Source organism: Mesorhizobium sp. P2_A12 (genome assembly GCF_056405075.1).
The window spans coordinates 218,868-263,541 of the sequence record NZ_JBFUCU010000009.1 but is presented as its reverse complement, the minus strand read 5'-3'; the positions used below and the strand labels follow the sequence as shown (position 1 = coordinate 263,541).

Genomic DNA, 44,674 nt, shown 5'->3' with positions numbered 1-44,674 from the left:
TTCTCGATATTGCCCTTGAAGTGGTTGCCATCGCCAAGGTTGATCGAGACATAGCCATTGACGACATCGGTGCCGTTGGCGCCGGCGGTGCTCTCGTCGACGAGATCGCCGGCATTGTCGACATAGTAGGTGTCGTTGCCGATGCCGCCTTGCATGGTGTCGGCACCTTGCTTGCCGTCCAGCGTGTCGTTGCCGCCAAGGCCAATCAGGATGTTGACACCCGAATTGCCGGTCAGCGCGTTGGCCAGGCTGTTGCCTGTGGCGTTGATCGAAGCCGCACTGCGCAGTGCGACGTTCTCGATGCTGCCCGTGAAGTGGTTGCCATCGCTAAGGCTGATCGAGATGTAGCTGTTGACGATATCGTTGCCGTCGGCGCCGGCCGTGCTCTCATCGACGATATCGCCGGCATTGTCGACGAAGTAGGTGTCGTCGCCGGCCCCGCCTTGCATGGTGTCGGCACCTTCCTTGCCATCCAGCGTATCGTTGCCGCCAAGGCCGATCAGCGTGTCGTTGCCCTCGTCGCCGGCAAGATAGTTGCTGCCGGTTGTGCCGGTGATGGTGTCGGCGAACTGGGTGCCTTCAGCATACTCGATGCTGGTCAGGGTATCCGTGAAGCCCCAGCCGTCAATTACAACGCCGGTCGTCAAATTGATCGTGGCACCATGGGTGATGATGCCGCCGCCATCGACGTCATTTCCATAGTCAAAACCGTCGTCCCTGTAGGAGACCAAATCGTTGCCGGCGCCGCCAATGATGGTGTCGGTGCCGCTTCCCGGCAGTATCATACCGCCGTTTGTTCCCAGATGGATGATGTCGTTGCCAGCCCGGGCATACGCCCAAAAGCCGTCATTTCGCATCGTGATGTTGTCTGCGAAGTAGCTGGCGTTCACCGCTTCGACACTGTTGAGCGTGTCGGTGTTGCCCAAGCCGTCGGTGACGACACCAGTCTGCATGTTGATGGTCAGGCCATTCGTGTAAGCCTCGTAGACAATGTCATCCTCTCCGTCCCCTCCATTCACCTGGTCATTGCCGCCAATCGCCATGAAAATTAAGTCGTCACCGGCCAATGCGTTGATGGTGTCGTTGCCGACCAGGTCCTGAACGCCGGGATTGATATCGTTGCCGACGGTTCCGTTGATGACAGCCATTTGGTCCTCCCGTTGTTTGGCATTTCCCCAACGGAAACTGTATCCTACGGTTGCATTAGAGTCATCTGATATAAAGACGTAGGGTCATCCTGTTCGGCGCCGGCGAAGTGCCTCGCAATTCGAGTTCAACAGTATTGTTGGCAGCTACGATGTTTTCCGAGGAAGCATTACAGCTTCGGAGCGCCGCAGGCGCAAACGATCAAGGCGGCAGGAGCCGGAAGTCGTTGCCCTCGGGCAGCAATTGTCCGCCATCGACAACAATGGTCGTTCCGGTGATGTAGCTGGCATCGTCGGAGGCGAGGAACAGGAAGGCATTGGCGACGTCGCGCGGGCTGCCAAGCCGGCCGAGCGGGATGGAGTCTTCCATGTTCTTGATGTAGGCCGCGCCGCGATGCAGCTCGATCGCCTCGGTGAGGATGTTGCCGGGCTCGACGCCGTTGACGGTGATGCCGTAGCCGGAGAATTCGAGTGCCGCGGCACGGATGAAGCCGTTGATGCCGGCCTTGCTGGCTGAATAGTGGCCGTGGCCGGGGCTGGTCACGTGCGGGCCGGTAATGGAGGAGGTGTAGAGCATGCGCCCGTAGTGCTGCGCCTTCATCGGCACCAGGGCGGCGCGGGTGGCATTGAAGGTGCCGCGCAGATTGACCGCCATGACGCGGTCCCAGTCGTCCGCGCTGGTGTTCTCGATCAGCTGCCAGGGATAGATGCCGGCATTCTGCACGACGATATCGAGGCGGCCGTGGTGTTCGAGCGCCAGCGCCACCGCGGCCTCGGCCTCGGTCATCAACGAAATGTCGGTGCCGATGAAGGGGACGCCCAGTTCGGCCGCCGTCGCTTGCCCGGCTTCGACCTCGGTGTCGGCGAGCACCAGCTTTGCGCCTTCTTCGGCGAAACGCAACGCGATGCCCTTGCCGATGCCGCGGGCGCTGCCGACGATCAGCGCCACCTTGCCTTCTAGTCGTGCGGTCATGCGAGCCGTCCTGTCATGCGAGTCTTTGGCGAATGGTTTGCTTGAAAGCGTCGAGCAGCACGGCGGCCAGCACCAGCAGGCCATGGATCACCTGGGTGTAGTTGGCGGGCAGGCCCATCAGGTTGATCGCCGTGTTGATGGCCGAGAGCAACAGCACGCCGGCATAGACGCCGGGCAGGGTGCCGACACCGCCCTTCAGGCTGACGCCCCCGATGACGACCGCGGCGAAGGCGTTGAACAAAAGGCCGACGCCGAGATTGGCGGTGGCGCCTGATGTGCGGATCGCCAGCAACCAGCCGGCGAGGCCGGCAATGGCGCCGGCCAGCACGAAAGCAATGATCAGATTGCGGTTCACCCGGATGCCGGCGCGGAAGGTCGCGGTCTCGTTGCCGCCGATCATCACGAGATGCCGACCGAACGGCGTCTTGGCCATGATCAACGAGAAGACGACGAAACAGGCAATCGCGATCCAGGCGGTGAGCGGCAGGCCGATGAGGCGCTGGATGCCGAACCAGCGGATGGCGGGCGCAAGATCCTGCGCCGAGCGGCCACCTGAAATGACCAGCACAAGGCCGCGCACCCAGATGTAGGATGCCAGCGTGATGATGAAGGCGCTCATCTTCACCCGCACCACCAGATAGCCGTTGAAGGCGCCGATGAGCCCGCCGACCGCAACCGCCAGCAGCAGCGAAACCGGCACCATCAGCCATTCCGGGTGCAGTTGCACGCCAAGGCCTATGCCCGACGAGCAGAACAGGATGCCGACCGCCATGGCGCTGAGCGCCGCCACGGATTCGACCGACAGGTCCATGTGGCCGGCGATGATGACCAGCGCCAGGCCGATCGACATGACGCCGAGAACGCTCGACGCCTCGATGATGTTGGCGAAGATGCCGAGCTGGAAATAGTTCGGGATAAATATGGAAAACACCACCAGCACGAACAGCAGCATGAACCAGACGAGGTTGTCGAGGACGAACTCCAGGGCATGGCGCGTGCGGGGGTTCATGAGCTGATCCGGCTGGCGCATGACCCCGAAATCAAGTCGATTTTCGGGAGGATCATGCACGGTTGGAATTTGTGGAGGATTGGCTCCGGGCCGAGGTAGGCCCGGAGCACTTTCAAGCGACGTGCTTATTCGACCGACTTGACGGTGTCCGATGGCGGCTTCTGGTTGCCCCAGAAGGCCGGGTTATCGACGTTTTCCTTGGTGATGGCGGCACCGGGGATCTTGATGTTCGGGCCCCAGGCTTCCTTGGTCACGGTCGATTTCAAGCCGAGCACGTCATATTCGCCGGGCTTGATCTCTTGCTTCTTGACGACCTTGTCCATGAACATGGCTACGGCCGCGGCTTGCGCGTAGAGCGGCTGCTCGACTTCGACATTGAGCCAGCCCTTGCGGATCAGGTCGAGGCCGACCGGAGCGCCGTTCGAGCTCATCAGCATGACGTCGCCCGGCTTCTTGCCGGCAGCCTCGAGCGAGGCGACGGCAGCCACCGACAGGTGCGCGGCATGGCTGAAGATCAGGTCGATATCGGGGTTTGCAAGTATCTGGTCGTTGACGATGGTCCCGGCTGCGTCCGCCGCCCATTGCATGGCCGGAAGCGAGATGATCTTGACGTCCGGAAACGCCTTCATCTTCTCCTCAAAGCCTTTCTGGATGTCGAGTGTGTAGGGATCGCCGGGGTCGCCGAGCACCTGCAGGACCTTGCCCTTCACCGCGCCGTTCTTGGCTTTCAGCAGCTTCTCAGCCTGGTCCGCGGCGACGTAGCCGATCTCGACCGTTCCGGCGACCGAGGTGAAGTCGGAGGGCGTCGAGGTGATCTGGCGGTCGAACTCGACCACCGGGATGCCGGCCGCGCGCGCCGCCTCGATGGACGGTTTCAGCGCATTGAAATCGACGGCGGCGAGGATGATCGCCGCCGGCTTCAGCGCGATGACGTCATTCATCTGCGATTGCTGCGCGTCGGTCTTGTTGTCGGCGTTCAGCGTCTTCACCTCGTAGCCGACCTGCTTCAGGAACAGCTCCAGCGCGCTCACCGAGCCGGTCTGGAACTCGTCGAGCAATGTCGGCACCATGTAGTAGACAGTACCTTTGGACTGGGCGAATGCCGGCATAAGCGTGGCAAAGGCCAGTGCCAGGATACCGAAGACAGCAAGAAGTATTCGCTTCATGTCGTTCGCTCCTGTTAAGCCGGACCCCTCTTTTGTCCCTCAGCCCGCCGGTCCGGCACCGGCAAGCGTCTCCCCGGTGATCATGTTGATCACCGCATCGGGACTTGTTTTGTTGCGTGCGACATCGCCCGCCACGACGCCCTGGCGGATCACCACGATCCGGTCGGCGACCTGGAAGGCCTGCTGCATGATATGGGTGATGATGACGACGCCGATGCCCTGGCTCGCCACCTGGCGGATCATGTCGAGACCGCGCCGCGTCTGCTCGACGCCGAGGGCGGCGAACGGTTCATCGAGCAGCACCAGCTTGCCGCCCCAATGCACGAACCGGTTGAGCTCGATGGCCTGCCGCTGGCCGCCGGAGAGATGCTCGACATTGGCGCGCAGCGAAGGAATGCGCGTGCCGGCGCTGGCCATTGCCTTTTCGACGACGGCCTCCATGGCGCGCTCGTCGAGCACGGGGATGCCAAGAACCTTCCTGGTGATCTCGCGGCCCATGAAAAAGTTGGCGACCACGTCGACATTGGTGCACAGCGACAGGTCCTGGTAGACGGTTTCGATGCCCGCCGCCTTGGCTTCGGCGGGCGACCTGGCAAGGAACTCCTTGCCCTCGAACAGCATGCGCCCCGAGGTCGGCTCCAGCCCGCCGGCGATGATCTTGACCAGTGTCGATTTGCCGGCGCCGTTGTCGCCCAGCAGCGCCACGACCTCGCCCTTGCCGATCGAGAAGCTGATCCCCTTCAGCGCTTCGATCGCGCCATAGTTCTTGGTGACGTTGTCGAGCACCAGCAGGGGTTCGCTCATGCCGCAATCCCTCCGGTTTTCAGAAGATCGCGCCCGCGTTCGCGTTCAGCCGTGAAGATCTGGCCGAAACGCGGCGACAGCACCCCGGAAACCGCAAGGGCGGCTGCGCCGCGCAGCACCGAATGCTGCCCGCCCCGCGCGACCATGACGCGCGGCGTCGTGCGGTCCTTTCGCGCCGAGACGGAGTTGTGCAGGCCTTCGGTTGAACCAGCCAGCCGTTCGAGCAGGTCGGTGGAGGCCAGCCCGCCGAGGATGATGGTCTCGGGGTCGAACAGGTTCTCGATGATGGCGACGGCGTTGCGAAAGATCGGGGCGACTTCCGCCACCCAATCGGCCTCGCTGCCACTCCAGCGCCGGAGCGCCTCGAGCGACAGGTACCTTTCGAGACAACCACTGTTACCGCAGGGGCAAGCCTCGCCACCTGGAACAACGGGAATGTGTCCAACCTCGCCGGCATTTCCCCAGGCGCCGCGCAACACGCTGCCGTCATGAACCATGACTCCGCCCAGGCCAACGCCGAAATAAAGATAATAGTATTCGGAAAATTGCGCGCCGAGGCCGTAGAGGCGCTCGCCCATGGCGGCCGCCGCCATGTCGGTTTCAAAGAAGGCCGGCAGTCCGGTCGAAGTCGCCAACCGCTCACGCAGCGCCACATCCTTCCAGCCGGTCATGGTGGTGGGGCCGACAAAGCTCATGGACTCGACGCCGAACGGGCCGGGCAGGGCGAGGCCGACCCCGAGGACGCGCCCTCCCGCCCGCAATCTGGTCAATTCAACCACCATTGCTCCGATCAGGTCGAAGGCGTGGTCGGGCGTCGCGTTCGGGGCTTCGCGGTACGTGCTCTCGATCACGTCGCCGCTCAGATTGATCAAGGCGGCACTGATGCCGAACGGGGTGATGTGGATACCGACGGCATAGCCGCCCTCGGGATTGATGCGCAGGGTCGCCGGGGGCAAGCCGCGACCCTTCGGCTCTTCGCGCAGCGAAAGGATGTAGCCCTGCTCTTCGAGCTCGCGAACGATCGTCGACACGGTCTGGACGGTGAGCCCGACGCGCCTGGCGATCTCGCCGCGGGCGATTGGTCCCTGCAGGCGGATGGACTCAAGCACGATGCGCCGGTTGTACGGCCGCCCGAACTCCTGATTGGTCCCTCGCAGTGCCATGACGTGCGCCCCTTAGGAGAGCTCAGCTTCGCACCGCTTATTTATTCAGTCAAATGGAATTCAAAAATAATTCGTGCACCCGGCACTTCGGGACGAGGGCTTGATTTAAGGGCGCGAAACCATCGTCCGGCAGTCAGGCGGCATGGATGGCGTTGCCGCGGCTCGCCGGGTTGCTCGCGAAGCGGGGCAGATAGGAGTTCGGAGATATTGGGCCAATCAGCTCAGGGCCTGCGCGGCTCAGAGATACTGGGCGACCTTCTTGCCGATCGTGAGGAAGCGCAGGGGATCGATGGCTTCGCCATTGTGGCGGACTTCGTAGTGCAGGTGCGGGCCGGTCGATCGACCGCTGCTGCCGGTCTTGCCGATGACGGCGCCAGCATCCAGTTTCTCGCCCACCGTCACGTCGATTTCGCTGAGATGTCCGTAGCGGGTCGCAAAACCATTGCCGTGGTCGACCTCGACCATGCGGCCATAGCCACCGTTCCAGCCTGCCTTGGTGACGACGCCGGGCGCGGTGACCTTTGCGGCCATGCCGATCGGCGCCCTGAAATCCATTCCGGAATGCAGCGCCGCGGTGCCGAGGATCGGGTCGGTGCGCACGCCGAACGGGCTGGTGACGGAATGGCCTGGAGCCGGGTTTGTCAGCGGCAGCTGGCGCGCTTCCTTCTTGAGATGGTCGAGCGTGTCCAGCGCCTCGTCCAGTTCCTTGACCTTGCTGTCGAACATCATCGAACTGTCGAGCGGGATCAGCGGTCCGCCGACGTCGCTCTCGTTCTTGCCGAAATCGCTGTCTACCGGCAGGCCCGCCGCTTCAAGTGCCTGCGTGATCGCGTCGGCGCTCTTGTAGGCGTTGTCGGCGAGCGTGCTGATGCGGGTCAGTTGATCGCTCTCGATGGATTTCAGCGACTGGTTGATCGACACGAACAGTCGGTCGGCACGATCGGCGGCTGAATCGTTGGGCAGCGGATCGGAGCGGGTCGACCACAACGAGAATGGCCGGGTGTCGCCGGCGCCGAGATCGGCGCCCAGGCTGGCGACCGCGTAGGCCTGCGCCGGCGGCTTGATGCTGCCGGTCACCTCGGCGCGTTTGTCCGGCTTGCCGGCCGCCACCGGATCCTCGGCAGGCGCCGCTCCGACTTCGCTCTCGGCGCGTTCGAGCAGCGGGCCGAGGCGGCCATGACGCTGGCTGAGCTGGCTCTGGCGTTCAAGCAGTTCGCTGACCTTGGTTTCCATCAGCTGCTGGTCGAGCAGCTGGCGGCTGGTGATGCGGTCGACCTGGGCGCGAAGCGCCGAAATGCGATCTTCATAGGCCTGCTGCATGCGTGCCTGCCGCGCCGTGGTGGCGCCGATCAGGTCGTCGCGCAGCACAAGATAGGAGGTTGCCAGCAGGTAGCCGATGGCGATGGCCGCCAGCGCCGAGCCGACAAAGGCCACGAGCCAGGGGCGGATCGTGAAGTGCCTGATCTCATTGCCCCGGGCGATGATGATCGTGTGGGGCTCTTTGCGCCTGCCGAAGACTGCTGACTGACCGGTTGCCTTCACGGGACCAAGCTTTCGTTTACGACACCACGACAGCTTGACTACACATTATTAAGGTTAACAAAGCTTTGCGCTGCGGACTTTTCAGTAACGATTGCCCGTCAGGCGGGCATGGGGTTGCGGGCAGTCGGCTGTGCCGACGAAGATCTCAAAGCGCGCGGACAGCCGCGAGCACCTCTTCGGCATGGCCCTTGACCCGGACCTTGCGCCAAATCCTGGCAATCCGTCCGTCGCGGCCGATCAGGAACGTCGCCCGCTCGACACCCATGTATTTGCGGCCATACATCGATTTTTCGACCCACAGATGGTAGGCCTCGATCACCTTGCGCTCCTCGTCGGCGGCGAGGTCGATGGTGAGGCTGTATTTCGATTTGAACTTGTCGTGCTTTTTGACGTTATCGGGCGACAGGCCGATCACCACCGCGCCGGCCTTCTCGAATTCCGGCTTCAGCTGCGAAAAGCTGATTGCCTCTTGCGTGCAGCTTGTTGTGTCGTCCTGCGGATAGAAATAGAGCACAATGGGCTTGCCGGAGGATGCGGCAAGGCTGAGCGATCCGCCGCCGTCCCGCAGCAGGTCGAATTGCGGCGCGATATCGCCTACGTCTAGGTCAGCCATACCGATGCCCTTGTTTGTGGTTACGCGCCAAGCCACACCGATATAGTGTCGAGCGGGGATTCGTCCACGATCGAGTTCGTACAACGGAAAATTGCGTGGATCAGGAGCAACCGCAGCACGAGAAGATCCGGTTCAGGCGGGATGAGATCACCGACCTGGGGGCCTTTCCCTCCGCGTGCCGCGTGCCGCCGCTGGGTCAGGCGCGGATCGGACGCGGCTTTCGCATCCTGGCAAGGGTGTTCGCCGGTTTCGCCTGCCTCGTCCTGTTGGCGGCGGTCGCTGTCTATCTGGTCGGTGCGTCCGGCGTTGGCTCCGAGCGGCTTCGGGCGGAAGCGGAAACCGCCATCGAGAAACTGGCCAGCGTCGATGTCGATGTTTCGGTGGGGCCGGCGCGCATCACCCTTGATGGATCGAGCTTCATTGCGTTGCAGGTCAGCGACGTCAGCCTGAAGACCGCCGACGGCAAGCCGATGGCCGATGCGGGCCGCGTGCGCTTCGGCGTGCGCCTGATACCGCTGCTGCGCGGGGAAGTGCGGCTGACCAGCGCCAGGATATCCGATGCGCACATCGTCGTGGCGGCGATGCCGTCCGGCGGCGACTGGGCAGCAAGCCTGCGCAATCAGGATGGCCTCGTCGATCCGGAGAAACTGACGGCTGCGGTGTTCGCCAACATCCACAGCGCGCTCGACGCCGTGCGCGAAGATTCGATGCGCCAGATCGATCTTCGCAATGTCGAATTCGTACTGCCCGAAACCGCAACGATAAAGCGGGTCAAAGTCACCGACGCCGCCGTCGTGCAGTCTGGACCGGGCGGCATGCAGTTTTCGTCGCAGGCCGATGTCGACGACAGGGCGGTTACCATTGCCGCTTCCGCCACCCGCGATATCGCGGCACACCGCGTGACGGCGCTGGACGTGAGCATCAATCTGGCGGATCCCAGTGCTGTCACGGGTGCTGCGGATACCACGGCCGCTGCCGGAAAGCTGGGTGCCGTGGCGCTGAAGCTGACAGGATCCGAAGGGTCTGGCACGAATGCATCGCGGCTGACGGCCGCTCTGTCATCGACTGGTTCCATCCTCGATCTCGGCACACGCGGGCTGCTGCCGGCGGACGTCGACGTCGACGCCACGCTGGTTGCGGGCAGCAACAAGGTCCAGGTGGACAGATTGCTGCTGAAGATCGGCCGGTCGACATTCGATTTCGCCGGTTCGATCGGGCCGAAGCCGGCAACCGGAGCGGCCGGCGAGGAACCGGCCTATCGCTATGACCTGACCAGCGACGGTTCCTCGCTGGCGCCTTCGGACTCGCCCGAGCCAGCGCTCACCTTCCTCGCCCGGATTGCCGGTGTCTACAACACGGTGAGCCACAGGCTGGTCGCCGAGCAGATCGCGCTTCGCTCCGCCTCCTCCGGCGAGGCGCTGGGCACCGCCGCTGTGGAGTTCGTCGACGGCAAGGCGCCGGGGATCAACTTGGCGTTCAACGTCCACAACATGCAGGTCTCTCACGTCAAGCAGCTTTGGCCATGGTTTTCGGCACGCAACGCCCGGCTGTGGGTGCTGGCCAATCTGTTTGGCGGCCGCGTCGTCGACGCCAACCTCCAGTTCCACGTCGTCCCGAACCGTCTCGGCAACGGCGTGCCGCTGTCCGCCGACGAGGTGTTCGGTCGCTTCCAGATCGAGGGATCGCGTTTTGACACGGCCGGCCGCATTCCGCCGATACGCGACGCCGTCGGCGTTGTTGGTTTCCATGGCAACGATGTCGACGTCTCCCTGTCCTCGGGCACCGTCTACATGCCCAGCGGCCGCACCGTCGCGGCCAGCAACGGCACGCTGACGGTCAAGGCCGCCAACCACCCGCCAGTCATCGGTGCGCTCGACATCGATGTCGAGGGCGACGCCTCCGCCATTGCCGAACTCGCTTCCTACGAGCCGATCAACGCCATGCGCCATGTCGGCCTTTTGCCGGAAGATCTGTCGGGCAGCGTCACCGGCCATGTCAGGGCTAACATTCCGTTGCAGTCCGGCGTCGACTCCTCGAAGCTCGATTGGCTGGTGTCGCTCGACTACAGCGGCATGTCATTGGCCAAGCCGTTCGAGGGGCAGACCGTGACGGATGCCGACGGTTCGATCACCGTCGACCCTGAAAAGGCGGTGATCTCGGCCAAGGCATCGCTGAACGGCATTCCGGCCGAACTCGACCTGATCGAGCCACTCCGGGATGACGGGCCGCCGCCCAGCCGCAAGGTGGCCCTGGTGCTCGACGACAAGATCCGTGCCGCCGCAATGCCCGGCTTGACGCCGCTGCTTGGCGGAACGGTGAAGGTCGCGATCGACAAGAGCGGCAGCGGCGACCAGAACGTCTCGGCCGATCTGACCAACGCCAGGCTGGACATCCCCTGGGCCGGCTGGAGCAAGGGGGCGGGGGTTCCCGCCAAAGCCACATTCGTCATGACCAAGTCCGGCGACACCACGACGCTGTCCGACTTCGATCTCGACGGGAAAACCTTCTCCATCGAAGGCGACATCGTGCTGGTCAATGGCGCCCTGTCTTCCGCGAAGCTCAGCAAGGTGACCTTGAACCGCGGCGACGATGTCGCGGTGTCGGTGAAGCGGTCCGGCAAGGGCTATGCGGTCGACATATCAGGCAACGCGCTGGATGCCCGCTCGCTGATCAAGCAGTTCACCTCGGACGTCGACACGGCAACCAAGACCACCGGCTCCGATGCCATTTCCGTCAGCGCCGATGTCGATCAGCTGACCGGTTTCCACGACGAGCAATTGTCCAACCTGAAGCTCGACTACAGCGCTGCCGGTTCGCGCGTGAACGGGCTGAAGGTCAGCGCCACGGCAAGTTCGGGCGCCGCGATAACCATCAGCAACACCACAGGTGCCGGGCAGCGCACACTCAACATGCAGTCCGCGGACGCTGGCGCGATCCTTCGGTTCCTCAACATTTACGAGCATATGGAAGGCGGAGCGATCACGCTGGCGCTGGCGGGGCCGAGCGACGGATCGCTGAGGGGCAAGGTCGATACCAGCAACTTCTTCGTGGTCAATGAGCCGAAACTGGCTTCCATCGTCTCGACCACGCCGGCCGGCGACAGCCGCAGCCTCAACCAGGCGGTCAAGGGCAACCTGGACACCTCGCGGGTCAAGTTCGAACGCGGCTACGCCGAGATCGACAAGGGCGGCGGCTATCTGAAACTGGCCAATGGCGTGCTGCGCGGCCCCCGCATCGGCACCACGTTCCAGGGCACCCTCTACGACCAGGACAACAACATGGACATGACCGGCACGTTCATGCCGGTCTATGGCCTCAATCGCATCTTCGGCGAATTGCCCATCGTTGGCGCGCTTCTCGGCAATGGCCGCGACCGCGGCCTGATTGGCGTCACCTATCGCCTCAAGGGCAATGCCAACAAGCCGGTGCTGGATATCAACCCGCTGTCGGTGATCGCACCCGGTATCTTCAGGTCGATCTTCGAATACCGGTGAGAAATACCGGTGGCCGATCTTAGACTGGCCGCACCAGAATGTGTTTTTTCCTGCCGAGTGAAAGCTTTACGATGTTTTCCGGACTCAAATCCTGAAGCGTCACCAGCCGGCGCTCGTCGCTGACTGGCTGGTCGTTCAACCGCACCGCGCCACCCTGCACATGCCGTCGCGCCTCGCCGTTCGATGCCGCCAGTCCGGCTGTCACCAGCAGCGACAGGACGCCGACGCCGGCTTCAAGCGCTGTTTTGTCCACCTCGACGCTCGGCAGCGATTCGGCGAGCGCGCCTTGCTCGAACGTCTTGCGCGCCGTCTCGCTGGCTTGTTCTGCCGCCCCGCGACCATGCAGCAAGGCCGTGATCTCGGTGGCGAGGACCTTCTTGGCCTCATTGATCTCGGATCCGCCGAGCTGCTCGAGCCGCGCGACCTCGTCCAGCGGCAACGTCGTGTAGAGTTTCAGGAAGCGGCCGACGTCGGCATCCTCGGTGTTGCGCCAGTACTGCCAGAACTCGTACGGGCTCAGCATCTCCGCATCGAGCCAGACCGCGCCCGACGCCGACTTGCCCATCTTGGCGCCCGATGAGGTGGTGAGCAACGGGGTGGTCAGCGCATAGAGCTGCGCGTCCTCCATGCGGCGGCCGAGATCGATACCGTTGATGATGTTGCCCCACTGGTCGGAGCCGCCCATCTGCAGGCGGCAGCCGAGGCGCTTGTAGAGCTCGACGAAATCATAGGCCTGCAGGATCATGTAGTTGAATTCGAGGAACGACAGCGACTGCTCGCGATCGAGCCGCAGCTTGACGGAATCGAAGGCCAGCATGCGGTTGACCGAAAAGTGACGGCCGACGTCGCGCAGGAAATTGACGTAGTTGATCTCCATCAGCCAGTCGGCGTTGTTGATCATGACCGCGTCGTTCGGCCCGCTGCCGAATTTGAGGTACGGCATGAAGTTGCGGCGGATGCCGGCGAGGTTGTCGTCGATGTCCTGCGGGGTCAGCAGCTTGCGTGCCTCGTCCTTGAAGGACGGGTCGCCGATCATCGAGGTGCCGCCACCCATCAGCGCGATCGGCCGGTGACCGGTCTGCTGCAGCCAGTGCAGCATCATGATCTGGATCAGCGAACCGGCATGCAGGCTTTTGGCGGTCGCGTCGAAGCCGATATAGGCCGTCACCGTCTCCGTGGCGAAGAGATTGTCGAGGCCGGCATCATCCGAAGTCTGGTGGATGAAACCGCGCTCGCTCATCGTGCGCAGGAAATCGGATTTGAAGGCAGGCATTTTGTGTTTCCCGAAAGCGTCCGGCCAATCTGGCCTGAGCGTGGCGTGCATGAACGCGCGCGTTTAGCACCCAAGCGCGATCAGCAAAAGTGGAATCCGGTTTTGCGTTCGATCGCGCGCCAGGCAGAGATCCGCGATCAGCAAAAGTGGAATCCGGTTTTGCGTTCGATCGCGCGCCAGGCAGAGATCCGCGATGAGCGACCCGCGCGGATGACGCCCGCTATGCTTGCTTCATCGTTTCGGCTGGCGTAATGAGGCGCCGCGCCAAAGGTTCTTGCAGTCCACGACCTCGAGCGGCACCGCACGGCATCCACAAAATGCCATATCCGACGACAGAGCCCCGACGCGACATGCCGGACGCATTGATATCCATCGTCATTCCTTGCAGGAACGAGGCGGCAAATCTGCCGCTGTTGATCGACGAGATCGAGGCCACCATGGCCGGGCGCGACTTCGAGCTGATCATCGTCAACGACGGCTCGACCGACGACACCGCTTCGGTGCTCGAAGCGCAGGCAGCACTTCGCCCGTTTCCGGTACGGGAATTGCGCCACCGGAAATCCGCTGGCCAGAGCCTTTCGGTGCGCTCGGGCGCCTGGGCGGCGCGTGGCAGCATCGTCGCCACGATCGACGGCGACGGCCAGAACGACCCTCAATACATTCCGGTGCTGATCGATGCGCTTCGGCAGGCCGGCCCCGATTTCGGCGCCGCACAGGGGCAGCGTCTCAAGCGCCGTGACAGCAAGGTCAAGCAACTGGCGTCACGTTTCGCCAACTGGCTGAGAAATGCCATCCTGCATGACGAGACGCGCGACACCGGCTGCGGCCTGAAGGCGGTCCATACCGATATCCTGCGCAAATTGCCGTTCTTCGACGGCACCCATCGCTTCGTTCCGGCCCTGGTCATCCAGGAGGGCTATCGCGTCGTGCATTGCGATGTCGTCGATCGCTCGCGCCGGCACGGCAAGTCGAATTACGGCATTTTCGATCGCGGCCTGCAGGGGGTTCTCGATCTCGCCGGTGTCTGGTGGCTGCGCCGCCGGCGCCGCAGAATGCCTAAAGTAGAGGAAATCAGCCGTGGTTAACGTGCTTCAGGAATTGGTGACCTGGCTTCACCAGGTTTTCATCAAGCAGTTTGATGCGTGGATCCTGCTCGGCTTCGTGGCGCAGTTCTTCTTCACCATGCGCTTCGTCGTGCAGTGGCTGGCCTCGGAAAAAGCCAAGCGCAGCGTGGTGCCGGTCGCCTTCTGGTTCTTTTCCCTGTTCGGCGGCGGCCTGCTTCTGATCTATGCCATCCAGCGTCAGGATCCGGTGTTCATCGCCGGCCAGTCCATGGGCCTGTTCATCTACATCCGCAATCTCTGGCTGATCGCCAACGAGCGCAAGACCGCGATGAGCAAGGTCGATTGAACGGCGATCGATCGAGCAGCGTGGCACATCAATCAAAATTCGTCACAGAGGCCGGGACATGGCGGTGAACAGGAATTACATCCTTCTCTTCCTGTTCAGCCTGGTGATGACGGTTTCGGGACTGGTGTCGCTGCCGCCGATCGACCGCGACGAGTCGCGCTTCGTCCAGGCCACCAAGCAGATGGCCGAGAGCGGCGACTATATCGACATCCGCTTTCAGGATGCCTCGCGCTACCAGAAGCCGATCGGCATCTACTGGCTGCAATCGGCGGCCGTGGCGCTGAGCGGCGAGGGCGCTGCCGCTCCGATCTGGGTTTATCGCACGGTTTCCGCACTTGGCATTGCGATTGCTGTCCTGGCCATCACCTGGACCGGCACCAATCTGTTCGGGGCCAATGCCGGCATCGCCGCCGGCCTGGTCATGGCGGCGATCTTCGCCACCGCTTTCGAAGGCCGAGACGCCAAGACCGATGCCATGCTGCTGGCCTGTTGCGTGGCGGCGCAAGGCGCGCTGGCTCAGATCTATCTGGCGTCGCGCCGGAACCAACCTGTCGGCGGCCATCTCTGGTGGATCTTCTGGATCGCGCAGGGTGCTGCGATCCTCATCAAGGGCCCGATTGCGCCGCTGCTGTCGGCACTCACCATCGCCGTGCTGTTCGCCTTCGAACGTGACGGGCGCTGGCTGTCGAAGCTCAAGGTGGGACGCGGCCTGGCGCTCGTCGTGCTGATCGTGCTGCCCTGGCTTGCGCTGATCACCTGGAGGAGCGGCGGCGCCTTCCTGCAGCAAGCGGTCGGCAAGGACATGATCGGCAAGGTCGCCTCGGGCGAGGAATCGCACGGCTTACCGCCCGGCTTCTACATGCTGACTTATTCGCTGTTCATGTGGCCCTTCGGCCTGATCGCGGTCGGCGCCGGGCTCCAGGCCCTCAACCGCCTGCGCGATGACCCCCGGCTGCGCTTCTGCCTCGCCTGGTACATTCCGTTCTGGCTGGTGTTCGAACTGATCCCGACCAAACTGCCGCACTATGTCCTGCCTGCCTATCCCGGCATGGCATTGCTGATCGGCTGGCTTTTGACGCTGTCGCCGCAGGATGCGAACACGCCGCTCAGGCGCTGGCAGGACTGGTTGTGGTGGTCGACCGCATTTGGTCTGGCCGTGGTCAGCCTCGGCCTGGCGGCGGTGTGCGTCGGCGCGCCGATCTACCTCACAGGCACGTTCTCATGGTGGAGCATTCCGGCCGCCGCGGCCGCGCTCGGCGCCGGCTACTTCGCCTTTTCGCGGCAGCTGCAAGTGCCGCTCCGCCGCATCGGTGCTGTCGCGGTCTGTGCTGGCATCACCTATGCGCTGCTGTTCGGCGTCATAGCGCCATCGCTGAAGCCGATCTGGCTGAGCCCGGCCATCGAGGCGGCGGTGCGCGCCAACAAGCCCTGCGACACCACGGTGCTGGCCTCGTCGCGATTTCAGGAACCGAGCCTGGTGTTCCTGGTCGGCACGAAAACGGTGCTGACCAATATCGAGGGCGTCGCCAGGCATCTGTTTGCCGATCCGGCCTGCGCGCTGGCGCTGGCATCGGTCGAGGACGAGCAGAAACTGACTGGCCTGCTGGCGGCACAGGGCAAATCGGTGAACCGCGTTGCCCTGATCGACGGCCTCAACTATTCATCGGGCGACAAACTGTCGCTCGGTCTCTATCGTGTGGCGCCATGACGGCTCGTCGATGACAGGGTCGAATTTCCTATGCTGGTGAAATCGCGCCCTTCCGTTTCCGGTATGCTCCTTGGGGTGGGGCGCCGATCCCTCGACAATTTTCGCGATACGATGCAGATCGCAAGAAAGCGCTTTGCCGCTCGTCCCGCCAGGTACCCGAACATAGTGTGGCCGGTTTGGGGCCTGGTCTGGGTCTTGCTGACGGCGGCAGCGTTTGTTCGCCTCGACACCCCGGCAGGAATGCTTCATGGCCAGTGGTCGCCAGGGTTCGTCCACCTGGCCGACTTTTTCACGCAGTTCGGCCTGGGTGGCTGGTATCTCATTCCATCGGCGCTTTTGCTTGTCGCCGCGAACCTGACGGACTGGCGAAGCCTTTCAAGGCGCTCGCTGATGCTGGTCTACAATTGGACCTGCCTGGCCTTTCTGGTGCTGAGCGCGGCCGGCCTGTCCGGCCTGGCGGTCAATGTGCTGAAATATGCGATCGGTCGGGCGCGCCCACTCTATTTCGACGATTTTGGTGTGCTCGCCTTGCATCCGTTTGCCTTCGATGCGCGCTTCGCCGGTTTCCCGTCCGGCCATGCCACGACCATGGGCGCCGTGTTCGGTGTCGCTCTGCTTTTGTTCCCCCGGCGTTGGTACATCGCCTTGGCGATCACCGCTTGCATTGCCTCGACGCGCGTCTTCGTCGGCGCGCACTATCCCAGCGACACCGTCGCCGGCTTCGGCCTCGGCTGCGCTTTCGCGCTGGCGTGCGGGTTTGTCTTTGCCCGGCTCGGCTTCATCTTTCGCCCGATGCCGTCGGGGTTGCCGGTCCGCAAGAACACGTTTCGGCTGATTGCAGCGAAGGCTGGCTGAAGGCTCGGGTTTGCTGAAGCTTAGTTGCTGTCCAGCCCGCCATAGGACCTCACCAGGCGGGCCATTTCGGGTGACTGGTGGTCTTCGCTTTCGAGCCCTTGCGCAACGCCGACGCGATCGGCGACCGGCCGGTTCTGGCTTACCTTCCACTTGCCGTGGATTTCGCTGATCTCGATTTCCAGCCCGATGATGCCCTTGATCTGCGACTGGATGAAGGGCGCGGGCGCATCGGTCACCGCCCAGGGCGTGGCGCGGCTGCCTTCCTGGGACGCGGTCAGATCGGCGATCTGCTGGGCCAGCCAGGCCTGGTCATCCATCACCTTGACGGTGCCGCGCACCTGCACGATGGCATAATTCCAGGTCGGCACAACCTTGCCGGTCTCGCGCTTGGTCTCGTACCAGGACGGCGTCACGTAGGCATCGGTGCCCTGGAAGACGATCAGCACCGGTGACGCCGGATTGTCGGCCAACAGCTGCCATTGCGGATTGGCCTTGGCCAGATGGGCGCGCAGCCTGCCGTTCGGCGGCACGTCTGCGTCGAGCAGGAACGGGATGGCGTTGGCGACGGGCCCCTCGGCTCCGTTGCAAATCAACAGGCCGAGCGGATGCCCCCGGATCAGCCCGTGCAGGACTTCCGGCCGTGTTTCCCTGAAATGAGGAGGCTCGTACATCGCTGCCCGCTTCCTTTGCCTATCTCGGCCGCTTCGCCTATCTCAGCCGCTTCGGCCGCGGATCCGACAATTCGCCGGCCAGCCGGCGGTCGAGATAGTCGGCACATTCCTCGAGCAGCAGGTCGGCATCGTTGGAGAAGAAATGGTTGGCGCCGGGCAAGGTCTTTTGCGTGATGGTGATGCCCTTCTGCGTGTGCAGCTTGTCGACCAGGCCTTGCACATCCTTCGGCGGCGCCACCTTGTCGGCATCGCCATGGATGATCAGGCCCGATGACGGGCAGGGCGCCAGGAACGAGAAATCATAGGTGTTGGGCTGCGGCGCGATCGAGATGAAGCCTTCGATCTCCGGCCGGCGCATCAGAAGCTGCATGCCGATCCAGGAGCCGAAGGAATAACCGGCGACCCAGCAGCTCTTGGAATCCGGATGCAGCGACTGCACCCAGTCGAGTGCCGCCGCGGCGTCCGACAACTCGCCGGTGCCATGGTCGAACTCGCCCTGGCTGCGGCCGATGCCGCGGAAATTGAAGCGAAGCGTGGTGAAATCCCGCTTCTGGAACATGTAGAAGAGGTCGTAGACGATCTTGTTGTTCATCGTGCCGCCGAATTGCGGGTGCGGGTGCAGGACGATGGCAATCGGCGCGCTCTTTTCCTTGGAAGGCTGGTAGCGTCCCTCCAGGCGGCCGGCAGGACCGGTAAAAATGACCTCAGGCATGAAATACTCCACTTGGTATACGAATGCGCGGCGCCCGGAACATGTCTTCCTCTGGCCTTGACGCAGGGCGAGCGTCTTCTTAGAAGCTAGTTTAGAATTGTTCAAAACTGAGTGGCCAGATGTCGAGCCGGGCCACCCGCGCCGCAAGCCGCGTAAATAGGACGGCTCGCCTTGGAATTTCAAGGAAATAACGCGATACGACGGCGGAATGGCTTCTGACGGGAACCAAACGGACGAAAATGGCCGGAATGCGCGCCTATCTCGACTATAATGCCAGTGCTCCGCTGCTTGCCGCGGCGCGCGAGGCTATGGTCGCAGCACTCGATGTCGTCGCCAACCCGTCGTCGGTCCACACCGAAGGGCGCGCCGCACGGCGCCTGATCGAGACCGCAAGGCGAGATGTCGCTGCGCTGGTCAACGCCAGGCCTGAGCATGTCGTGTTCACCTCCGGCGCGACGGAAGCGGCCTCGACGCTGCTGACATCAGACTGGCAGATGGGGCGCGGCAGCGTGCGCATGAGCCGTCTTCACGTGTCCGAGGCCGATCATCCCTGCCTGTTGAACGGCGGGCGCTTTCCGGCAGCGCAAGTGACGCGGATCGGCGTCGACGCCGACGGCGTCGCCGACCTCGACGCATTGGCGGCCGCACTCGCCCATCATGACAAGGCCGAGGGCGTGCCGCTGGTCGCCATCCATGCCGCCAACAACGAGACCGGCGTCATCCAGCCGATCGATCGTATCGCCGAGATCGTCAAGGCTGCGGGCGGCGTTCTCGTCGTCGACGCGGTCCAGGCCGCGGGACGCGTTTCGATCGATCTATCAGCGGGTTACGCCGATTATCTGATTTTGTCGTCGCACAAGATTGGTGGTCCCAAGGGCGTTGGCGCCATCGTCGCCGCCTCGGATCTGATGATGCCGAAGCCGCTGATCAATGGCGGTGGCCAGGAAAAGGGCCATCGCGGCGGCACCGAGAACCTCGCCGCCATTGCCGGTTTTGGCGCCGCGGCCCGCGAGGCTCTCGCCGGACTGCAGGCCATGGACGCGGTGCGTCATCGCCGCGACGAGATCGAGGCCATCGTGAAAATGCTGGTGCCGGACGCGGAAATCTTTGGAACCGGCGCGCCGAGGCTTGCCAACACGACATTCTTCGCTATTGCGGGGATCAAGGCTGAAACCGCGCAGATCGCCTTCGATCTCGCCGGTGTGGCGCTGTCGGCCGGCTCCGCCTGTTCGTCGGGCAAGGTCGGGCCGAGCCATGTGTTGAAAGCCATGGGATACGGCGACAGCCTTGGCGCCTTGCGCGTGTCGATCGGTGCCGCGACCGGCGCCGAGGACATGGAACTGTTTCGCACCGCGCTGGCGGCAATCGCCGCGCGTCGGGCGAACAGCGAAAAGGCCGCATGAGCAGCGGCCGGAAATAGACAGGCCTTCGGCCTGGTAGAGCCGTGCGTTTCATATTGGCCGGGTGAATTTCCGGTCGAAACGCACTATATAAAACTTACGCTGCCTCGAATGCCCTTGGGCGTTCATTTTGGCGGTGCCATAGTTTGAAAACTGTCGGGCCTTGACCCCGGCGTGGATGGAGAACGCATATGCCTGCTGTGCAGGACACGATCGATCGGGTCCGAAAGATCGACGTCGACCAATACAAATACGGATTCCAGACTGAAATCGCGATGGACAAGGCCCCCAAGGGCCTGAGCGAAGACATCATCCGTTTCATTTCGGCCAAGAAGGACGAGCCGTCCTGGATGCTGGAATGGCGCCTGGAGGCCTATCGCCGCTGGCTGACGCTCGACGAGCCGACCTGGGCGCGCGTTCACTACCCGAAGATCGATTTCCAGGACATCTACTTCTACGCGGCGCCCAAGAGCACGCCCGGCCCGACGTCGCTCAGCGATGTCGATCCCGAACTGCTGAAGGTCTACGAGAAGCTGGGTATCCCGCTGAGGGAACAGGAAATCCTCGCCGGCGTGCAGAAGACCGACGCCTCGGAACTCGAGGAAGTCAGCGACAATGTCTACAAGTCCGGCCGCGTCGCCGTCGACGCGGTGTTCGATTCCGTCTCCGTCGTCACCACCTTCAAGAAGGAGCTGGCGCAGGCCGGCGTCATTTTCTGCTCTATCTCGGAGGCCATCCGCGAGCATCCGGAACTGGTGAAGAAGTATCTCGGCTCGGTCGTGCCGACCTCCGACAACTACTACGCCACGCTGAATTCCGCCGTGTTCACCGACGGCTCCTTCGTCTTCGTGCCCAAGGGCGTGCGCTGCCCGATGGAGCTGTCGACCTATTTCCGCATGAACGAGAAGAACACCGGCCAGTTCGAGCGCACGCTGATCATCGCCGAGGAGGGGGCTTACGTCTCCTATCTCGAAGGCTGCACGGCGCCGCAGCGCGACGAGAACCAGCTTCACGCCGCGGTCGTCGAACTGGTGGCGCTCGACGATGCCGAGATCAAATATTCGACGGTGCAGAACTGGTACCCCGGCGACGCCGAGGGCAAGGGCGGCATCTACAATTTCGTCACCAAGCGCGGCGACTGCCGTGGCGACCGCTCGAAGATTTCGTGGACGCAGGTCGAGACCGGCTCAGCCATCACCTGGAAGTACCCGAGCTGCATCCTGCGCGGCGACGATTCCAGCGGCGAGTTCTATTCGATCGCCGTGTCGAACGGCTACCAGCAGGTCGACAGCGGCACCAAGATGATCCATCTCGGCAAGAACACGTCGAGCCGCATCATCTCCAAGGGCATCGCCGCCGGCTTCTCGCAGAACACCTATCGCGGCCAGGTCTCGGCGCACCGCAAGGCGACCAACGCCCGCAACTTCACCAACTGCGATTCCCTGCTGATCGGCGACCAGTGCGGCGCGCACACCGTGCCCTACATGGAAGCCAAGAATTCGACGGCGCAGTTCGAACACGAAGCGACGACGTCGAAGATTTCCGAGGACCAGAAATTCTACGTCATGCAGCGCGGCATTCCCGAAGAGGAAGCGATCGCGCTGATCGTCAACGGCTTCGTCAAGGACGTCATCCAGCAACTGCCGATGGAATTCGCTGTCGAGGCGCAGAAGCTGATCGGGATCAGCCTTGAGGGTTCGGTCGGCTGACCGGACAAGATATTCAGGAAACAAAGAATGCTTGAAATCAGAAATCTGCACGCCCGCATCGTCGATGACGGCACCGAGATCATCCGTGGCCTGAACCTGACGGTGAAAGCCGGCGAGGTCGCCGCGATCATGGGGCCGAATGGCTCGGGCAAGTCGACGCTGTCCTATATTCTCGCCGGTCGCGAGGACTATGAGGTGACCGAGGGCGACATCCTCTACAACGGCCAGTCGATCCTCGAAATGGATCCGGCCGAGCGCGCCACGTCAGGCATCTTCCTCGCCTTCCAGTATCCGATGGAGATACCGGGCGTCGCGACCATGGAATTCCTGAAAGTGGCGATGAACGAGCAGCGCAAGGCGCGTGGCGAAGAGCCGCTGAAGATCCCGGAATTCCTGAAGCGGGTGAAGGAAGCCGCCGCCTCGCTCAGCATGGACATGGCGATGCTGAAGCGCCCGCTCAATGTCGGCTTTTCCGGCGGCGAGAAGAAGCGCGCCGAGATCCTGCAGATGAAGCTGCTGGAGCCGAAACTCTGCGTGCTCGATGAGACCGATTCCGGCCTCGACATCGATGCGCTCAAGATCGTTTCCGACGGCGTCAACGCGTTGCGTGCGCCCGACCGTGCGTTCCTCGTCATCACCCACTACCAGCGCCTGCTCGAACACATCGTGCCTGACTCGGTGCACGTGCTCTACAGGGGCCAGGTGATCAAGTCCGGCGATAAGTCGTTGGCGCTCGATCTGGAAGCCAATGGCTATGCCGGCGTGATCGGCGAAGCCGCGTGAGATGCCAGAAGGCAAGGTCAAACTCATGAATATGCACACTCAGCCCCAGCGGACACCGGCTGAAACAGCGTTGATCGACGCGTTCGGCGACCGGCTGTCGCTGCTGCCGGGCGACGGCGCGGTGATGCTGAAGCGCGACGACGCCATCGAAGCGATCAAGCACGGCCTGCCGACACGGCGCATCGAATCCTGGCACTACACCGATCTGCGCCGGCTGTTGAACGCAGTGCCGGACTTCGATCCGGCCGCGATGGCCAAGGCTGTTGCACCAATCGTGGAAGGCTCCGCCGTGCTGGCGATCCTGAACGGCAAGTCCGATGCGAAGACGCCGGCCGTCGAAGGCGTCACCATGCAGCGCCTGTCGGAAAAACTGACCGACGGCAGCGTCGCGCCGGGGCTCGATCCCTATGGCAGCGATGACGCCATCGGCGCGCTGAACACCGCTTTCGTCGCCGACGGTTACTTTGTCGACATCGCCGATGGCGCCGAGCTGGAAAAGCCGATCGAACTGCAGAACCTGCAGGCCGGCGGCCAGACGCATGTGCGCCTCATGGTGCACGTCGGCGCTGGCGCCAAGGCTGTTATCGTAGAACGTCAGGCCGGCGAGGGTGCTGCCCTGGTGAGCTCGGTCAGCCAGCTTGTGCTCGGCGAGGGCGCCGAGGTGACGTGGCTGATCGTCCAGGAGCAGCCGGAGACGGCAACGCATCTGGCGCAGTTCAAGGCCCATATCGGCAAGAACGCGAAGCTGACGCTGTTCGTCATGAACGCCGGCGGCAGGCTGGTGCGCCAGGAGGTCATGGTCAGGACGACCGGCGAAGGCGCCGACTTCCAGCTGCGCGGCATCAATCTTCTGGCCGGCGACACCCATACCGACGTGACCATGGTGCTCGACCACGCCGTGCCGCATACGGCCTCGACGGAAGTGATCCGCAACGTGGTGACGGGCAAGGCGCGCGGCGTTTTCCAGGGCCGCATCAACGTCCACCAATATGCGCAGAAGACCAACGCCAAGATGGCCTGCAACACGCTGCTGCTATCGGATGATGGCGAGTTCTCGACCAAGCCGGAGCTTGAAATCTTCGCCGACGACGTCGTCTGTGGCCATGGCGCGACGGTCACCGAAATCGACCACGACCACCTGTTCTACCTGATGGCGCGCGGCGTCGACGAGAAGACCGCCCGCGGCCTTCTGGTCAAAGCCTTCGTCGCCGAAGTGATCGAGGAACTGGACGACGAGACGATCGTCGACGCGCTGGAAGCGAAGCTCGACGACTGGTTTGTGACACACGGGTAAGCTCCCTCCCTTCTCCCCTTGTGGGAGAAGGTGGATTGGCGCGAAGCGCCAAGACGGATGAGGGGTGCTGGAAGGAACGCGGCCTAGAGCGGCAAGGACTTCGAAATGGACCAGAAAGTCGAAAACATCCCCTACGACGTCGAGGCGATCCGCCGCGACTTCCCGATCCTGTCGCGCGAGGTCTACGGCAAGCCGCTGGTCTATCTCGACAATGGCGCCTCGGCGCAGAAGCCGCAGGTGGTGCTCGACACAATCCAGCACGCCTACAGCCAGGAATACGCGAACGTCCACCGCGGCCTGCATTTCCTGTCCAACGCGGCGACCGACGCTTACGAGAAGGCGCGCGAGACGGTGCGTCGTTTTCTCAACGCACCGAGCACCGACAACATCGTCTTTACTTCGAACACGACGTCGGCGATCAACACCGTCGCCTATGGCTATGGCATGCCCAACATCGGCGAGGGCGACGAGATCGTGCTGTCGATCATGGAGCATCATTCCAACATCGTGCCGTGGCATTTCATCCGCGAGCGGCAGGGCGCGAAACTGGTCTGGGTGCCGGTCGACGATCTCGGAGTTTTCCACATCGAGGAGTTCGAGAAGCGGCTGACCGATCGCACCAAGCTGGTCGCCATCACCCAGATGTCGAATGCGCTGGGCACGGTGACGCCGATCAAGGAGATCGTGCGCATTGCGCATGCGCGCGGAATTCCCGTCCTCGTCGACGGCAGCCAGAGCGCTGTGCACATGCCGATCGACGTGCAGGATCTCGACTGCGATTTCTTCGTCTTCACCGGCCACAAGGTCTACGGTCCGTCCGGCATCGGCGTGCTCTATGGCAAGAAGGACATTCTCCTCGGCATGCGCCCGTTCATAGGCGGCGGCGAGATGATCGAGGAGGTGACGGAGGACATCGTCACCTACAACGAACCGCCGCACCGCTTCGAGGCAGGCACACCGCCGATCGTCCAGGCGATCGGGCTGGGCGCCGCCCTCGACTATATGGAAAAGGTCGGCCGTGAGCGCATCGCCGCCCACGAGGAAGACCTCAAGACTTATGCGCATGAGCGGCTGCGCGCCATCAACTCGCTGCGCATCTTCGGCGATGCGCCCGGCAAGGGCGCCATCATCTCGTTCGAACTGCAGGGCATTCACGCTCATGACGTGTCGATGGTGATAGACAGGCAAGGCGTTGCGGTGCGCGCCGGCACGCATTGCGCCCAGCCGCTGTTGAAACGCTTTGGCGTAACCTCCACATGCAGGGCATCGTTCGGCATGTATAATACCAGGGCCGAAGTCGACGCTTTGGCCGAGGCGCTTGAAAAAGCGCGCAAGTTTTTTGGGTGACGACCATGGATGATGTGAGCACCGCCGCCGAAACTTCTCCCGAAACCGCGACCAACGCGCTGGTTTCAGGATCAGCCATTCCCGCCGACGAACTGGCGCGGCTGACCGACGACATCGTCTCGGCGCTGAAGACGGTCTATGACCCGGAAATCCCGGCCGACATCTACGAGCTTGGCCTCGTCTATAAGATCGACATCGAGGACGACCGCTCGGTCAAGATCGACATGACGCTGACCGCGCCGGGCTGCCCAGTCGCGGGCGAAATGCCCGGCTGGGTGGAAAACGCCGTCGGCGCCGTCGAGGGCGTGTCCGGCGTCGAGGTCAACATGACCTTCGACCCACCTTGGTCGCCCGACCGCATGTCGGAAGAGGCGCAGGTCGCGGTGGGTTGGTACTAGCGTCGAGCCTCATAAGGGTGGCGCACTTGCGCCAGTGGTAAAACTTCACCATTTTAGGTGAGGAATCGTTCGGCAGGCCTTGAACCTGCACGGAATGGAGAAAGAAAAGATGGGACGCTTTGCCGTCATCACGATGACCGAAAAGGCTGCGGACCGGGTGCGCGAGATCGTCGCCACCCGCGACGGCGCGCATGGCATCCGCCTCGGCATCAAGAAGGGCGGCTGCGCCGGCATGGAATACACGGTCGATCTGGTGACCGAACCCAACACCAAGGACGACCATATCGAGCGTGATGGCGCCCATGTCTATGTGGCGCCCGAGGCTGCCCTTTTCCTGTTCGGCACCGAGATGGATTTCGAGCAGACGACCCTGCGCACCGGCTTCACCTTCCGCAACCCGAACCAGAGTTCGGCCTGCGGCTGCGGTGAATCGGTTGAGTTGAAACCGGCTGACCTGAAGGCTCTCGCGGAAGCACGCGCCTCGGCCTGAGGCTTTCCCTTCTCCCCGTAAACGGGGCGAAGAGTCTCACTCCACCCACATGCCCGTTCGCTTGTGCCAGTCGGCGATGGATTCCTCCGGATAGGCGTCGAACGTCCTGTCGCCCTTGCCGATCACGGGTTCGACCCAGTTGGCCTTGTACTTCAGCATCAGATGCACCCGGCTCGGCGGCTCCGGCAGATCGGTGTCGATCGCCGAGGCGAAGGGATGCACGAGCTCCGGCCATGTCGGATCGTAGAGCCACAGTGCCGACCCGCATTTGCGACAGAAATTGCGCTCGCCGGTCGATATTTCGCACCGCGGATGCTCGTCGTCCTCGATCTCGGCCCGGTAAACGCCGAGGTTCCTCTTGCCCCTGATATTCAGCGTCTCGTTGACCGCGCCGAGATTGATGGAGAAGCCGCCGCCGCCTTGCTGCTTGCGGCAGATCGAGCAGTAGCACAGCATGAACGGCGCCGGCGTGTGGCTCTCGACTTCGAAACGAACGGCATTGCAGCGGCAGGACCCCTTGAGCAGAAGCGGCATGATGGGGAAACTCCGACGGATGGCTCTCAACCTGTCAGTATGATCTTGGTTGCAGCGATGACAATGTCAAATGCCGGTGACATGATCGCGGCATGGACAATGAACGCATCGCCGAACTGTTCGAGGGCCTTGGCCCGGTCAGCATCCGCAAACTGTTCGGCGGCAAGGGCATCTATTTCGACGGTGTCATAGTCGCCATCGTGCTGCGCGGCGAATTGATGCTGAAGGCCGACGCGCAAAGCGCGCCGGACTTCGCGGCCGCAGGCTGCCGGCAGTGGACCTATACCGGCTCCCGGCACGGCAAGCTGGTCTCCATGCCCTACTGGAGCGTTCCCGACAGCGCCTTCGACGATCCCGACGAGATGACGGTCTGGGCACGCCGCGCCTATGAGGCAGGACGGCGGTCTGGGAAATAGTGCAACGACCTCAGGTGCTGCGGCAATCTTTTGGCAGCGGCGAGGGACAGCACCCCCCTCTGTCCTGCCGGACATCTCCCCCGCAAGGGGGGAGATCGGCAGCTTCACTGAAGGCGCTCTACCTCCAACCTCGGCGATTGGCGAAAGCGGCGGCGACGTCCAATCTCCCCCCTTGCGGGGGAGATGTCCGGCAGGACAGAGGGGGGTGTGAAGGAACTCGGCGTTCACGCCTAGCTACTCATTGCCAGACGCTTGAACAGCAGCCTACAGCGCCTTTGCAATCCGCGCCGCCAGCCTTGCATTGTTTTCGACCAGTGCGATGTTGGTCTTCAGGCTCCTGCCGCCGGTCAGTTCGAGGATTTTCGACAGCAGGAACGGCGTCACCGCCTTGCCGGTTACGTTGAGCGCTTCGGCGGCCTTCTGCGCGGCCTCGATATAACCGGCCATCTCTTCGGCCGGAATTTCGTGGTTTTCGGGCACCGGATTGGCGATCAGCATGCCGCCGGCGAGCCCCAGCGCCTGCCGGGTCTGGTAGAAATGCGCGATCTCTTCCGGTTTGTGCAAGGTCAGCGGCGCGCGGAACGGCGAATGCCGCGACCAGAAGGCCGGCATCGTCTCGCAGCCATGGCCGACCACGGGCACGCCGCGCGTCTCCAGCACTTCCAGCGTCTTTTCGATGTCGAGGATGGCCTTGGCGCCGGCCGACACGACGATGACCGGCGTGCGCGCCAGTTCGTCGAGGTCGGCGGAAATGTCGAAACTCTTTTCCGCACCCTTGTGCACGCCGCCGATGCCGCCGGTGGCGAACACCTTGATGCCGACCATATGCGCCGCGATCATCGTGGCGGCGACGGTGGTGCCGCCCGTGCGCCCTTGCGCCACCGCGAAGCCGAGGTCGGCGCGCGACAGCTTCATGGCATCGCCGGTCATGGCAAGGGACTCGCGCTCGCCATCCGAAAGCCCGATCTTGATGCGCCCGCCAACCACGGCGATCGTCGCCGGCACGGCGCCGCCATCGCTGATGATCTTTTCGACATCGGCCGCCATGGCGCCATTGTCGGGGTAGGGCATGCCATGGGTGATGATGGTGCTCTCCAGCGCCACCACCGGCCGCCCGGCGGCCAAGGCCTGTGCCACCGGCGCATGGATATCGATGAAGGGGCGGGCGGTTTCTGGTGTCATCCTGATCTCCAATCCGGTGCGATGCGCCTCCACTAGGACGCGCGAAAACACTCCGGCACTATGAACTGGCCGGTCTCATGCCACTTCCTGCGCGTCCGGCACAAGAGCCAGCGCCTCGGTGAAATCAGCGGCGGTGAAATCGGGAACGGCGTCGGCGCTTTCGATGGCCAGCGTCGCCGCGGCAATGCCTTCGCGCAGGGCTGCGCGCAACGGCATGCCGCGCAGCGAGGCAGCGACCGTCGCACCCGCCAGCGCATCGCCGGCGCCGGTGACGTCGGTGACCTTTCTTGGCGTCGGCGGCAGGATCGAGAAGGTGCCGGCTTCATCGAAGCCCAGCATCGAAGCGCCGCCCGCTGTCACCACGCCGCTTTTGAGCCCGGCGCGTTTCAGCCCGTCGACGATGTCGTACCCCGAAGCCGCACCGTCCAGGCCGGCAAGTGCGACGGCCTCGCGCTGGTTCATGAAGACGACGGCCAGATTGCCGAGCACCGGCCTCAGGCGCACGATCTTGGCCGGCGAAATGGCAATGGCGAAGACGGGTTTGCCGGCGGCGAGTGCCACGAGCCTCTCCAGTGCCGCCGTCGGCAAATTGGCGTCGCAGAAGACGGCATCGGCGGCGGCGAGTACCTCGCGCACCTTGGAGCGCCTGACCTGCTTGGGAAACGCCAGTTCATAGAGCGCCATGTCGGCAAAGCCGACGATCAGCTCGCCCTCGCTGTCGATCAGCGCCGTATAGCTTGGCGTCGTGCGATCGAGGAACACCGCCGACAGGTCGGCAATCCCGGCTTTGGCGATGGCCCGTGAAACCGTATCGGCGGCGGCATCGCCGCCGCGCACCGACAGCAGCGAGGCCGAAACACCGCGCCGGACCGCACTGCGCAAGGCATTGAAGACGCCCCCGCCGACATCCTCGCGCATCGTGCCGGGATTGGACGCGGCCGGCACGTAAGCGCCGGACACCTGGCCACGCCGGTCGATATGGGCGCCGCCCACGGCCAGGATTCTTGGAGATTTCACCATGCCGACGATATGACCTTTGTTATTCCAGCGGTACAAGCGTTAGGCTGTGCGACGGAGCCTCGCATGCTGGCAGGCGATTCGGCAGATCGAAACGAGTATGCGGTCTGGCCCAATGCGAGGTGCGCTCCTGATGTGATTCTTGGGACAAAAAAAGAACAAATCCGGATAGTGATTGCCTTTCAGATACTTGAACCCTCTTGCCAAACAAGAACAAAAAAGGTACAAATAGGCAGGGATTACGGATTGTCCGGCCTTCATTGACGACCAAGGGGTGATGTATCATGGCTCAGAATTCTTTGCGGCTGGTAGAGGACAAAGCGGTGGACAAATCAAAGGCTCTGGACGCGGCGCTGTCGCAAATCGAGCGGGCTTTCGGCAAGGGCTCGATCATGCGGCTCGGCGCGAACGAGCAGGTCGTCGAGATTGAAACCGTGCCGACGGGCTCGCTCGGCCTCGACATCGCGCTTGGCGTCGGTGGCCTGCCGCGTGGCCGCATCATCGAGATCTACGGGCCGGAAAGCTCGGGCAAGACGACGCTTGCGTTGCACACCGTCGCGGAAGCCCAGAAGAAAGGCGGCATCTGCGCCTTCGTCGATGCTGAGCATGCGCTCGATCCGGTCTATGCCCGCAAGCTTGGCGTCGATCTGGAAAACCTTCTGATCTCGCAGCCCGACACCGGTGAACAGGCGCTGGAAATCTGCGACACGCTGGTGCGCTCCGGTGCCATCGATGTGCTGGTGGTCGATTCGGTCGCGGCGCTGACGCCGCGTGCCGAAATCGAAGGCGAGATGGGCGATTCGCTGCCTGGCCTGCAGGCCCGCCTGATGAGCCAGGCGCTGCGCAAGCTGACCGCCTCGATCTCACGCTCCAACACCATGGTCATCTTCATCAACCAGATCCGCATGAAGATCGGCGTCATGTTCGGTTCGCCCGAGACCACAACGGGCGGCAACGCGCTGAAATTCTACGCCTCGGTCCGCCTCGACATCCGCCGCATCGGCTCGGTCAAGGACCGCGACGAGGTCGTCGGCAACCAGACCCGCGTCAAGGTGGTCAAGAACAAGCTGGCGCCGCCCTTCAAGGTGGTCGAGTTCGACATCATGTATGGCGAAGGCGTATCCAAGACCGGCGAACTGGTCGACCTCGGCGTCAAGGCCGGCGTGGTCGAGAAGTCGGGCGCCTGGTTCTCCTACAATTCGCAGCGTCTCGGCCAGGGCCGCGAGAATGCCAAACTGTTCCTGCGCGACAATCCCGACACGGCGCGCGAGATCGAACTGGCGCTCAGGCAGAATGCCGGGTTGATCGCCGAGAAATTCCTCGAGAATGGCGGCGCCGAGAGCGGCGACGACGGTTTCGAGGAGGAATCCGGCGCGATGTAACTACTTCGTGCACAGGATGCCGGCCGAAGATCGGCCATAATCCTGTTCTATTATCTCAAGCTTATGTAATTGAGTTCAGTGTTTTTTGCGTTCCAAACCGCCGGCTTTCGAGCCGGCGGTTTTTCATTTTGCGGCTGGCGCTGATGGTCGGCAAGCGCGCGATTTGGACCAATTCCGTGTTTCTGGACAGGGTGCGGTGCGACCGCTAAAAGGCCAAGTCTATTTTCTTATGGATGTCGCCCAAAGTGCGCAGCGGTTTTGGGACAACGACATGCATGGAAGCAAGAACTTAAGGCGCGACGACTGAATCCGTTTTCAGCGCGGCGCGCTTTGAGACCCAGAGCCCATTTTCCGCCGGTTTGCCGGCGGTTTTCTCGAAAAGGCAGCATTCATGAGTGGCGTGAACGAGATCCGGTCGACTTTTCTCGACTACTTCCGCAAGGAGGGTCACGAGATCGTCGCGTCGAGCCCGCTGGTACCGCGCAACGATCCGACGCTGATGTTCACCAACGCCGGCATGGTGCAGTTCAAAAACGTCTTCACCGGCCTGGAGAAGCGGCCCTATTCGCGCGCCTCCACCGCGCAGAAGAGCGTCCGCGCCGGCGGCAAGCATAACGACCTCGACAATGTCGGCTACACCGCGCGCCATCTGACCTTCTTCGAAATGCTCGGCAATTTCTCCTTTGGCGACTATTTCAAGGAGCGCGCCATCGAGCTTGCCTGGAACCTGATCACCAAGGAATTCGGGCTGAACAAGGACAAGCTGCTGGTCACCGTCTATCACACGGACGATGAGGCTGCCGGCTTCTGGAAGAAGATCGCCGGTTTTTCCGACGACCGCATCATTCGCATCGCGACCTCGGACAATTTCTGGGCGATGGGCGACACCGGACCTTGCGGGCCGTGCTCCGAGATCTTCATCGACCGCGGCGAACACATCTGGGGCGGCCCTCCCGGCAGCCCCGAGGAGGACGGCGACCGTTTCCTCGAATTCTGGAACCTGGTCTTCATGCAGTATGAACAGGTGACGAAGGAGGAGCGCATCGACCTGCCGCGCCCGTCGATCGACACCGGCATGGGGCTGGAGCGCATGGCGTCCATCATGCAAGGGGTGGAGAGCGTCTTTGAGACCGATCTGTTCCGTCACCTGATCGACGCGGCGTCGTCCGCCATCGGGCACGGTCCCGACAAGGAGACGGTCGCGTCCTTCCGCGTCATTGCCGATCATCTGCGCTCGTCCTCGTTCCTGGTCGCGGACGGCGTGCTGCCGTCGAACGAAGGCCGTGGCTATGTCCTGCGCCGCATCATGCGCCGCGCCATGCGTCATGCGCAGTTGCTCGGCGCCCGCGATCCGCTGATGTGGCGCCTGGTGCCGGCCCTGGTGCGCGAGATGGGCCAGGCCTATCCGGAACTGGTACGCGGCGAGCAGTTGATCACCGAGACCCTGAAGCTCGAGGAGACCCGTTTCCGCAAGACGCTGGTGCGCGGCCTCGGCCTGCTTTCGGAGGCGACGGAAACGCTGCACGCCGGCGACATGCTGGATGGCGAGACGGCCTTCAAGCTCTACGACACTTACGGATTTCCGCTCGACCTGACGCAGGACGCGCTGCGCCAGCGCAGCATCTCGGTCGATCTTGCCGGTTTCACCAATGCCATGGAACGGCAGAAAACCGAAGCACGCGCCCACTGGGCAGGCTCCGGTGACGCGGCCACCGAGACTGTCTGGTTCCCGGTGCGCGAGAAGGCCGGCGCCACCGAATTCCTCGGCTACGAGACCGAGCAGGCTGAAGGCCTTATCCAGGCGCTTGTCCGGGACGGCAAGACCGTCGACAGCGCAAGCAAGGGCGAGGCGGTTGCCGTGGTCGTCAACCAGACGCCATTCTATGCCGAGTCCGGCGGCCAGATGGGCGACACCGGCATCATTTCAGGTGAAGGCTTCTCGATCGAGATTTCCGATACGCAGAAGAAGGCCGATGGGCTGTTCGTCCATATCGGCAAGGTGGCCAGCGGCACGGTCAAGACCGGCGCGGCCGTCGAGCTGAAGGTTGATCATGCGCGCCGCTCCAGGCTGCGTGCCAACCATTCCGCGACGCACCTGATCCATGAGGCGCTGCGCGAGGTGCTCGGCAGCCATGTCGCGCAGAAGGGTTCGCTGGTTGCGCCCGAGCGCCTGCGCTTCGACATCTCGCACAACAAGCCGATTTCCCCCGAGGATCTCGAAGAGGTCGAGCGCATGGCGAACGAGATCGTCGTCCAGAACAGCCCGGTGAGCACGCGCCTGATGTCGGTCGACGATGCCATTGCCGAGGGCGCCATGGCGCTGTTTGGCGAGAAGTACGGCGATGAAGTGCGCGTCGTGTCGATGGGCACCGGCCTGCATGGCGCCAAGGCCAACCGGCCCTATTCGGTCGAGCTCTGCGGCGGCACGCATGTCAGGGCGACCGGCGATATCGGCCTGGTGCGTGTCGTGTCGGATAGCGCGGTCGCCGCCGGCGTGCGCCGCATCGAGGCTTTGACCGGCGAAGCCGCGCGCAAGCATCTCGACGAGCAGGACCGGCGTTTGAAATCGGTCGCCGCGACGCTGAAGATCTCGCCGGCCGACGTGCCGGCACGCGTCGAGGCGCTGCTCGACGAGCGCAAGAAGCTCGAGAAGGAACTGACCGAGGCGCGCAAGAAACTGGCGCTGGGCGGCGGAGCCGCGGCGGGTGCGCCGTCGGAGAACGAGACTGTCGCCGGCGTCGGCTTCCTCGGCAAAGCGGTTTCCGGTGTCTCGCCGAAGGATCTGAAGCCGCTGGCCGATGCCGGCAAGAACTCGCTCGGTTCCGGCGTCGTCGTCTTCGTCGGTTCCGGCGAGGACAACAAGGCGAGCGTCGTGGTCGCTGTCACCGATGATCTGGTCGGCCGTTTCAGCGCCGTCGATCTGGTGCGCGTGGCCTCCGCCGCGTTGGGCGGTCAGGGTGGCGGCGGGCGACCCGACATGGCGCAGGCCGGTGGCCCGGACGCTTCGAAAGCCGGTGATGCGATCGCCGCGGTCAAGGCGGCGCTGGAGGCAGCCTGAAAGTCCCTGCATGAAGGTGCTCGTCCTTGGCGGCTACGGTCTGATCGGCGAAGCAGTCGTCGGCCGTCTGCTTCGCGACGGGCATCATGTGGCCGGCCTTGGGCGCGATGTCGTGTATGCCAAGCCGCGCTGGCCGGCGGTGCGCTGGATCGCCGCCGACATGTCGCGGCTGCTTGCCGCTGAGGACTGGCTGCCGATGGTCACCGGTATGGATGCAATCGTCAATGCGGCAGGCGCCTTGCAGGATGGCGCGCGCGATCGCCTCGACGCCATCCACCGGCATTCGGTGGCGGCGCTGGTCGCGGCATGCGAACGGGCCGGCGTGCGCCGTTTTGCACAGATTTCCGCGATCGGCGCCGACCTCTCCTCCGCCGACGCTTTCTTCAACAGCAAGGCGCAAGGCGACAGGGCAGTCGCAAGCTCTTCGCTGGAGTGGACGATCCTGCGCCCCGGCTTGGTGATCGCGCCCGCCGCCTATGGCGGGACCGCACTTTTGCGCGCCCTGGCGGCCTTCCCCGGCTTTATCCCCGCCGTCATGTCGCGGCAGCCGATCCAGACCGTGGCGGTCACCGACGTTGCTGAAGCGGTATCGCGCGCGGTCGCCGGATCTCTGCCGCCCCGTACTGCCGTCGATCTCGTCGAGGCCGAGGCCAGACCACTCGCCGATGTTCTCTCAGCCTTTCGGGCATGGCTTGGCCTGCCGCGGGCGAAGGTCGTACCGATGCCGGCCATTGTCGGCCGGCTTGCTGCCGCAACTGCCGATGGCCTCGGCCTCCTTGGCTGGCGATCGCCTTTGCGCAGCTCAGCCCTTGCCGCATTGGCGCGTGGCGTGACCGGAAATGCCGGGCCATGGAACCAGATTTGCGGCCATCCGCTGCAGCCGCTGGAAGCAACGCTGGCCGCCATGTCGGCCCATGTCCAGGAGCGATGGTTCGCGCGCCTCTGGCTGGCAAAACCTGTCATCTTCGGCTGCCTGGCCCTGTTCTGGCTTGCGTCGGGCATCATCGGCCTGATCCGGCAAGACGAGGCCGCTTCCATTCTTGTTTCACGCGGCGTGTCGGCGAATCTGGCAGACATGTCGGTTGTTGCCGGCAGTGCTGCGGATATCCTTGCCGGTGCGGCGGTTCTGGTCCGGCCTTGGGCCCGGCGGGCGCTGCTGGCGATGATTGCGATCACGCTGTTTTATCTGGCGGCGTCGACGCTTCTCGTTCCCGATCTGTGGCTCGCGCCGCTGGGGCCGCTGGTCAAGACGATCCCCATGCTGTGCCTGGTGCTTGTGGCGCTGGCGGTCCTCGACGAGCGATGAACCTCTGGGCTGACATACTGCGCTGGACGCATGTCATTGGCGCCACGGTTCTCTTCGGCACCGGCGCCGGGATCGCCTTCTTCATGCTGATGGCGCAGCGCACCGGTCGCGCCGACCTCGTCGCCCATGTCGCGGGCACGGTTGTCGTCGCCGACACCATCTTCACGGCAACCGCCGTCGTGGTGCAGCCCATATCAGGCGTGTTGCTTGCCCGGGCATTGGGGTGGCCGCTGTCCGAAGGCTGGATCGTGCTGTCCTTGCTGCTTTATGTCGTGACGGGTCTGTTCTGGCTGCCGGTGGTCTGGATCCAGATTCGGATACGAAATCTGGCGCGACAGGCGGCCATCGAAAATCGACCGCTGCCCGCCGAGGAAAAGCACCTTTTTCGCATCTGGTTCGCTTGCGGCTTTCCGGCTTTCGCTGCCGTGCTTGCTATCGTTTGGCTGATGGTCGCCCGGCCGGCGATCAGTCTTTTCGGAGGATGATGTGCCCACGCTGACCATGTACCAGGTCGATGCTTTTGCCGAGCGCGCCTTTCAGGGCAACCCCGCTGCCGTCCTCATCTTGCCGGACTGGCTGGCCGACGAGGTGATGCAGGCCATCGCAAACGAGAACAATCTCGCCGAAACCGCCTTTGCGCGGCCGAACGGCAAGGGCTGGGACTTGCGCTGGTTCACACCGGTTCATGAAGTCGACTTCTGCGGACACGCCACCCTGGCGACCGCCCATGTGCTAGCCTCGCAACACGATGTGCCCGATGACATCGCCTTTGCGACGCGAGTGGGCGAGTTGCGGGTCTCTCAGCGGCAAGGCGCCTACCAGCTCGATCTGCCATGTTTTCCGCCGCAGCCTGTCGATGGGGAAACCATGTTGGCGCTGCAGGAGATATTGTCGCCGCATCCGGTTGCGAGCTTTCGCAATTTTGAGAACCTGTTCGTCGAGCTTGCCGACGAGCAATCCGTCCGATCCTTCGTTCCCGATCTGCTCAGGATCGGAGCTTTCCACCCGCTTGGCCTTGTCATTACCGCGCGCGGCCAAACGCATGATTTCGTCTCCCGCTATTTCGTTCCCGGAGCCGGCATTCCCGAGGATCCGGTGACCGGTTCAATTCATGCGACGCTCGTGCCGTACTGGGCTGAAAAACTCGGCAAGACCCACCTGTCGGCGTTGCAGTGCTCACAGCGTGGCGGGCATCTTTTGTGTGATCTGGCCGGCGATCGCGTGCTGATCCTGGGTCGTGCCAAGACCTTCATGAAGGCGGAAATCTACCTTCCAGAATAAGCGGCGCCTGGAATGAACAGCGGCCGCAGGCTGATCAGGCCGCAGGACCGCTCGCGGCAAAGCTTGGACGGGCCGCGATCCGGTCCCACCAGGCTTGAATCTCTGGGAACTCAGCGAGCAGCTTTTGCCCTTCGGCGACCTTGACGAAATAGCCGATGATCGGCGCCGCATGCAGGTCGGCCAGCGTCAGCTGGTCGCCAAGCAACCATGGCCCCGGCGCCTTCAGCGAGGAGAGCGTCCGAAGCGCTCTGCTCGCTTGCGAAAGCCCGTTGGCGATCAGCGCCTCGTCGGGTGCCATCTTCTCCAGCCGTTCGACGGCGACATCCCAGACCATCGACCGATAGGCATAGGCGTCGAGCATGCCGATGAACTGGTTCATCCGCGCATGGCCGCGCGGATCCTTCGGCTGCAGCGCCGGCCCGTCAAAGGCTTCGTCGACATAGCCCGCGATCGCGCTCGTCTCGAAAAGGCGAAACCCGTCATGCTCGAAGGCCGGGATGCGGCCGAACGGGTGATGCTCGAAATACCAGGCGGGAATGCCCTCGGCGGCAAAGACATCGACCGGCACAAGCCCGTAGTCGATGCCTTTCTCCTCGAGCACGAGCCGCACGATGCGTACATAGACGCTGTAGTCCGCGCCGTAGACGACGGGCTTGCCCATATACCCCTCCCGGGTCTTGCCTGGTCAGGCCATCGCCTTCTGCAGGTTCTCGTCGATCTTGTCGAGGAAGCCGGTGGTCGAGAGCCAGGGCTGGTCGGGGCCGATCAGCAGCGACAGGTCCTTGGTCATGAAACCGCTCTCGACCGTCTGGATGCAGACCTTTTCCAGCGTCTCGGCAAAGCGCTTCAGTTCGGCATTGTCGTCGAGCTTGGCGCGGTGCGCGAGGCCGCGCGTCCAGGCAAAGATCGAGGCGATTGAATTGGTCGAGGTCTCCTCGCCCTTCTGGTGCTGCCGGTAGTGGCGGGTGACGGTGCCGTGCGCGGCTTCGGCTTCCACCGTCTTGCCGTCCGGGGTCATCAGCACCGAGGTCATCAGGCCAAGCGAACCGAACCCTTGCGCAACGGTATCGGACTGGACGTCGCCGTCATAGTTCTTGCAGGCCCAGACATAGCCGCCGGACCATTTCAGGCTGGACGCTACCATATCGTCGATCAGCCGGTGCTCGTACCACAGCTTCTTCGACTTGAACTCGGCCTCAAACTCAGCCTCGTAGACTTCCTGGAAGATGTCCTTGAAGCGCCCGTCATAGGCCTTGAGGATGGTGTTCTTGGTCGAGAGATAGACCGGATAGTTGCGCAGCAGGCCGTAGTTCAGCGAAGCACGGGCGAACTCGCGGATCGAATCGTCGAGATTGTACATGGCCATGGCGACGCCGGCGCCCGGCGCATCGTAGACATCGTGCTCGATGACTTTGCCGTCCTCGCCGACGAACTTGATCGTCAGCTTGCCCTTGCCGGGAAAACGGAAATCGGTGGCGCGGTACTGGTCGCCGAAGGCGTGACGGCCGACGATGATAGGCTTGGTCCAGCCCGGCACCAGGCGCGGCACGTTCTTCATGATGATCGGCTCGCGGAATATGGTGCCGCCGAGGATGTTGCGGATGGTGCCGTTCGGCGACTTCCACATCTTCTTCAGTTTGAATTCCTCGACGCGCTGCTCGTCGGGCGTGATCGTCGCGCATTTCACGCCGACCCCGTATTTCTTGATGGCGTTGGCCGAATCGATGGTCACCTGGTCGTTGGTGGCGTCGCGGTGCTCGATGCCGAGGTCGTAATATTCAAGCTTGAGGTCGAGATAAGGGTGGATCAGCTTGTCCTTGATGAACTGCCAGATGATGCGGGTCATCTCGTCGCCGTCGAGTTCGACGACCGGGTTCGCCACCTTGATCTTCGCCATGGAAAGAATGCCTCGTTCAACAGTTGGGTGATGGCGGGGCAGACCTCGCCAGGGTAGGGACTTCGCCTATAGCAAAGCGATCAAAGCGGTGCAAACCGGGACGACGCAGACGCAGGCTGCTGCTGGAGCAATTCCAAGAAAAGTGTGAAGCGGTTTTCTCTGGAAAAGCGCGTAGCGCTTTTCCTTAGGGAATTGCCGTAAAACAAGAAAGATAGAGCGGTTCGGCGTTTCCGTGAAACGGTGAACCGCTCTGGGCAATCGAGAACAAAAAAAGGCGATGCCGCACTGCCCCCGATGGGCAGCCGGCATCGCCTTGTTTCACGCTGCCGCGGAAGCGGCGCTCACTTATTGCAGCGGCGCACCGCCAGGGCCCGGGAAGGCGGTGAGCGGCGTGCCGTCGGCTACGTTGCCGGCGATCATGTTGTTCTTGAACGACTGGACGGCGCCGCTCCCGGTATTGCTGACCCCGGTGACGTTGCCGAATATCGTCGATCCGCCGAGAAAGGCGATGGCGCTTCCGTTGCCGCTGGCAGCGGCACCGTTCGCGTTGACACCGCTGCCTGCATTGGCGCTGATCGTGTTACCGGTAATCGTCGCCCGCACCGGCGATGCCGCGGCGACGGATTTGATCGCCACGCCGTTGCCGGTGTTGCCGCTGATAAGGCTGTTGGTCAGTGTCAGGTTCATGGCAACGGTATTGCCGGTGCCGTCGACAAGAATGCCGCTGCCGCTGTTGGTGATTTCCACCCTCGAAAGGATGGCATTGATACCAACGGCCCCGGTCGTCTTGATGAGAACACCTTCGGCGCCTGTCTCGGCTATGCGGGTGTTGCTCATGTAGAGTTCGCTGTTGCCGTTAGGGAGAAATTCGACGCCGTTGCCGCCCATCCGCTCTATGTTGCAGTCCTCGATATGCAGTTGACCTTGGCCAAGCATCCGAACGCCGTCGAGGCCGTTGCCTACACCGTCTATGTCGAGGCCGCGAAGATGCACCGCCGAGCCGACGGGCGTGTTGACGATGATGCCGTTCACGAGGGACGCAAGCACACCACCTTCCGTCGTTTTGCAGTCGATGGTGATGGATTTGGTGATGGTGACCGCGCCAAAGCCACCCGGGTCGAGACAGTTGATTTCGCCGGCCGTCGCCGTCTTCGAGATGGCACCGGCAAACGTCTTGCACGGTGCGGTTCGGCTGCACGGATTGGCGTCGTCACCAACGCCGGAAACCCACGTCCGTGTCGCCTGTGCGGAAGCTGGTGCAATCAGGAAGGCTGACGCCAGAGCCAACACAGCGAGTGAAAGGAAAAACCGTACAATTTTCAATTGCCCCTCCTAGATTTTGGCCAACGCCCTCGTCGGCCATGGAAACCCGTGTCGAAATGCTTGGGGCACAAATAAATGACGGGAGCGTGCAGGACACACTCCATTTTCCAAATACCAATCGTCGATACTCATTGAATACCCAAGCGGTCGGGAGATTACCTTTTTCTAATTTGATTCTCCAGTGACGCGATGCGTCATCGTAAATAAATATGCATTCGGATCGTGGATGATTTTTACAAATGGAAAATATCGTCAATGCCGGAAGCGAGCACGGGCGGGTCCATTTGTCGACGTTCGGGCCGCCATGGTCGAGCGGTGCAACCGGGGTAATGGAAGACGCGGGCTGCTGCTTTGGCAGCCGGACCCAAGGGGCGATGCCGCCTATCCCTCGCAGGGCAGCCGGCATCGCCTTGTTTCATACTGCCGCGGAGGCGGCAGTCGCTTATTGCAGCGGCGCCCCGCCAGGGCCTGGGAAGGCGGTCAGCGGTGTGCCGTCGGCTACGTTGCCGGCGATCATGTTGTTCTTGAACGACTGGACGGCGCCGCTCCCGGTATTGCTGACCCCGGTGACATTGCCGAAGATTGTCGATCCGCCGAGAAAGGCGATCGCGCTTCCGTTGCCGCTGGCAGCGGCACCGTTCGCGTTGACACCGCTGCCGGCATTGGCGCTGATCGTGTTGCCGGTAATCGTCGCCCGCACCGGCGATGCCGCGGCGACGGATTTGACCACCACGCCATTGCCGGTATTGCCGCTGACAAGGCTGTTGGTCAGCGTCAGGTTCATGGCCACGGTGTTGCCTGTGCCGTCGATAAGAATGCCGCTGCCGCTGTTGGTGATTTCCACTCTTGAAAGGATGGCATTGATTCCCACGGCTCCAGTCGTCTTGATGAGAACACCTTCGGCGCCTGTCTCGGCTATGCGGGTGTTGCTTATGTAGAGTTCGCTGTTGCCGTTAGGGAGAAATTCGACGCCGTTGCTGGTCACTCTTTCTATGTTGGAATCTTCGATATGCAGCTGACCCTGACCCACCATGCGGATGCCGTCGGCGCCGGTGCCTACACCGTCTAAATCAAGGCCGCGAAGATGCACTACCGAGGCGGCAGGTGCGTTGACGATGATGCCGTTCGAACCGAGCGTAAAAAGCACGCCAGCTTCAGTGTTTCTGCAGTCGATGGTGATGGATTTGGTGATGGTGACCGCGCCAAAACCGCCCGGGTCGAGACAGTTGATCTCGCCGGCCGTCGCCGTTTTCGAGATGGCGCCGGCAAACGTCTTGCAAGGTGCCGTTCGGCTGCACGGATCGGCGTCGTTGCCAACGCCGGAAACCCAAGTCCGAGTCGCTTGCGCCGAAGCTGGCGCGATCAGGAAGATCGACGCTGCAAGCAACACGGCGAGTGAAAGGAAAAACCGTACGATTTTCATTTGCCCCTCCTAGATTTGGCCAACGCCCTCGTCGGCCGTTGAAATCCGTGATGAAATGCTTGGGGCACAAATAGACGACGGGGTGTGCAAGACACGCTCCGTCTCCTCGATATCATTCGTCAATACACGCTGGACCCAAGCGGGTGGGAGATTACCGTTTTATAATTTGATTTTCCACCGACGCGATGCGTCATCGTAAATAAATATGCATTCGGATCGTAGATGATTTCTAAAAATGGGAAATATCGTCAATAGCAACAGCGAGCACCCGTGTTTTCCATTTGCTGGCGGTTTGAGGCGCCAGATCGAGCCATCACGCAGCAGTGAGGTCGAATGTCTTTTGGTTAAGGGCACGAGTGCGATGCCACATCCCGCCAATCTCTCGAGGAGCCATCACAAGGCTATTTGTCGGCCAAGTGACCGATAACTCTTCAAAAAGCCGCATCGATATGGCACGACGCGGAGACTTCGTGGCGCAATCACCTGGAAAACATGGCAGGAACGGACTTACAGCACGGCCTCACGACCGCTGGCCCGGCAATCATCCTCGTCGAGCCGCAGCTCGGTGAGAACATCGGCATGGTGGCTCGTGCCATGGCAAATTTCGGCCTGTCGGAACTGCGCCTGGTCAACCCTCGCGACGGTTGGCCGAGCGAGAAGGCGCGCGCGGCCGCCAGCCGCGCCGACCATGTCATCGACGCCGTGAAGGTGTTCGACGACCTGGCCTCGGCGCTCGCCGATCTGAACTTTGTTTTTGCAACCACGGCCAGGCAGCGCGACGGCTTCAAATCCGTGCGCGGCCCGGTGGAAGCGGGCAGGGTGCTTCGGACCCGTCACGCAATGGGGCAGCGCACCGGCATCCTGTTCGGCCGCGAGCGCTTCGGCCTCTACAATGACGAGGTCGGCCTTGCCGACGAGATCGTCACCTTTCCCGTCGATCCCGATTTCTCCTCGCTCAACATAGCCCAGGCGGCCTTGCTGATGTCCTACGAGTGGATGAAGTCCGGGCTGGAAGTCGAGACCAAAACCAACTTTTCCGGTCCGGACATGAAGCCGGCCAGCAAGGAAGAGCTGCACGGGCTGTTTGCCTATCTCGAAGGCGCATTGGAAGCGCGCGGTTATTTCCGCCCCGCACCGAAGAAGCCGAAGATGGTCGACAATCTGCGCGCCGTGCTGACGCGTGCCGGGTTTGCCGAGCCGGAGCTGAAGGTGCTGCGCGGCATCATTTCGTCCCTGGACAGGTTTTCACCGGCGATGCCGCGTGGCGAGGGTTCCCCAGGCGACGATCCAAGACGATTGCCGGCGGCCGTGGCGCGCGCCCGCAAGGCGGAAGGCGATCGCCTGGCAGGCAAGGCAGACGGCACCGGCAAGGACGACGATATGCCGCCGCTCGGCGGAAAGGGCACCGATAATGACTGAGCGGCCGATCCTGATGTTCGATTCCGGCATCGGCGGGCTCACCGTGCTGCGCGAGGCGCGCGTGCTGATGCCCGACCGCCGCTTTGTCTATGTCGCCGACGATGCCGCCTTCCCCTATGGCGCCTGGGAGGAGCCGGCCCTCAACGCCCATATCCTTGGGCTGTTCGGCGCGCTGCTGGAAAAGTTCCAGCCCGAGATTTCAGTCATCCCGTGCAACACCGCATCGACGCTGGTTATCGACGCTTTGCGCGAGAAATTCCCCGGTCACCCTTTTGTCGGCACGGTGCCGGCGATCAAGCCGGCCGCCGAGCGCACGCGCTCAGGCCTCGTCTCGGTGCTGGCGACGCCAGGCACGGTCAAGCGTCAATACACGCGCGACCTGATCAGCAAATGGGCGCAGAAATGCCATGTGCGGCTGGTCGGCTCGGATCGGCTGGCGCCGCTGGCGGAAATCTACATGCGCGAGGGGTTTGTCGACGAGGAGATCGTCCGCCAGGAGATCGCGCCATGCTTCGTCGAGACGGATGGCGCCCGCACCGACATCGTCGTGCTCGGCTGCACACATTATCCGTTCCTGGCCAATCGCATGCGCAAGACCGCGCCCTGGCCGGTCGACTGGATCGACCCGGCCGAAGCGATCGCCCGCCGCGCCATGTCGTTGCTGGCGCCGGTCGACGGGCCTTTGCCGGTGGGTGAGCCTGACATTGCGGTCTTCACCTCCGGCAAGGCGGATTTCGCCACCAGCCGGCTGATGCAGGGGTTCGGGCTGGTCGTGAGCTAGATGGCGGCGGAAACGTCTGCCACTTAAACAGGTTCGAAGACGATGCTGCGGTGATCTGGATCGGCCATAACCAGCCTTAGCGCCAGATCGTCGCCCTGTCTAAGCCCGGAGGCCTTTACGTTGGCAACGACAGGCATGTCGGCAAGGTCGATAGCCGCGTGGTTGATCTGCGAAGCGTGGCTATCCGCACGCCCCATCACCTGCGGCAATCTGGCGAACGCGTCGGTGACAGCCTGGGACACCGGCTGGCCATTGGCGATGGCCAGCGCGCAGCGCACGACGTAGCGATCGGCCAGTCGCCTGAGTGGTGCCGTTGCATGGGCATAGGTCGCTGCCATCGCCTCATGCCAAGGGACAACACCTTCTCTATAGGGTTGGTAGGATGCGCCGGCGCTTGCATGGCGGATTTCCAGCATCAGCGCCGCCTGTTGCGGATCGGTCGGGTCAAGGGTTCGCTGATAGTCGCGCAAGCTGGTGGAGGCCGGCCAAGACAGCCCGAGAGCCTGTGCCCGCGCTGCGCAGTCTTTGCACCCTGAAAGCATCTGGCTCCGACATCACCCGAAACAACCCGGTATGGTGCGCAAACATGGCGTCGGCGATCGCCATGTTTGCAGCCAGCGAAAGCGCGGCGTTGTCTTGCTCGGCTTGCAGCAGCGGTCTGAACGAAAGCCGGAATGTACCATCGGCGAGCCTTTCAACCTCCTGCTCGGGTGGGTCGACGCGCGAAGCACCACGACGCTTTTCGTTCATTGCCATGCGTCGCGCCATTTCGGCGAAGCCGGCCGGAACGTCGGAGGCCTTCACACTGTCATAGGCGAGCTTCGCGCGGCTTTGAATGATTGCCCGCTCCGCGCCGTCCAACTTCGTCGCACCGTCCTGCGCAACCCGAACCGTGAAGACAACCGCTGGCCGCGATCCATCCGGCAACAGGCTCGCTGCACCCTCGGCAATTACCGGCGGGTAGAGCCCGGCCTTGCCGTCCGGCAAGTAAAGCGTCTCGCCCCGCGTCCAGGCTTCGAGATCGATCGCGTCACCGTCCTCGACGAACCAGGCTACGTCGGCAATGGCGTAATGCAGCAGAAGATCGCCGCCGCTCGCCTCGATTGAGAACGCCTGATCAAGATCGGTGGAGCTCGCCGGATCGAGCGTTACGAAGGGCATCGCTGTTCGATCGGCATGCTGGTTGGGCACACGTTTGGCCGCCACCTCCGCGGCGGCCAGTACGACTACCGGAAATCCATCTGGCACGTGGAATTCGGTGCGGATTTTCGCCAGGCCAGTGGAGAGAGCTTGTGAGGGATCGGTCAGAGATTTCATTCAGCCGTCCTACACTGGGGTTCCAGACACGGGAAGGCTGCCAAGGAAAATCGCCAAGCCTGACCACGTGGCGAACCGGCACCAAGCGGGCCGGGAACCGAGCCACCGGGGCTGGAACCGTCACCGCAGCGGGGCGTTTCTTCTGAGAGCCACGGAGAAACAGCCATGCCAGCCACCTCAAAAGCCCAGCAAAAAGCCGCCGGCGCCGCTTTGTCGGCCAAGCGCGGCGAGACAAAAAAGAGCGAGCTCAAAGGCGCTTCGAAGGGAATGTTTGAATCGATGAGCGAAAAGCAGCTCGAGGAGTTCGCCGAGACGAAGCGCAAGGGTCTGCCGGAAAGGAAATCCGACAGCTGACTCCGGTCGCGTGTCGTCTTGGAGA

42 protein-coding genes are annotated in these 44,674 nt (G+C 62.9%); 22 read left to right on the top strand and 20 right to left on the bottom strand.

Annotation, left to right across the window (positions count from 1 at the left end; all coding sequences use genetic code 11):
* The 8 genes from AC1DZU_RS20995 to AC1DZU_RS20960 form a co-directional block, all read right to left on the bottom strand.
* The coding region (locus tag AC1DZU_RS20995) for a calcium-binding protein (RefSeq protein WP_477287913.1) at positions 1-1,148 on the bottom strand (1,148 nt) is incomplete at its 3' end.
* A 199-nt stretch (positions 1,149-1,347) separates the two neighbouring features.
* Complete coding sequence (locus AC1DZU_RS20990) at positions 1,348-2,118, bottom strand: SDR family oxidoreductase (RefSeq protein WP_477287911.1); 771 nt, start codon at positions 2,116-2,118, stop codon at positions 1,348-1,350.
* 13 nt (positions 2,119-2,131) lie between these two features.
* Complete coding sequence (locus tag AC1DZU_RS20985; protein ID WP_477287909.1) at positions 2,132-3,127, bottom strand: ABC transporter permease; 996 nt, start codon at positions 3,125-3,127, stop codon at positions 2,132-2,134.
* Between the two features lie 125 nt (positions 3,128-3,252).
* Positions 3,253-4,293 carry a sugar ABC transporter substrate-binding protein gene (locus AC1DZU_RS20980; protein ID WP_477287907.1) on the bottom strand — a complete coding sequence of 347 codons (1,041 nt, stop codon included), beginning with the start codon at positions 4,291-4,293 and terminating at the stop codon, positions 3,253-3,255.
* 39 nt (positions 4,294-4,332) lie between these two features.
* The gene (locus AC1DZU_RS20975; RefSeq protein WP_477287905.1) at positions 4,333-5,097 is read right to left on the bottom strand and encodes an ATP-binding cassette domain-containing protein; all 765 of its coding nucleotides are present in this window, start codon (positions 5,095-5,097) and stop codon (positions 4,333-4,335) included.
* Positions 5,094-6,260 carry an ROK family transcriptional regulator gene (locus AC1DZU_RS20970; protein ID WP_477287903.1) on the bottom strand — a complete coding sequence of 389 codons (1,167 nt, stop codon included), beginning with the start codon at positions 6,258-6,260 and terminating at the stop codon, positions 5,094-5,096. The genes AC1DZU_RS20975 and AC1DZU_RS20970 overlap by 4 nt, the downstream gene beginning before the upstream one ends.
* 237 nt (positions 6,261-6,497) lie before the next feature.
* Positions 6,498-7,802 (bottom strand): M23 family metallopeptidase, encoded by a 1,305-nt coding sequence (locus AC1DZU_RS20965; protein ID WP_477287901.1) that lies wholly within the window; start codon positions 7,800-7,802, stop codon positions 6,498-6,500.
* A 145-nt stretch (positions 7,803-7,947) separates the two neighbouring features.
* Positions 7,948-8,415, bottom strand: coding sequence for a peroxiredoxin (locus AC1DZU_RS20960; protein WP_477287899.1), 468 nt, complete (start codon positions 8,413-8,415; stop codon positions 7,948-7,950).
* Positions 8,416-8,510: 95 nt separating this feature from the next.
* Between AC1DZU_RS20960 and AC1DZU_RS20955 the strand changes: the two genes are divergently transcribed.
* Entirely contained in the window at positions 8,511-11,909 is a 3,399-nt protein-coding gene (locus AC1DZU_RS20955) for a hypothetical protein (RefSeq protein WP_477287897.1), read from the top strand.
* A 19-nt stretch (positions 11,910-11,928) separates the two neighbouring features.
* On the opposite strand, the gene tyrS is transcribed toward AC1DZU_RS20955, so the two are convergent.
* Positions 11,929-13,182, bottom strand: coding sequence for a tyrosine--tRNA ligase (gene tyrS, locus AC1DZU_RS20950; RefSeq protein WP_477287895.1), 1,254 nt, complete (start codon positions 13,180-13,182; stop codon positions 11,929-11,931).
* A 45-nt stretch (positions 13,183-13,227) separates the two neighbouring features.
* On the opposite strand from tyrS, the gene AC1DZU_RS20945 reads away from it, so the two are divergent.
* The 5 genes from AC1DZU_RS20945 (at position 13,228) to AC1DZU_RS20925 (ending at position 17,155) form a co-directional block, all read left to right on the top strand.
* Entirely contained in the window at positions 13,228-13,434 is a 207-nt protein-coding gene (locus AC1DZU_RS20945; protein WP_477287893.1) for a hypothetical protein, read from the top strand.
* A 98-nt stretch (positions 13,435-13,532) separates the two neighbouring features.
* Positions 13,533-14,267, top strand: coding sequence for a glycosyltransferase family 2 protein (locus AC1DZU_RS20940; RefSeq protein WP_477287891.1), 735 nt, complete (start codon positions 13,533-13,535; stop codon positions 14,265-14,267).
* Positions 14,260-14,592 carry a lipid-A-disaccharide synthase N-terminal domain-containing protein gene (locus AC1DZU_RS20935; RefSeq protein ID WP_095085369.1) on the top strand — a complete coding sequence of 111 codons (333 nt, stop codon included), beginning with the start codon at positions 14,260-14,262 and terminating at the stop codon, positions 14,590-14,592. Before AC1DZU_RS20940 ends, AC1DZU_RS20935 begins: the two co-directional genes overlap by 8 nt.
* Before the next feature lie 58 nt (positions 14,593-14,650).
* Positions 14,651-16,300, top strand: coding sequence for an ArnT family glycosyltransferase (locus AC1DZU_RS20930; RefSeq protein WP_477287889.1), 1,650 nt, complete (start codon positions 14,651-14,653; stop codon positions 16,298-16,300).
* 111 nt (positions 16,301-16,411) lie between these two features.
* Positions 16,412-17,155 carry a phosphatase PAP2 family protein gene (locus AC1DZU_RS20925; protein WP_477287887.1) on the top strand — a complete coding sequence of 248 codons (744 nt, stop codon included), beginning with the start codon at positions 16,412-16,414 and terminating at the stop codon, positions 17,153-17,155.
* Positions 17,156-17,175: 20 nt separating this feature from the next.
* On the opposite strand, the gene AC1DZU_RS20920 is transcribed toward AC1DZU_RS20925, so the two are convergent.
* Together AC1DZU_RS20920 and AC1DZU_RS20915 are read right to left on the bottom strand one after the other, a co-directional pair.
* Positions 17,176-17,826, bottom strand: a complete 651-nt coding sequence (locus AC1DZU_RS20920) for an FMN-binding negative transcriptional regulator (RefSeq protein WP_477287885.1) — start codon at positions 17,824-17,826, stop codon at positions 17,176-17,178.
* Positions 17,827-17,863: 37 nt separating this feature from the next.
* Positions 17,864-18,538 carry an alpha/beta hydrolase gene (locus tag AC1DZU_RS20915; protein WP_013532163.1) on the bottom strand — a complete coding sequence of 225 codons (675 nt, stop codon included), beginning with the start codon at positions 18,536-18,538 and terminating at the stop codon, positions 17,864-17,866.
* Between the two features lie 239 nt (positions 18,539-18,777).
* On the opposite strand from AC1DZU_RS20915, the gene AC1DZU_RS20910 reads away from it, so the two are divergent.
* From AC1DZU_RS20910 to sufA, 7 genes are all read left to right on the top strand, one after another.
* Positions 18,778-19,941, top strand: coding sequence for a cysteine desulfurase family protein (locus AC1DZU_RS20910; protein WP_477287883.1), 1,164 nt, complete (start codon positions 18,778-18,780; stop codon positions 19,939-19,941).
* Positions 19,942-20,129: 188 nt separating this feature from the next.
* Positions 20,130-21,647, top strand: coding sequence for a Fe-S cluster assembly protein SufB (sufB, locus tag AC1DZU_RS20905; RefSeq protein WP_013532161.1), 1,518 nt, complete (start codon positions 20,130-20,132; stop codon positions 21,645-21,647).
* A gap of 27 nt (positions 21,648-21,674) precedes the next feature.
* The gene (gene sufC, locus AC1DZU_RS20900) at positions 21,675-22,430 is read left to right on the top strand and encodes a Fe-S cluster assembly ATPase SufC (protein WP_095085379.1); all 756 of its coding nucleotides are present in this window, start codon (positions 21,675-21,677) and stop codon (positions 22,428-22,430) included.
* Between the two features lie 25 nt (positions 22,431-22,455).
* Positions 22,456-23,724, top strand: a complete 1,269-nt coding sequence (gene sufD, locus AC1DZU_RS20895; protein WP_477287880.1) for a Fe-S cluster assembly protein SufD — start codon at positions 22,456-22,458, stop codon at positions 23,722-23,724.
* Between the two features lie 105 nt (positions 23,725-23,829).
* Entirely contained in the window at positions 23,830-25,071 is a 1,242-nt protein-coding gene (locus AC1DZU_RS20890; protein ID WP_477287878.1) for a cysteine desulfurase, read from the top strand.
* A 5-nt stretch (positions 25,072-25,076) separates the two neighbouring features.
* Complete coding sequence (locus AC1DZU_RS20885) at positions 25,077-25,469, top strand: SUF system Fe-S cluster assembly protein (protein WP_477287875.1); 393 nt, start codon at positions 25,077-25,079, stop codon at positions 25,467-25,469.
* Between the two features lie 109 nt (positions 25,470-25,578).
* Positions 25,579-25,959 carry a Fe-S cluster assembly scaffold SufA gene (sufA, locus tag AC1DZU_RS20880; protein ID WP_111542539.1) on the top strand — a complete coding sequence of 127 codons (381 nt, stop codon included), beginning with the start codon at positions 25,579-25,581 and terminating at the stop codon, positions 25,957-25,959.
* Positions 25,960-25,995: 36 nt separating this feature from the next.
* Here the strand turns inward: sufA and AC1DZU_RS20875 are convergent, their stop codons facing one another.
* Positions 25,996-26,493: a GFA family protein gene (locus AC1DZU_RS20875; RefSeq protein WP_477287873.1), complete on the bottom strand. Its 498-nt coding sequence runs from the start codon at positions 26,491-26,493 to the stop codon at positions 25,996-25,998.
* A 92-nt stretch (positions 26,494-26,585) separates the two neighbouring features.
* Here AC1DZU_RS20875 and AC1DZU_RS20870 point away from each other — a divergent pair, with 92 nt between their 5' ends.
* A complete protein-coding gene (locus tag AC1DZU_RS20870; RefSeq protein ID WP_477287871.1) occupies positions 26,586-26,909 on the top strand; it encodes a TfoX/Sxy family protein in 324 nt (107 codons plus the stop codon).
* A gap of 264 nt (positions 26,910-27,173) precedes the next feature.
* Here the strand turns inward: AC1DZU_RS20870 and AC1DZU_RS20865 are convergent, their stop codons facing one another.
* Both AC1DZU_RS20865 and AC1DZU_RS20860 read right to left on the bottom strand, forming a co-directional pair.
* Entirely contained in the window at positions 27,174-28,091 is a 918-nt protein-coding gene (locus AC1DZU_RS20865; protein WP_477287869.1) for a pseudouridine-5'-phosphate glycosidase, read from the bottom strand.
* 75 nt (positions 28,092-28,166) lie between these two features.
* Positions 28,167-29,111, bottom strand: a complete 945-nt coding sequence (locus AC1DZU_RS20860; RefSeq protein WP_477287867.1) for a carbohydrate kinase family protein — start codon at positions 29,109-29,111, stop codon at positions 28,167-28,169.
* 281 nt (positions 29,112-29,392) lie between these two features.
* On the opposite strand from AC1DZU_RS20860, the gene recA reads away from it, so the two are divergent.
* From recA to AC1DZU_RS20835, 5 genes are all read left to right on the top strand, one after another.
* Positions 29,393-30,490 (top strand): recombinase RecA, encoded by a 1,098-nt coding sequence (recA, locus tag AC1DZU_RS20855; RefSeq protein ID WP_095085392.1) that lies wholly within the window; start codon positions 29,393-29,395, stop codon positions 30,488-30,490.
* A 391-nt stretch (positions 30,491-30,881) separates the two neighbouring features.
* Entirely contained in the window at positions 30,882-33,548 is a 2,667-nt protein-coding gene (alaS, locus tag AC1DZU_RS20850; protein WP_477287865.1) for an alanine--tRNA ligase, read from the top strand.
* Positions 33,549-33,558: 10 nt separating this feature from the next.
* A complete protein-coding gene (locus AC1DZU_RS20845; RefSeq protein WP_477287863.1) occupies positions 33,559-34,854 on the top strand; it encodes an SDR family oxidoreductase in 1,296 nt (431 codons plus the stop codon).
* Positions 34,851-35,339: a DUF2269 family protein gene (locus AC1DZU_RS20840; protein WP_477287861.1), complete on the top strand. Its 489-nt coding sequence runs from the start codon at positions 34,851-34,853 to the stop codon at positions 35,337-35,339. Before AC1DZU_RS20845 ends, AC1DZU_RS20840 begins: the two co-directional genes overlap by 4 nt.
* Position 35,340: 1 nt before the next feature.
* Positions 35,341-36,135: a PhzF family phenazine biosynthesis protein gene (locus AC1DZU_RS20835; RefSeq protein ID WP_477287859.1), complete on the top strand. Its 795-nt coding sequence runs from the start codon at positions 35,341-35,343 to the stop codon at positions 36,133-36,135.
* 34 nt (positions 36,136-36,169) lie between these two features.
* On the opposite strand, the gene AC1DZU_RS20830 is transcribed toward AC1DZU_RS20835, so the two are convergent.
* The 4 genes from AC1DZU_RS20830 to AC1DZU_RS20815 all read right to left on the bottom strand — a co-directional run bounded on the left by AC1DZU_RS20830 (position 36,170) and on the right by AC1DZU_RS20815 (position 40,778).
* On the bottom strand, positions 36,170-36,796 hold the full coding sequence (locus AC1DZU_RS20830) for a glutathione S-transferase family protein (RefSeq protein WP_477287857.1): 627 nt from the start codon (positions 36,794-36,796) through the stop codon (positions 36,170-36,172).
* Positions 36,797-36,820: 24 nt separating this feature from the next.
* Positions 36,821-38,032, bottom strand: a complete 1,212-nt coding sequence (locus AC1DZU_RS20825; protein WP_095085403.1) for an NADP-dependent isocitrate dehydrogenase — start codon at positions 38,030-38,032, stop codon at positions 36,821-36,823.
* A gap of 345 nt (positions 38,033-38,377) precedes the next feature.
* Positions 38,378-39,355, bottom strand: a complete 978-nt coding sequence (locus tag AC1DZU_RS20820) for a right-handed parallel beta-helix repeat-containing protein (protein WP_477287855.1) — start codon at positions 39,353-39,355, stop codon at positions 38,378-38,380.
* Positions 39,356-39,797: 442 nt separating this feature from the next.
* A complete protein-coding gene (locus tag AC1DZU_RS20815; RefSeq protein WP_477287853.1) occupies positions 39,798-40,778 on the bottom strand; it encodes a right-handed parallel beta-helix repeat-containing protein in 981 nt (326 codons plus the stop codon).
* A gap of 492 nt (positions 40,779-41,270) precedes the next feature.
* On the opposite strand from AC1DZU_RS20815, the gene AC1DZU_RS20810 reads away from it, so the two are divergent.
* Positions 41,271-42,197, top strand: a complete 927-nt coding sequence (locus AC1DZU_RS20810) for an RNA methyltransferase (RefSeq protein WP_477287851.1) — start codon at positions 41,271-41,273, stop codon at positions 42,195-42,197.
* Positions 42,190-42,978: a glutamate racemase gene (gene murI / locus AC1DZU_RS20805; RefSeq protein WP_477287849.1), complete on the top strand. Its 789-nt coding sequence runs from the start codon at positions 42,190-42,192 to the stop codon at positions 42,976-42,978. The genes AC1DZU_RS20810 and murI overlap by 8 nt, the downstream gene beginning before the upstream one ends.
* A 23-nt stretch (positions 42,979-43,001) precedes the next feature.
* Here murI and AC1DZU_RS20800 read toward each other — a convergent pair whose 3' ends face one another.
* Positions 43,002-43,448, bottom strand: a complete 447-nt coding sequence (locus tag AC1DZU_RS20800; protein ID WP_477287847.1) for a hypothetical protein — start codon at positions 43,446-43,448, stop codon at positions 43,002-43,004.
* Positions 43,423-44,295 carry an RNB domain-containing ribonuclease gene (locus tag AC1DZU_RS20795; protein WP_477287845.1) on the bottom strand — a complete coding sequence of 291 codons (873 nt, stop codon included), beginning with the start codon at positions 44,293-44,295 and terminating at the stop codon, positions 43,423-43,425. Before AC1DZU_RS20795 ends, AC1DZU_RS20800 begins: the two co-directional genes overlap by 26 nt.
* Before the next feature lie 165 nt (positions 44,296-44,460).
* On the opposite strand from AC1DZU_RS20795, the gene AC1DZU_RS20790 reads away from it, so the two are divergent.
* Positions 44,461-44,649 (top strand): DUF3008 family protein, encoded by a 189-nt coding sequence (locus AC1DZU_RS20790; protein ID WP_477287843.1) that lies wholly within the window; start codon positions 44,461-44,463, stop codon positions 44,647-44,649.
* Positions 44,650-44,674 lie beyond the last annotated feature (25 nt).

Bases quoted from the DNA above. Each gene is read 5' to 3' on its own strand.
- AC1DZU_RS20870 (WP_477287871.1), top strand. From the start codon at position 26,586: ATGGACAATGAACGCATCGCCGAACTGTTCGAGGGCCTTGGCCCGGTC.
- AC1DZU_RS20980 (WP_477287907.1), bottom strand. From the start codon at position 4,293: ATGAAGCGAATACTTCTTGCTGTCTTCGGTATCCTGGCACTGGCCTTT.
- AC1DZU_RS20860 (WP_477287867.1), bottom strand. From the start codon at position 29,111: ATGGTGAAATCTCCAAGAATCCTGGCCGTGGGCGGCGCCCATATCGAC.
- recA (WP_095085392.1), top strand. From the start codon at position 29,393: ATGGCTCAGAATTCTTTGCGGCTGGTAGAGGACAAAGCGGTGGACAAA.
- murI (WP_477287849.1), top strand. From the start codon at position 42,190: ATGACTGAGCGGCCGATCCTGATGTTCGATTCCGGCATCGGCGGGCTC.
- AC1DZU_RS20910 (WP_477287883.1), top strand. From the start codon at position 18,778: ATGGCCGGAATGCGCGCCTATCTCGACTATAATGCCAGTGCTCCGCTG.
- AC1DZU_RS20915 (WP_013532163.1), bottom strand. From the start codon at position 18,538: ATGCCTGAGGTCATTTTTACCGGTCCTGCCGGCCGCCTGGAGGGACGC.
- AC1DZU_RS20810 (WP_477287851.1), top strand. From the start codon at position 41,271: ATGGCAGGAACGGACTTACAGCACGGCCTCACGACCGCTGGCCCGGCA.
- AC1DZU_RS20885 (WP_477287875.1), top strand. From the start codon at position 25,077: ATGGATGATGTGAGCACCGCCGCCGAAACTTCTCCCGAAACCGCGACC.
- AC1DZU_RS20985 (WP_477287909.1), bottom strand. From the start codon at position 3,127: ATGAACCCCCGCACGCGCCATGCCCTGGAGTTCGTCCTCGACAACCTC.
- AC1DZU_RS20865 (WP_477287869.1), bottom strand. From the start codon at position 28,091: ATGACACCAGAAACCGCCCGCCCCTTCATCGATATCCATGCGCCGGTG.
- AC1DZU_RS20875 (WP_477287873.1), bottom strand. From the start codon at position 26,493: ATGCCGCTTCTGCTCAAGGGGTCCTGCCGCTGCAATGCCGTTCGTTTC.
- sufD (WP_477287880.1), top strand. From the start codon at position 22,456: ATGAATATGCACACTCAGCCCCAGCGGACACCGGCTGAAACAGCGTTG.
- AC1DZU_RS20960 (WP_477287899.1), bottom strand. From the start codon at position 8,415: ATGGCTGACCTAGACGTAGGCGATATCGCGCCGCAATTCGACCTGCTG.
- AC1DZU_RS20890 (WP_477287878.1), top strand. From the start codon at position 23,830: ATGGACCAGAAAGTCGAAAACATCCCCTACGACGTCGAGGCGATCCGC.
- AC1DZU_RS20930 (WP_477287889.1), top strand. From the start codon at position 14,651: ATGGCGGTGAACAGGAATTACATCCTTCTCTTCCTGTTCAGCCTGGTG.
- AC1DZU_RS20925 (WP_477287887.1), top strand. From the start codon at position 16,412: ATGCAGATCGCAAGAAAGCGCTTTGCCGCTCGTCCCGCCAGGTACCCG.
- AC1DZU_RS20815 (WP_477287853.1), bottom strand. From the start codon at position 40,778: ATGAAAATCGTACGGTTTTTCCTTTCACTCGCCGTGTTGCTTGCAGCG.
- alaS (WP_477287865.1), top strand. From the start codon at position 30,882: ATGAGTGGCGTGAACGAGATCCGGTCGACTTTTCTCGACTACTTCCGC.
- sufB (WP_013532161.1), top strand. From the start codon at position 20,130: ATGCCTGCTGTGCAGGACACGATCGATCGGGTCCGAAAGATCGACGTC.
- AC1DZU_RS20970 (WP_477287903.1), bottom strand. From the start codon at position 6,260: ATGGCACTGCGAGGGACCAATCAGGAGTTCGGGCGGCCGTACAACCGG.
- AC1DZU_RS20920 (WP_477287885.1), bottom strand. From the start codon at position 17,826: ATGTACGAGCCTCCTCATTTCAGGGAAACACGGCCGGAAGTCCTGCAC.
- AC1DZU_RS20795 (WP_477287845.1), bottom strand. From the start codon at position 44,295: ATGAAATCTCTGACCGATCCCTCACAAGCTCTCTCCACTGGCCTGGCG.
- sufA (WP_111542539.1), top strand. From the start codon at position 25,579: ATGGGACGCTTTGCCGTCATCACGATGACCGAAAAGGCTGCGGACCGG.
- AC1DZU_RS20790 (WP_477287843.1), top strand. From the start codon at position 44,461: ATGCCAGCCACCTCAAAAGCCCAGCAAAAAGCCGCCGGCGCCGCTTTG.
- AC1DZU_RS20990 (WP_477287911.1), bottom strand. From the start codon at position 2,118: ATGACCGCACGACTAGAAGGCAAGGTGGCGCTGATCGTCGGCAGCGCC.
- AC1DZU_RS20825 (WP_095085403.1), bottom strand. From the start codon at position 38,032: ATGGCGAAGATCAAGGTGGCGAACCCGGTCGTCGAACTCGACGGCGAC.
- AC1DZU_RS20975 (WP_477287905.1), bottom strand. From the start codon at position 5,097: ATGAGCGAACCCCTGCTGGTGCTCGACAACGTCACCAAGAACTATGGC.
- sufC (WP_095085379.1), top strand. From the start codon at position 21,675: ATGCTTGAAATCAGAAATCTGCACGCCCGCATCGTCGATGACGGCACC.
- AC1DZU_RS20840 (WP_477287861.1), top strand. From the start codon at position 34,851: ATGAACCTCTGGGCTGACATACTGCGCTGGACGCATGTCATTGGCGCC.
- AC1DZU_RS20940 (WP_477287891.1), top strand. From the start codon at position 13,533: ATGCCGGACGCATTGATATCCATCGTCATTCCTTGCAGGAACGAGGCG.
- AC1DZU_RS20845 (WP_477287863.1), top strand. From the start codon at position 33,559: ATGAAGGTGCTCGTCCTTGGCGGCTACGGTCTGATCGGCGAAGCAGTC.
- AC1DZU_RS20830 (WP_477287857.1), bottom strand. From the start codon at position 36,796: ATGGGCAAGCCCGTCGTCTACGGCGCGGACTACAGCGTCTATGTACGC.
- tyrS (WP_477287895.1), bottom strand. From the start codon at position 13,182: ATGCCTGCCTTCAAATCCGATTTCCTGCGCACGATGAGCGAGCGCGGT.